The sequence below is a fragment of the Bradyrhizobium sp. CCBAU 51745 genome, assembly GCF_028128715.1.
Classification (GTDB): Bacteria; Pseudomonadota; Alphaproteobacteria; order Rhizobiales; family Xanthobacteraceae; genus Bradyrhizobium; species Bradyrhizobium manausense.
Window position 1 is genome coordinate 1 of the sequence record NZ_LBJP01000081.1, and the last position, 57,671, is coordinate 57,671.

Sequence of the window (57,671 nt, forward strand, 5' to 3'; positions counted from 1 at the left end):
ATGATATCCTCCTTCACTGCACTTGACGCTCGAGATTCCACCGCGGCAAGGGCGGGGTCCATACCATTGGCCCCCGACTTGCAAGAACGGCTCTGGCAGCATGCTCGGATCGCTTGCGCTCATATGTCCGACCTGTTTTCGGGTCTTGCGACCACCGGCCAAGATGGGCTTCGCGGACAGTGAGATCCAAACACGAGAGCGGCATTTTCTGCCGGTAAACCGAGCGGAGCATTTCACTGACCGGCTTGCGCCGAACGTACCACCTCTTCCTGTCCTGCAAGTTCCGCCCTCAGCGTCAAACCTGCCGGTCTGGCGCCAAGCTCTGCATTTCGTTCAAGTCTATGTCGGCATCTGCGCGACGTTGCTTGCGGGCCGATACCGCTCGCCGCTGACCATCAGTTTCCAGGCAATCCGCGCCAGCTTGTTTGCCAAGGCTATGGCCACGAGCTTCGGCGGCTTGCGTGCGATGATGTCTTTCAGCCAGGGCCAGGAGCGTGTCTCCCGTCGGCGCATATCTGCGATCACAGCCGTCGCGCCAGCCACCAAAACGGTTCGCAACATGCCGTCGCCGGCGCGTGTAATCACGCCCAGCCTGTTCTTTCCGGCCGTCGAGTGATTCTTTGGTGTCAGGCCGAGCCAGGCGGCGAAGTTTCTTGCCGACTTGAACCCGCGTGCATCCACGACCTTGATCGAAAGCAGCGTCGCACCGATCGGACCGACGCCCGGGATAGCCGCCAGCCGTCGGCTCATCTCGTTACTTCGGTGGAGTTGCATGAGCTTCTTGTCGAGCTTGGCGATCTGGTCGTCGACGCGCGCCAGTTCTGCTGCCAAGGCGTCCACCAACTCCTTCGCCAAGTCGGGGACTGTTGCATCGGCCTTGATATTGATCAGCAATTGTTGAAGCCGCGAAAGCCCCTTGGGCGCGGTAAAGCCGAATTCCGCGGCGTAGCCGCGGATTGAGTTGGCGAGTTGGGTCCGCCTGCCGATGAACTGGTTGCGCACACGCGCCAACATTTGTGCGCCCTGTTGCTCAGGACTTTTGATAGGTACAAAGTTCTTGCGCAGTTTCGGCCGGCTTGCCGCCTCGCAAATCGCTTCCGCGTCCGCAGCGTCGGATTTCCCGCGCTGCACATAGGGTTTGACATATTGCGGTGGGATCATCGCCACTTCATGCCCGAGCGATTGCAGCTCCCGCGCCCAATAGTGCGATGCCCCGCAGGCCTCCAGAGCCACAAGCGCAGGCGGCAAACGCCTGAAGAACTCCAAAACCTGCCCGCGCCTCAATTTACGCCGCAAAACCGGCTGCTCGGTGCCATCAACGCCATGCAGCTGAAATACACTCTTTGACGTATCCAAACCGATGCGAACAATCGTTTCCACGGGAGGCTCCTTCGTGCGAGGTCAGCGACGACCTCATCTTGCCACGCAGTATGGCGGAAGGGGGCCGTCCACCCCAACACGAGAGCCTCCCGGTGCGGCCCCGCCGCACGCGCCCTAAAAGCAGCGAGTTGACCGTTGGCTTGAAAGCGAAGACAAAATTGATAACTGAAGAGGAGGTCCTGATTCCAGGATAGGTCCATGCCGAAGATCGAAAGCGCAAAGCCTCTGCACTGTGTCGAGCTTGTTACCGGCGAGAGGCTCACCGGAACGGTCCTCGTTTCAGACGACGAGCTCCGCGCCGATATCTATAGCTATACCGATCACTTCCATATCGAAGGTGAAGAGCCTGTCTTCTTGCAAACCGCGACGAACGAAATCGTCTCGCTGCATTCGAACGTCACAACCATCGCCGGAACGTCTACGCGGAACATGCCGCCGCAGCGGCGCACCTACCACCAAGAGATCCTCTCCAATGTCGCGGTTGTCGGCCACGACGCGTGGACGGCGGAAGACGGGGTCAGGCAGGTCTCATTCAACGTGAAGCACACGAACCAGTTGATGCGCCACAACGGCAAGGTCAAGACGATCGGCCGCACGCGGTTTCCCGGGGAAGATGAGCTAACGATCTTCAACGATGCGGCACAAGGCATGACGGTGCGGGCTTGGTATGGCGCGACCTACGGCATGGAGCTGGAGGGGCCGAAGGAGATTTGGCCGACCTTCGGGCTCGAATTCGAGCAACCGCAGAACATCCGGGACTACATAGGGTTCGTGTCGGATTACGTGAATTTCCTGTCGTTCTGCTTCGGCGTGCAGCTCACGCCATCGGCGATCCGGATCGACCGCCTTTCCTTCGCAGAGATGATGGAAGCCATCGAAAAGCACGAATATCCTGGCGACCATAAGGTCCACTACGTTTGGCCGGAAGCCGAGGTCGACAATCGCGATCTCTGGGTCGGCGGTTCGCCGGTACGATGTTGGGACGATCAGGAACTTGGCGCCTTCCGCGCATGCCTTGTGGCGTGGATGAACCGGGCATCGTCGTGGCGGCGGCCTAGCGCGCTTATGATGACCGCATTCGGCTTGAAGAACGTCGTCTCCTCGGAACGGCTTCTGAACGCGTGCCGATGGTTTGAAGACATCCCGATCGGCAAGGCGCAGCCGGTGCTCTCCGCTTCGGATGTCGACGCGATCGCCGCCGTTGCCGCAGCGAAAGCCCAGGAGCTCGGTCACGATCCAACAATCGGCGAGCGCGTCGCGGGCGCGATCCGGTGGATCAGGGCGGAAACCGCCGAGCAGCAATTCAAGCGTCTTATCGGCACCGTCGAAGCCAGGTTCGGCAAAGGCGTCATCCCCGAGGAGGCCGTCGAGCATCTCAAGCGCGCAATCAGTTTTCGCGGCAAGAGCGCGCACGGCCACTTCAATCCGGAGAGCGACGCGCAATTCCGCGCCTTCTCAAAATCGACGCGAGCGATGGAATCGCTCTGCTATCTCTTGACCGCCCTAGAGCTGCCAATCCCTGAACAAGGCCGCTCGCGCGTTGGGTCAAATCCTGTGCTCCGGGACTATCGCATGGCCTACGATTGAACGTTTGCGGTAAGGCATGGCTCGGATCGACCGGGGCGATTCGCCAGTCGCACGATGCGCGGGCTGCTCCGCTAACCGACGAGGCGCGTGATAGCTTCCGGCGCGTCGATGAACGCATAGGGATTGAAGAACTGGCGGCGCCACAGGAAATTCCGGTCAACCTCGCTGAGCGTGGCCTCGTCGCATACCTGCGTCCAGCGTTCCTTGATGGTCTTGATTTGCACGGTCGCGATAAGGATCGCCTCCCCCTCATTAAGCAGGAACAAGGGCGCGGCTTGCAGGCAAAGTGCGATCTGGCTCGCACGCTCCTGCCCCATGATGAGCATGGCCTGCGATGCCTCCCCACCCGTGCGGTTCTGCGGACAGATATCGTAGGCGGGCGTGAGCGTAAGCTCCGTACCATTCCAGAACGCAGCATGGTTTCGCGCGTGGTCGTCAGTGTTGCCGGACAGGATGTTGAACACGAGCCTGCCAAAGAGTTCTTTCAAGGTCTCTTTGGGCGACGTGAAGCGGTGACGAATGACGGTCGCAAGCTGCTCGTAGCTCGCGTAGCGGACCATCATTTCGTCGAGCTCCAGCAGCGTGAGCGCCGACACCATGGCCTTGCGGCGCCAGCCTTCCGGGGCTTTTTCACGGTCGAAGCGCTCGATCAGCAGCACGTCCTTTCCGGCGGCGCGCTTGAGGGCAACGGGCGCGGCGGTAAGACCGACGAGGGATGCGAGGCGCATGGCGATGAATTCGGCTTTCACCACGCCGAAGAGGTCGTTCTGGGACGAGAACTTCGCCACGAATTTCTTGTTGCCGGACGTAATCATGGCTTTTGGCCGCGCTCCGCCGATGGAGCTGCCATGGAGCAGCGCGCGATGGAGTTCAGCCGTCAGCGGTACGCCTTTTTCAACCAGCGTGGCGGCGTTCAAAAGTTCATCAAGCGACACTTCCGCGCTCTCGCGCGGCACGTAGTTTGACGCCGACGCCTGAAAATCGAGCGCGCCGATGCGGTCCGACCCGGACTCCATAAGATAGGTTAGTTCGTCAAGGGGGCCGGGATCGACATCTTTTCCGCCCGATCCGAATTTGCGGTTGATGATGATGCGGCGGCCCCACGCGTCGGGCGCGGCGTCGCGAATACAGTTGGGCATGTTGAGCCCGTTCAGGAGCGGAAGGACGCCGCTCTTGAGCGGCAATTCCGGCTCATAAAGCGGGATGGCATTGTTGCGGCGGAGATAGCTCTGCCCGTAATTGTAGACGAGTTGCTTGCCGCTCGCGGACAAAAGACCCGCGACGACAGGTTGCGTGCTGTCCGGCAACCAAACCCATACATAGGCTTGAGTATGTTTTTGCTCAGAAGTCATCGTCAGGCTCGGTTCGGTGGCGGCGGATTGCTTTGGGAAGTAAGGCCATCACTTCGCGGGTGGACTCGACGTCGCGCGACATCGTTACCCGGCCCGCATCGAACAGGCGCACGCCGACAATCGCAGCGGCCTCGAACACGGCGCCAATGGTGCAACCGGGGTCACCCGCCTCGATGCGTTGCATGAGGCCACGCGAGACCCCTGCCCGTTCCGCCAAGGCAGCCACGGTCATGCGGCGGTCAATGCGTCCTCGACGGATAAGCTGCCCCAGCCGGATCGCGGCATCCGCAGCATAGGGCGAGATAGGGCGGTTGGTCTTGGGCACGTCTGATCCATAAATAGGCCATAAGCAGCCTTATGATCTATTTATAGACCAAAATAGAACCGATGTCAAGTATATGATCTATAAATAGATCATTCCGGCCTTTGTGATCTATTTATAGATCATCCAGCACGCCTATCCTCTCACAAAGGGGCGCTTCAAGTGTAAAAAGCCAATTGATCGAGGGTAAGCAGGGCCTGAAGTGCCCGTACCATCGTATAGGTTTCAGGTGCTGCCGCACCGTGACCGACGGCATGGCGCGAGCTGGCATTGGCGGTCCGAGTCGCGGGATCGAAGTCAGCAAAGGTATGCAATCTCAAATAATGAGCGAAAGCGGCCGGGAACAAGAGTGTATCCGGGTGCCCCGCCTTTGCCTCCGCCGACGCGACCGCGAATTAAAGCAGCTTCTTGATCCGCGCGCCCTTCCCATAAACCTTGCGATAGGCGTCACCCAAAATTCCTTCGATCTCAGTCAAGGCAATTTTCAGCACGGGCACGGCGTCGCCTTCCGCGAAGGATTTCAGCGCCGAGCGCAAAAGCCGTTCCTTGCCGGCAAAATGCGCCTTCGCCATCCACCGGCTGAACATCCGCTCGATCCGCTCAGAGTCGAACTTCGCAAGGATCTTCGCTTCCACTTCATCGAGCTCAAATCCGGCTTCGCTGAACTTTAGGAGCTCCCCAAATTCGGGACCGAGAATTTCTACGAATGGAAACCAGCCAGCGGCGATAAGCCGTGAAAACACGGCCTGGTCGGCGATCGCATCGTAAAGGTCTCGGTACTTCAGCCTGCGATGCAGCGTGCCAAGGTCGCGCTGCATTTCCTCTACGGAAAAATCGGCATCAGGGTTGAAATCGAAGAACAAGCCAAAGCGCCAGCCTTCGCGAAACATGTAGACGACACGATCTTCTTTGCCGATCGGGACAAGAGGGAAACCCATGCCGATAACGTCGGCAATATCCTGCTCGAACACCACCGCCCCGGCGACCATGTCTCGCTTGGTCATGATCTGAAGCGCAACCGCTGCCGTGTCGAGCCACAAGTCGCCCGTGTCATCCGGATGCACAACGAGGAGCACGACATCGGCGCGCTTAGGGGCTAATTTCGCGACTTGCGAGCTTCTTCGATCCGAGCGCGCGCTACCGAAAAGCAAAAATCGATAATGAGATCGGCGAGCTGATTGGCTTCGTCGTCCGTCATTTGGCGCAGAGTGGACGGCACCTTGCCTTCCCCCGGATAAGTAAATAAGATCAGACCTAGCCCGGTCGTTCTCTCGCCGACTTGGATACTTACATGATCAAAGCGCGCGGCCGAAATGGTCTCATCGTGGCTAAACCCTGATGGGCAGCTCGGCGATTTGACAAATTTGAATGACCTTGACGATTTATACCGCAGTGAACTCGGACGCTTCTGTATTGAGTTCCTTCAAAACTTGGGACGCGCGACCACATCTTCGGTTCATTCAGCGGCCACATCGCCGTCGTCAGGGACTTCAACCCGACCAAGGAGCTTGAACACATCCACCGACTGCTGACCTCGGTGGCGGCCAGCAGCTACGGGCAGGAAGCTCTGGACTTCATCTGCTCGATGACCGAGAGGCAGCGCCACGCCGCCGTAGTCATTCTCCGGGATGTTGAGGATAATGTCGCCAAGCTCCGGGCTCGCCTTAAGGACTTGGCGTCCTTTTACACCCGGGAGAATGCGGAGAACCTGAACAAGTTTTTCACGCACCAACTGAACAGCATCTATTACCGGGTAGAGCTGACGAGTGTCCGCAGCCAACCGACGCTGCGCTTCAAGCGGGGAAACGGCGTTTACGACCTGGTCCGGGGCTCTTGGGCGACGAAGCTGGACTTCGATTGGCCGACGATCGCCGGCTGATCACCTGACGCCCGTCCGCCTTCGGCGAACGAATCGCCGTCCATCTTCACGCATGCCGGTCACATGCAAAATTCGCGACCGTTTATTCGACGAATATTTGACGATCTCGGCTGAGCGCTGGCAACTTATTGAAATCATGGCGCTCCCTAGGGGAATCGAACCCCTGTTTCAGCCTTGAGAGGGCCGCGTCCTAACCGCTAGACGAAGGGAGCGTGAGGGAGAGGACATAGCCGCGAAAACGGCCCTCCGCCCTTGCTTCCCAGAGTGCTTCTCGTCTGAGCCGTCCACCAATGGACAGAACGTAGCAGCGAAGCGTAGCAACGTAAAGAAGGTGGCCAGCACCCGTTGAGGACCGCGCCTATCTCGCCGACTCAGTCAGGCGGGCCGGTCTCAGTATCTTCGGAAGCTCGGTCAACCTTGCGGCAGCCCCAACCCTTCCAGCTATGCGATTTGTCCCGGTAGGCCACGACTCTCAATGCGCTCCCATTGCGCGGCAGGCCCTCCCGAACGGCAAACGCTGTCCAGTCCTCGACATAGATGGTCTCGCCAGTGGGACGCGTGACTAGGTAGTGAACATTGGCTTTCGAGGGGGGCGGATCAAGGTTGAGGGCTTGGCGCAGTGTCCATCCTGCCTTCTGGCGAAATCGGAAAGAGGAGACGGACACACCATAAGCGGCAGACAGCTCTACCGCGCCTACGTATTTCTTTCCGTCTATCTCGAACGAGGACACTCGCTCGTTGCGCTCTGGAGCGGCCTCTTTGCCCAGGGCTGCATCCAACGACCAACCTTGTCTGAGCCGGTATGCAAGCGTAAACGCATTTATATTGAACGCCTTGGCCAATTCTGCCGAGCTTCGGTACAGCTTCCCTTCGTATTCGACTGAATAACGTGGCTTTCGGCTAGGTTGTTTTCTCTCAAAAAAGGGCGGAGCCGAAAGATTAAATGCCTGATCAATAGTCCAACCCCCTCGTAATCGGCTGTCGACCATCTTGTCATTTAGATCGTATGCGCGACATGCTTCCAGCCTGCTCGCAAATTCCTCGCCAGCGACAACGATGGCGTTGGTGTTTCGGCTGATGACGCCGAAAGCTTCGTCTAGCGACCAGCCCATCCGGTTGATGCGCATGTCAACAATACGCTTGTCCACTGAAAAATGCTTACATGCCGCCAACAGTGACGGGAATAGCGTCCCGCCGATTGTAACCTCCTTGCCTCCTCTCTCCCGGTTAGGAGGTGGCGCAATTCCTACCGCCTGTTCTATAGTCCAGCGGCCCGACTGCATACGCTTGTGTAGCGTCACAGGCAGGATGTCATAGGCGTCCGCAAGCTCTGCTAAACTCCAGTATTCCTCGCCCTCAACGATCCTGAGCTGAGGACCTTCCTGAAAGGCTCCGCCCCTATTCAGATTGTAGCCGTTGGGAGCGAGAGAACCGTGAATGCCAATGTAATGAACTTCGAGCGACGCCAATTTCTTTACAGTCTTCGCGGTCGCCAAGAGCTGAATTGCGAACGCGCTTGCTCCAAAATCTCGAATTGCTTGCTGCAAAGAGGCGGCTGACCCTTTGCCTGCCTCAGCCGCTCTCACATGCATCGACATCCGGTAGTCGGGCGTACGTCTTGTTATTCCGACATAGACTTTGGAGTTCCGGTTGTTGGTAATCAGATAGACTTTGCCGTCCACAGCGCCCTCGCCACCCAACGATTCTCAACAGCCCTATCACTAGGCGACTCCTGTGCGTGAGTTATTCGCGAGTGGAACCATAGATTCTGAGCAAAAATCTCTTTCCTCTAACGCTGCACGGGATGCCCAGGTTACCAAGGGCGCAAGTCGCACCTTTCTTCGGTTGAGTGGGACCAATTTGGGACCGCAATATCGTTAAAGGTGTATTTCCGGTGGACAACCAAGGGTTAATTCCCCATTCAGCGAGGACAAAGCCGTCTGATCAACGAGGCAGGTGCTATGACAAACTTGGCACATTAGACCTTCGCGATGCGCCTTCTGCATTCCATGAAAAGGACTTTGGGGTGAGGCTGAAAAGCGTATTAGTCCAAAACTTCCGGGGTGTTCGGTCGGCGATTTTGAGCGATCTCGGAGAAATGGTCGTTCTGGCTGGCCAGAACGGGTCGGGCAAATCGTGCATCCTTGACGCCATTCGCCTCCTCAAGTCTGTCTATGGAGGCTACCAACCCAACGAATTTCATCAGTGGTTCGGCGAGTTTCAAATCAACTTCTCGAATGATCCGCTGGCGTTTGCAAGGATGTTCAACGATCCCGCCAAGCCGTTGCGCTTGGAAATCGAGATAGAACTTCACGAAGAAGAGCGGAAATACCTGAAGGAGCGAGCGGAACAGCTCATCACGATGCAGGTGTGGAGGACGCTGGTCCCCGAGCTTGGCGGCTGGCGTAGCTTGGACGCTGCTCCGTTTACTGCTCAATTTAGGAGCCGCCAGTCGGAGGTTGAAGCAACTACAAAGGCTGACTTGGACCTGTTCAACGCTGAAATCGAAAAGCCGACAATCGCTGCAAGTCTAACGATCCATCCGGGTCAGCTACCGCAATTCAATCCGTCAAAAATCCTAGAACTGGCCTTCACTAATTTCGATCCCGACCATGTTGGTCTCATTGACTACCATGGCCCTCATCGCATGTTCAATCGCGAGCAAATTCACCAGATCAACGTAAACCTGGAGGCGATTGAGCAGCAGCGAGCGCAGAGCATGCTGTACAACTACAATGCAAAATACGCGAACGTAAAAAGTGAGATGGCGGCTTTGTACGTGCGGGAGGCGCTCGCTGAGAAAGCCGGAAACAAACTGCAAGGGCAAAACTCCCTCACCGATACACTAAAAGAACTCTTTGCAACGTTCTTTCCCGAAAAAGAATTTCTTGGACCTCAGCCACGTCCAGATGGCAGCTTGCATTTTCCGGTCAAAGTAGGCGGCCGCGAAACACACGACCTCGACGACCTCAGCTCCGGGGAGAAGGAAATTCTGTACGGCTACCTACGACTGCGCAGTTCTGCCCCTAAACATTCTGTCGTCCTCCTCGATGAACCAGAGTTACATCTAAACCCAAGGCTCACACGCAACCTTCCCGACTTCTATCACCGACATCTGGCGAAGGAGCTGAGCAATCAGGTTTGGCTAATCACTCATTCGGATGCGATCCTCCGGGAAAGCGTTGGGCGGAAAGGCGTCTCCGTTTTCCACATGACACCCAGCGCCCACACGCCAAATGAGCGGGACCAAGCGCATCGAATTGAAGCTGACCATGACCTCGAACGGGCAGTCATCGACATGGTCGGCGACCTAGCTGCGTATAATCCGGGCGCTAAGGTGGTGATCCTTGAAGGGCAAGATTCCGATTTCGACTTGCGGATGACGTCTGAATTGTTTCCGGAGTTACTTGGAAGAGTGAACATCGTCTCAGGAACGAATAAGGCCCGAGTACGAGGACTTCATGCGCTTCTGGAATCGCTAATGGAAGCAGACCGGCTTCCGCCGATGCGAATCTACTCGATAACCGACAAGGATTCAGACAAGAGCGAGAGTGGCGCAGCTACACAGTTTCAGTGGGATGTCTATCACATTGAAAATTACCTGCTGGTACCTGAGTTCATCAAGAGCGCATTGAACGATCTTCTGGGAGGCAGGGCCGTCCCGTCAGAACATGAAATCGAGAAAGAGCTTCTAAATTGCGCTGAGGAAACCCTGTCATCGCTTGTGGTGCATGATGCTTCAGATGCAGCCAACCGCGAACTAATCGCCGCGATCAACACGAAGATCGACCCCAGATCGGCAAATCCAAGCCAGGCGATTTCTCAAGCCATTGCCGCTTCTCGGAACAGGATCGACGAATTGATCAAGAACACTCTTTCCGATACGGCGCTGGAAGCAATGAGCAAGTCGCATCAAGAGCGTTTCCGAGGTGATCTGGAAAATGGGAACTGGAGGGCATCCTTCAGGGGGCGCGATATCTTGAGGCTTTTCATCGGGCGACGCGGTGGCGGGGTCAAGTATGAAAACTTCCGAAACGTCATCATTGCCCGAATGAGGGACAAGGCTTACCAGCCCTCGGGTATGAAGAAAGTGCTGGATCAGATTCTCGCGCCACAGCCTTTGCTTAAATCGTAAGTGGCCTCAGATTTTTGGCAAAAATGCCAGAAGGTCGCGTCCGTGCTCTCGGGGTGGTTTTCCCCCGTGGGCCGAGGCGAAGGATGTCAATGGCCGGGTAAATCTATTCCCGCTGGTACAAACCCGTAAGAGCTTTCTACCAAGCTGTACCAGTCCGCAACGGGCATACTGGAGTGTGGCCGCCATGCCTTGACTAACTGTTCGTAAAATGGTTATTATACGAACAGTCTTCCGGCATAGATGCAGAGAATCATGGTGAAATCGCACCTCAAGTTGGTCACGCCAACTACCGAAAAACGAACAGTTACACCCAAGCGCCCTCCCAACGCCGAGCTGCGCAGCCGCGAACACCTGACCGAAACCGAAGTGGACAAGCTCATCCAAGCGACCAAGGGCAACCGTTGGGGACACCGCGACGGCACTATGATCCTTGTCGCATGGCGGCACGGCCTGCGGGTATCGGAATTAGTGGACCTGCGCTGGGATCAGATCGACTTCGCCAGCGCCATCCTGCACGTTCGCAGGGTCAAGCAAGGCACACCCAGCACTCACCCGATCATGGGCGATGAACTACGGGCCTTGCGGCGATTGCAGCGCGAGCAGGAGCCGAAGTCGTCGTTCGTGTTCACCAGCGAGCGAGCGGCTCCGTTCACCACGGCGGGGTTCGCTCGCATGATGGAACGGGCGGGCGTTGAGGCAGGGATGCCGTTCAAGGTTCATCCGCACATGCTACGCCATGCTTGCGGGTTCACCCTCGCGAACAAGGGTCACGACACGCGAGCGCTGCAAGCCTATCTCGGCCACAAGAACATCCAGCACACCGTCAGGTACACGGAGCTATCGCCCACGCGGTTCAAGGACTTCTGGAGAGGCTGAGGGGCTTGGCGAAGCGGCCTGACAGTGGTGGAGCGGGGTCGGTGCGGGAGTAGAGGGCGTCCTAAGGCATTCGTTTAGAAGATATGGTGGTGAAGAAGACCGGCCTATTGGCTGCATCGGCCACCTCTAATGACCAATCTTGGCCCGGTCGATACTTCCCGTCGATCTCATTGAAGAGAGCGACTGCGAAGGTGGTTGCCTCTCGCCAAGGGCGCTTAGTCGTCCGGAAGCTCTTGGCCTTCAAGGTCCCTGTCGGTACAGCACCGCGGACATGAGGGAATTCACGGGGTGTTGGCCCTCCCGAGCCAAGGCACGATTAACATCAGTCAGGTCGCGAAGGCAGTTGGCTTGCAGAGGATGGCCGTTAGACAAATCACTTCTTAAAACGGGCCACGACACGCCGAAGCGCTTGCCGCACGTGTTCCAGGCCACGGCACCCTCCAGCGCGGGACGAGCGCTCAAGGCCGCTGACGTGCTCAACCTCGCTCTAAGACAGCACTGAGCGATCAACTGAGCAGCATCAGCGGAGTTCTCTATGAGCCAATCAATGCGATGGTTAAGCCGCCTTCCCGTACGATACCGTCACCGTAACCGTTGCGTTAGGCCGCATGCGCTGAAGACGCTGCACCAACTGGTGAAATTCTGCTTCGACCGCGTCGGCATTGACCCCATCCGCCTGCTCACCTTCCCTAAGGTCTGAGACCGCGCATTGGAGGATGTCGGCCAACACGGTGATCTGCGCCTGAGAGGGCCAGCCCTTCGCTGCCTCCCACCGCCAATATCCGCCCGGCCCTACTCCAATACGGGTCTCATACTTCTCAGCGAACTCCTTTGCGGACTTGTATCCGGCCCCAATTCGCTTGGTCTTAAGACGCTCGGAAAAGGCCGTCAGCAGGTCCATTTCCCTCTGTGAATAGTCCGTCATGTGCAGTTCCTTTCAATTGGTGAGTTGGATTACGTAAAGCTAGAAATATCAAGCGCCGCTCGATTTTATTCTTCTAATACAAGAGATTTTCCGGCGCAACGGAATTTTTGTCTCCGATTGCTTGATTTTATTTTGCGAAAGCTAGCTATGCTCGTCCATTTGGCGATTATCAGGATGGCATGCGTAGTCGAAGGCCCCTCCGCTGGAGCGACGTTTCCCGGCCGCTCTAGCTAAATCGTTTCATTTGGAAAATGCTGTCCACGTATGGATAGGCTATCCACACATGGATACAAGTCATTGATACTTCAACATTTTTCTGGACGACTGCCTGCGTTGATGCTATCGACCGGGCAAAGGTAAGCTCCCGCGCGAACGGGAACTTGGATCCCGCCTACCACGACAGTTGCGTCTGTCTGTTGGGGTATGGCCGCACATTTCCGGGCAACTAACAGGTCCACAATGAAACCACGCTGCCGTGTGAACGGCTGCGCGAATCCTCGCGCCGGTCATTCACTCCTATGCTCCAAACACCGATCTCGCAAACGCCGTCACGGTCACGAAGAACAACGGACGATCAGCAAGGGCGACCTCAAGCCGTTCATTGAGAAGGTTCAGGCGCGGATCGCTAAGCGGCCTGACGCCAAGCTCTGGGCCGTCCTCGACCAGCGGTGGGACATCGTAACCACCAAATGGCGAGCAGAGCTTCCCACAACGCTCTACCGCTATGTGCGGGCAGGGATGAAGGAACTACTGCGACTTGCCGACACGGTGTCAGGCCGGGATGTCGCGGTCACCGTTATCGCAATGTACCTGCTCCAGGATTACGACCCTCGCCTGTTCAAGGACGAGGCAGGCTTTCGTACTCAGCTTGTGAGGCGGGTGCGAACTCTTTCCAGCACCAGCTTCTCCCATTGGAGCGGGGCCAGCGATGGTCGCGAGCGGCGGGCAATGAAGGAATTAGAGCCGAGAACCGCCGAGTACCTCAGTGGCTTGCTGGTGGAACTATTCGGCCCTGCTGGAGTGCGGGTGGCGCAAGTTGAGAAGCGTGAGGAGGAGGATCAGCGCAAGGAGCGGCTGGCCTACTACGAGGCGCTTGGGGAGGTCGAATGAGCTAGTTGCGTTTTCAAAGACGAATGTCGGCGCTTCACGACTTCGACGGGCAGGCATCCACCCTGCCGTGAGCGGGCGCGAAACAAGGGTTCACGCTCTTCAATCCCATCAATCATTAGGAATAACACTGTGCTGGACAACCAGATCAAAGAGTTCATGAGCAGCGAGGCAAACTCAGCTTTCAAGCCACACCGGATTTCAGCCGAGCTAGACGACGTCACTTATGTAAAGCTCATGGAACTTCGCAAGATGCTGGAGTCTTCCTGGCGAGAGAAAGGCCTCCACGCAACGATGTCGAATGCGGTCGAGTTCTGCATCTTTCAGACGTTCAGAGTAGCAGAGGAAAGCATATCCAATTGGTCTAAGTGAAAACGGCCCACTACTCCCTTGCTGACCCGTGGCAGTCAGCCACCTAGCCACGCTTCTGTCTGGAGACGAACGCCATAAAACCCCTCAGCGTGCTGATCTTCTTTAGCATGGTGAGGAGGTTTTGCGGCCCAACCTTGAAACCCTAGCTGTCGCGTCCCTTCATCCCGTTCATCTCCGGACCAACTAATGCTCACGCAATTAGAGAACGCATACGAAGTGGCCATTCAGAAGCAGGCGAGACTGCGCAACCGCAAGATCACGAAGTTTGACAGGGAGGTTTCTCAGTCCGTTTTCGCTGCTGGCCTCCTCGCAATCGAGGACAGTGACCGGGGTGTTGCTCAGTACAGGGTCGTGTCCGCCCCGACAGGCAGCGGCAAGTCCAGTTATACGCAGGCTTTCGCCAAGGCGTTCATCAAGGTCTGCCCAGAGGGCTCGGTACTGTTCCTTGTCGAAACGATCCAGCAGGCGGAGGACATCTACCGCGAGATGTCAGCCCTTCTCGGCAAGGCGAACGTCGCCATCTGGACCAGCGCCCACGACAGCCGGGCCTCGCGAGATGCCGTCGAACAACAACACGGGTTCGTCCCCGAACACCGTTTTTCGGTGGATGATCTTGGGAACTACCCTGCCGTCATTGCCACCCACAGGTTCTACATGGGCTCGCGAGCGGAAAAAGCGACAACGTATCGCGGCAAACCTCGCAGGCTGACGTTCGTCGATGAAAAGGCGGCTGACGTTACGATCTTCGACGTAGATACCGGGCTGATCAAAACAGTCCGGGATAGGCTGGCGGAGAAGCACACCTCGAATTTAACTCATGTTGCTCAACTGACCAGACTGCACGACCACCTTGAGGCGGTATGGCAGTCCGCAGCCGGTAAGGCTTCATTCGATGAGATACTGCAAGCCGGGAAGATCGACCTTGCTTGGTTCAACTCAGAACAGGCCAACGATTACATCGCGTCATCCGATGACCAGGTGAAGCACGTCTTTGGCTTCGGACGAGCGCTGGCTAAGGGCTTCGCCTTCTTGTCCCGTTATGATGAGTTTGGAAAGGGAGCGAGGTTCGTCGGTTACGAGATGAACATGCCGCTAAGACCGGGAACAATACTGCTCGATGCCACAGCGGACATCGATGGAGTCTCGCTTCTTGTCAACAACCGTAAGCATGTGCGGGTGCCACGAGTCGATTTCAGCAATCTTACCATCACCCACATCGAGCCGGACATCCCGAAGGGTCATACCGTCAGTGAGATCATCAAGCACGCAAAGTTAGCAAAGCCGTATGCCCGTTGGATCGTGGACACCATCAGACAGAACAGTCAGCCTGGTGAGAAGGTGCTGGCCGTAGTCCACAAGGGGCTATTGGATCACGAATACCTCCCGAACGACCATCGGGATTTCTCCGATCCATTTGATCTTGATGGACGAAAGGTGTGCTTCATCCATTGGGGATCAGGCATAGGCTCGAACCGCTGGAAAGACGCTACCGCGGTGTTCCTGTTCGGCGAATTTCATGTCCCCAAGCGAGCGATGGTCGGCACCAGTTTGGGGCTGAAAGAGGAGCAGGCGACGACATCTGCCCTTGCCCCCTATCAAACCCCTAACCCAAGAAGCGGCGAGCTTCGCTGGATACGAGAGGGTCATCTGTCTCGGCACATGAAACAGCTTGCGATGCGAGGCAATGCGAGAAACATCGACGGCGATGGCGTCTGCGGCGAACAACGCCTTTACGTTACGGCAGACTTCGACCGGCTGATAGGACACAAGGAGCGGATGTTCCCCGGTGCCAAGCTGGTCAGCCAACGCAAGCCGGGGACGAGAAAGGATGGAGGCGTAAAGGGCCTGATGTCGCTTCTTTACAGCACGGATGCGATGGAAATAACGACCACCGACCTTGAAAGGCTGACGGGCATCTCATTCCAAAAGAACAAGAACCGTTATCTCTCAAACCCTCTCGTACAGAAGGCAATGAACGACACCGGGTTCGGGTTCGTCGTCGGAAAAGGCCGGGGTAATCCAGGCCGCTTTGCTCGTAATCCGTTGCCGAAGGCGGGTTAATGCCAAACTCTACAATCTCACTCCATCGAACCTTATTTTGCTAAGCTCCTCTGCTAGCCGGGGCAGCGGATAGCCGCTATCCCGGACACCATCAGTGTCACGCCTACGCCCGTAGCGAGCGCCAACACCATGGTTTGAATGCCCGACAAGGTGATTGATCACGACCTCATCGATACCCGCAGCGCGGCCAAACCGTTTGAACGTGCCTCGAAACGAATGAAACTTCTTCACCGGATCATCAACGACATGCTGAGCTAGGTAGGCGTTAAACCACTCGCTCCACTTGTTGGCGCGGCTCGCCAGCTTGCTCCTATCCTCAAATCCGGGCCAAAGGCTCGACAGCGGGCCAACTATGCTGCGGCGCTCCTCCACGAATGACAGGAAGCCGAGGCGCACCAATTCAGGATGGATCGGGACGCGCCGGATTGACGATAGGGTCTTGATCCTCTTGTCACCTTCGCGGTCGAAGCGGAGGGTCCAGAGATCGGTGTCCGGGTCTTTGGCGATGTCCTGAACTAATAGCTGGATCACCTCGGTTCGGCGGGCACCTTGAAATAGTGCGAGTAAGGGTGCCCACCTTGCCGTCTCGCCACGGCCCCGCTTAGGGCGCACACCCGCAGTGAACACGGGGCTGGCCATCAACAGCTTTAACTCATCTCTGGTGAACGGCTCGTAATAGTCTTCATCGGCGGGATCGATGTCGAACGCCACGTCAAACGGATTGCGCCATCCCGTCCCATCGAAGTGGCCGTCCTGTTCGGCACGGGCAAGCACTGCGCCCAGCAAAGTCAGTGATTTGTTGATAGTCGTTGCAGAGCGCGGTTCGTAGGCACTCAGATCGCGTTGCAGGAGGTCCGGCAGCGAGAGCTGCTTCATGTCTGCTGGTAGACCTTTGGGCATGCGAGAAATTGCCTCTCGATACTCACGGCCATGAGCCTTGTTGATGCGGTGGATGGCGAGGTCTCCGAACAACTCAACGAACCTGCGGCGGGCAGCGTCAGCCTCGGTGATCGTGTTCGGAGCGGGCGACCTCGCGCCCTTCACTCCGCCGCCTCGCGACCAACAATGGAACGCTTGGGTTATCGTCAATCCCTCCTCGGTCGCAACAGGTCCCGCGCTGGTGGTCCTGCTCGGGCTAAGGCCGGGAGTGGGGTTCAGAGGAGACAGGCTAGCCCTGCCATCAATCCAAGCCAGTTGTGTCGCCGGTAGGGAGCCACGCTTGCCATTGGTCAAGAAGGCTCGCGCAACCTCAAACACGGTTTCATGTTGCGCGATCTGAACACCAAGGCGTTGCTTGGCTTCTCGCTCTACCGTAGTTCTCAACGACAACCACACCGCAGTCTTGAGGTGGCCACGCCGGACCGGGCTTTCTAACCGCTTGATCGTATCGGGGATCGAGGGTGGAAGCGGCTGGCCCGCAAGGTCGTCGGGCAGGTCAACTTTGAACCAATAGATTCCGTTACGTCTAATCAGATGAGAGACACGCGGCATTCATCGCTTCCCGTAGCACGAAGACGTAGCAAACGGAGAAGCAGCACCGAGTAGTGCCAGCGATGTCAGGCGCTTAGGAAGAAATGGCACTCCCTAGGGGAATCGAACCCCTGTTTCAGCCTTGAGAGGACGACGCCAAGGTGAGATTGGTGGGCCAATCACCTCGGAACCGCGAACTGGCAACCGCACCAGTTTCGCACCAGAAACGACCTCATCGAAACGCAACAAACGCGATCGAACGGAGGCGAATCCGTAGCAAAATCAACGAAGGTGATCGACAGTCCGCCGCTCATAACGGTCTGGTTGCAGGTTCGAGTCCTGCCGGGCCCACCAGCCTTCGCTCGTTGTGCGGACACCGAAAGAGTGACTCGATTCCGGAATAAGAGTGACTCGATTTCCCGACTTTATCCGAGCCGTAGTGCGACCAAAATCAGTCGATTCGTTAGGCCTTGCCCGCCATCGCCCGCGCGCCGACAAGGTGCCGCCGGGCTTGAGGAATGCCTCGACTTGCGCCTCGAAGTCGGCACGCGGCATCCGCGCCAGGTCACGCCAGCGTCTGGTGGTGTGCAGTTCATGTAGCTCGTTGTCGAAGACCAGCATGAACTAGGTCTGCACCACCTCGTTCTCGCGAAGGCGGTCGCGCAACGGAGGCACGGCGCCGGCGGCTTCGCCGTCTGCCGCGATCCTGGAGCTTTCGTCAGCGAGGGCTCCCGTAGCCGGGGCTCGCGGCCGGAAGGTCAGTCCAGCGCCAGTCGCGTCTTGAGGCGCGGCGTCATCCAATTCAGAAATGCTCGTAGCTTCATCGGTACGGGCTTTCGCGGAGAATAGACGATATGGACGGGAAGCGGCTCAGGTTCGAAGTCGTCGAGCACGATGGCAAGCGCTCCAGCCTGCTTTGCCGCGTCCATCTTGTACGACATCACCCGTGTCAATCCGGCGCCAGCGATCGCGGCCATCACGCCTGCTTCCGAGGTGTTGACGCACAGCCGCGACTTGATCGGAGCTATCTTGGCCCGACTGCCTCGCACGAAGCGCCAGCCAGACGGCGCAACGCGATCGGCGATGGTGACGCAATCGTGGTCGGCCAGATCGGCGAGCTGCCGCGGGCGGCCCCGAGCCTCGAGGTATGAAGGGCTTGCGCAAACGACGATGCGGATCGAACCGATCCGGGTCGCGATCATGTTGCTGTCGGGCAGTGCCCCGATCCTTATCGCGATATCGATATCCTCCTCGGTCGTATTCACCATGCGGTCGGTCAACATCAGCCGCAGCGAGATCTCAGGGTAGGCCTGGAGAAACTCGATGGCCAACGGCACCAGATGCGTATGGCCGAGACCCCATGGCGCCGTCACGGCCAAGCCCCCCTTAGGAATTCGGTACTCCCCCGACACCTCCCGCTCGGCGTCGTCGACCTGCTCGATTATACGCTTGCAGGCGTCGATATAAGACCGTCCGGCATCGGTCAGCGTCATCCGACGGGAGGTACGTTGAAATAATTGGGCTTTCAGCCGGGCTTCCAGCTCGGCGACCTTGCGGCTGACCGTCGCCACCGGGGTTTTAAGGCGACGCGAAGCGGCCGAGATGCTGCCCGTCTCGGTCACAGCGATGATCACCGACATCGCTTCAAGGCGGTCCACGGAAGGCTCACCTTTCCGAGCTTTGAGAAGTTCCTTCTCGATCTTAGGGGCTGCGCGACCGCGCTGCAACGCGGTACCCGTGAAGAAGTCCGGTCCGATCGGCCGCAGAAAACGGGAGTTCAACGATGAGCACCGTCACGACCAAAGATGGCGTCGAGATCTTCTATAAGGATTGGGGCAAGGGACAGCCGATCGTCTTCAGTCACGGCTGGCCGCTATCGGCCGACGACTGGGACGCGCAACTGCTCTTCTTCCTCGGCAAGGGCTATCGCGTCATCGCTCACGACAGGCGCGGCCACGGCCGCTCCTCCCAGGTCGGCGATGGTCACGACATGGACCACTATGCAGACGACCTCGCGGCGGTCACGGGTCAGCTCGAACTGCAGAACGCGATCCATGTCGGTCATTCGACGGGCGGCGGCGAAGTGGTGCGCTACCTCGCGCGTCACGGCGAGAACCGCGTCGCCAAGGCAGCCATCATCAGCGCGGTGCCGCCGCTGATGGTGAGGACCGACGCCAATCCGGGCGGCCTTCCCAAGGAAGTGTTCGACGACTTCCAGGCGCAGCTCGCCACGAACCGCTCGGAGTTTTACCGCGCCGTGGCGGCGGGACCCTTCTACAACTACAACCGACCGGGCGCGAAGCCCTCGGAGGCGATCATCCAGAACTGGTGGCGCCAGGGCATGATGGGCGGCGCCAAGGCCCACTACGACGGCATCGTTGCATTCTCGCAGACCGATTTCACCGCCGACCTGGGGAAGATCACCATCCCGGTACTGGTGATGCACAGCGAGGACGATCAGATCGTTCCTTACGCCGATGCCGGACCGCTGTCCGCCAAGCTTCTGAAGAACGGCACGCTCAAGACGTACAAGGGCTTCCCTCACGGCATGCCGACCACGCAGGCCGAGACCATCAGCGCCGATCTTCTCGCGTTCATCGAGAGCTGAGGCCGCCATGATCTCGAGACAGCATTCCATATCGCGGCGCGGCTTCTGTCTGTGCTGCATCGGAGGCGCGGCCTCCGCAGCCGCGGGACCCTGGCTGACGCCGCGACAGGCCTTCGCTGAGGCGCGCGGCATCGTAAGCCTGATCAAGGACAGCGCCGCCTCGGCGCCGATCGTCACGCACAAGCTGCGCGGCAGCATCTGTGCGCTCGAAGGCTCCGGTGGGACAGTAGCCGTGCTGACGGGCCCCGATGGCAAGGTGCTGATCGACGCCGGCATCGCCGTCTCCCGCCCGCAAATGACGAAGGCCCTTGCTGAACTCGGCGCCGAACCGATCACACACCTGATCAACACCCATTGGCATTTCGACCATACCGACGGCAACGCCTGGCTCAACGCGGCCGGCGCGAAGATCATCGCCCAGGACAACACGCGAAAATACCTGTCCCAGGTGCAGCGCGTGGAGGAATGGGACTACAATTTTCTCGCGCTGCCGCCGGCCGGACTTCCCACCGAGACGTTCGCCGGCGAGCGCAGCCTCAAGCTCAATGGCTCGACGATCGCCCTCAAATACTACGGTCCCGCGCATACCGACAGCGACATCTCGGTGACGTTTCCCGAAGCGAATGTCGCGCATCTAGCCGATACGTTCTGGAACGGCATCTATCCATTCATCGACTACTCCACCGGCGGCAGCATCGACGGGATGATCGCAGCCTCCGATGCCAATCTCGCGGCGACCAACGAGGAGACCATCATCATCGCCGGCCACGGCAAGGCGCTCGGCACGAGGGCCGAGCTCCGCGAATTCCGCGACATGCTGGCGGGCATCCGCGACAACGTCGCCGCACTCAAGAAGCAGGGACGCTCGCGGGACGAAACGGTCGCGGCCAAACCGACGGCGGCCTTCGACGCCAAGTTCGGCAACTTCGTCATCGATCCCGCCTTCTTCACCCGACTGGTCTACGAAGGGGTGTGACCGCAAGCGTCATCGGATTCACCAATCACTCCGAAATCGGAGGCGGACATGGATCGATTGTCAGGGAAGATCGCACTGATAACCGGAGGTAGCAGCGGCATCGGGTTGGAAACTGCCAAGCTGTTCGCGAAGGAAGGTGCGTTTGTCTTCATTACAGGAAGGCGACAGGCAGAACTCGAGAAAGCTGTCGCAGCGATCGGATCGAACGCCAAGGGCATTAGGGGCGATATTGCCAATCTCGGCGACCTTGATCGCCTCTTCGAGGAGATCAAAGAGGACAAAGGACGATTGGATATTCTCTTCGCAAATGCTGGCCTCGGCGAATTCGCCCCTTTAGGGACGATAACCGAGGCCCACTTCGACAAGGCTTTTGGCGTTAACGTGCGTGGAACCCTGTTCACCGTACAGAAGGCCCTGCCCCTCATGGGCGAGGGATCTGCGATCGTGCTAAACGCTTCGATCGCGGCCATAAAGGGAACTCCGGCGTTCAGCGTGTACGCAGCGACCAAGGCCGCGATCAGGTCGTTTGCGCGCGGCTGGAGCGTCGATCTGAGAAATAGGAAAATTCGCGTAAACGTCGTGAGCCCAGGTACGGTGCCGACGCCGGCCTACGACGGTTTCGGCATGACCGAAGACCAGATGGCTGGCTTCTTGAAAGGTCACAGCGATGTCGCGCCGGTCGGAAGGGTAGGGCTGCCGAGCGAGATCGCCGAGGCAGTTCTATTCCTGGCATCCGACCAGAGCTCCTTCGTGAATGGCGCCGAGCTGTTCGTTGACGGTGGCTTCGCACAGGTCTGACCTCTTCAAGCAAGTTCCAAGCTGTCCGATGCAATAAACCTTGCCGACGACTCCCAGGGCGTCGTGCCGCTCGCCCGGGCATGTCGGCACCATCAAAGGTTTGCGGCGGAAGACCGGCTTGGCGCCTCGGTGCTGATCCGAAAATCGCAGTCACGGACTCGTGAGGCGCCTCCCGCCCCATCCGGCTCCTTAGTGTACGCAGGGGTTTCGGGACCCGAAGCTAGTTCCTCGCGTTAACGTCCCATGGGAACAAAGGCACCGGGTATCGGGCATCGATGGGGCGACACCCGCTGCCGCGCTGACCTAGCCAAGCTGGACCTGCCCAGGAGAGAGAAACTGACCATGAACAGGCTCCGAAGTTCCGCGTTTGAGGCTGGGATCAGCAATATGGCAACCGAAGACGTCGATCCCAGATTTGCCGACCTTGATGCATGGCCGCTGGCGTCGGCGATGGAAGCGATGTGGGAGGGGCAGCTTGCGGCGATTGCCGCAATCGGCCATGCCCTTCCCGCAATCACCGCGGCGACCGAAGCGGCCAAGACCGCGCTGGGCGACCACGGTCGCCTTGTTTATGTCGGCGCCGGCACCTCGGGGCGCGTTGCGGTCCAGGACGGCGCCGAGCTGACGCCGACCTTCGCCTGGCCCAAAGAGCGCGTCCGCTTCATCGTCGCCGGCGGCGACAGTGCCTTCGTCACCAGCATCGAGGGCGCGGAGGATGACATCGACGATGCGGTCGCGCAGATCAACGCCGCGCGGCTCACGCCGCATGATGTGGTGATCGCGGTCGCGGCCAGCGGCACGACGCCGTTCACCGTCGCGGCGCTGCAGCAGGCAGGCTCTTGCGGTGCAGTGACGATCGGTGTCGCCAACAATCCCGGCACTGTGCTGCTGGCATCGGCCAAGTTTCCGATCCTGATCGAGACCGGCCGCGAGCTGATCGCCGGCTCCACGCGGATGAAGGCGGGCACCGCGCAGAAGGTCGTGCTCAACCTGATCTCCTCGGGGATCATGCTGCGTCTTGGCCGGGTGTATCGCGGCATGATGGTGAACATGCAGCCGACCAATGCCAAGCTGAAGCGGCGCGCCGAGGCCATGGTGGCGCAAATCGCCGAGCGCGATCCATCGCACGCGGCACGCGCGCTGGAGCAGGCCGAAGGCAACGTCAAGATGGCGGTGCTTCTGGCGCTCGGTGTCACCAGGGCCGAAGCGGAGACCATTCTGAAGGACGGCGACGGCAATCTCCGGCGGGTGTTTGCCGAGCTCGCCAGGGATCGGGGCTAGCATTGCCAGGCACCGGCGGCGCGCAAGCAAGGCGGAGCCGTTGAGCCGTGACGATGGCGGGCCTCTTTCCCAACGGCGTGATGCGCAGCCAATGATGCTATTACGTCTGCCTCTACAGCCACCGACGTTTGGTCACATACGACGCTCTAACCACGTCATTGCGAGCCACCGGGCCGCGCTTTGCGCGGACCGGTGGCTCGCAATGACGATGGGCTAGGCCCCGACCTTGGCCAGCACGTCGGCGCGCAGGAAGCGCTCGATGAAGAGCATGAACAGCACCGATGGCACGAGCAGGATCAGCGCCGTGATCGAGGCAACCTGATAGTTACCGCCCATCGCCGCATTGTAGAGCAGCAGCGGCAGGGTCCTGACCTGCGGCACGCCGACGAAGAAGGTGCCGGTGAACTCGTCCAGCGATTCCAGGAAGACAAAGATGCCGCTGGCGACGATGCCGGGCGCGGCCAGCGGCAGCGTCACCGAGACAAACGTCTTGAGCGGCGAGGCGCCGATATTGCGCGCCGCCAGCTCCAGATCCTTGTCGACCGCGCCGAAGGCGGCGGCTGCGATCCAGACCGAATAGACCAGCCCGTGCGCGGCATGGACGAGCACCACGCCGAGGATCGTGCCGTTGATGCCGAGCTGGTAGAAGACGCGGGCGACGTTGATGTAGATCGCGACCGACGGAAAGGCCTGCGGCAGCAGGAACACAACCATGAACAAGGCGCGCGCCGGCAGCCTCAAGCGCGCCAGCGCGTAGCCGGCCGGGATCGAGAGCGCGAGCGCGACGACGACCGTCAGCACCGCGATAAAGACCGATGTGCCGAGCGAGGCCATGGCGTCGCCTGTGGGGCGGAAGACCTGCTCCCAGTAACGCGTGCCGTAGCTCACCGGCAGCTTATAGGGCGTGTACCAGCGCTCGGCCACGGACCACAGCGCGAGGTTGGCGAGCGGGCCGATCAGCACGAAGGCAAAGGCCGCGAGCAGGAACGCGGCCAAAGCCGTGCGCAACGAAGATGCTAGATGCATCATGGCGCGCCCTCCTTCGCCATGCCGCGCTTCAGATAGATGATCGCAGCGCCGGCCGAGAGCAGATAGGTGATGACGCCGAGCGCATTCGCCGTGGCGTAATCGCCATAGGCGTTGATGCGGAAGGCCATGTCGACGGTCAGCAAGGTGGGCTGCGATCCCGCCACCATCATCGGTACCGACAGCACCGAGAGCATCGTCACGAACGACAGCACCAGCGCCACGAGCAGCTGCGGCATCACCTGAGGCAAGGCGAGCTCGAGCAGCACGCGCAAGCGAGAGGCCCCAAGATTGCGGCCCGCCTCCAGCGTCGCGCGGTCGATCGCGGCGAGCGCGCCCGCGAGCAGCAGGGCAACGAAGGGTGTCTGCTTCCAGACGAAGGTGGCGATGATGCCGCGCCAGTCGAGGAAGCTGACCGCCTGGAGCGGCTCCATGAGCCCCATGGCGACGAAGGAATTGTTCATCAGCCCGTTCTTGGCGAGGAAGGTGCGCATGCACTGTGCCGCGACGATGAACGGGATGAAGAGCGGCCAGCGATAGAGCGCTTTCAGCGTGCCGACGATCAGGCGATTCTCGCCGAGCGTCAGCGTACCGGCGATGACGATGGCGGCGAGCCCCGTGAACGAGCAGGAGACGAGCACGATCACGACGGTAAAGAGGATGTCGCCGGAATAGAGCTCCCAGGCCTTTCGAAAGGCATCCAGCGAGACTCCGCCTTTCGGCCCCGTGAAGGCCGAAATCAGCGAGAAGCTCAGCGGATAGAGAAACAGCGCCGCCACCAGCGCGAGGCCAGGCGCGATGAGCAGCAGAGCGAGCTGGCGTTGGGAGATCGACATCGAACCTGCCGACAGCGGCGCGCCGCAACCAACCTCAATTCGCGACCTTTTTCTCGTAGCCCTCGAGGATGTCATTGAAGTAGGGGGCTATCGGAAAGGGCTTGCCGTTGCTGGCGAGCTCGGCCGGCGTCACGTCGCTGAAGAGCTTGTCCCAGGCGGCCTTGTCGAGCTTGCCTTCAAGGTTCCTGGCGTCGATGCCGGGATACCAGTTGAACTTCTTGACGATGCCGTCGGCCTGGACTTGCGGCGAGGTTGCCAGCGCAATGAAGGCCTCGGCCAGCTTCTTCTGTGCCGATTTCTCGGGAATCGAATAATACATCGGCTGACCGGGCATGCCGGGCGAGATCAGCTTCAGCTTCATGTTCGGCGGCAGCTTGCCGTCGGCCTGCCAGGAATAGAACATGTCGACCCAGACCGGGCCGATCGCGATCTCGCCGCGGTTCAACATGTCAAGCGTGCCGGCGTTGCCGGGGGTAATGGTCGCGTTGGCGTTGAAGGCCTTCAGATCCGCGAAGGCCTTGTCCCAATTGGCCTTGGTGGCGGCATCATAGGGGCCTTTCATCAGTCTGTCGGCATCGCCGCCGAATGCGTAGACCCAGCCGGCGACGAAGGCGACGCCCGACATGCCACCCTTGATGCCGTTATAGCCGAACTGCTTCGGATTCTTCTTGGCCCAATCGGCGAGCTCGGCGAAGGTTGCCGGCGGCGTCTTGACCATGTCGGCATTGTAAGCGAGCGCGGTCTGCGACTGGAACATCGGGATGACGTAGCCGCTCACGTCGGTGCCGAGCGCGTTCCTCGACGAATCGCCCGTCGCGAGCCTGGCGGTATCGACATTGGCCGAATATTTGTCGAGCAGGCCTTCCCTGACCATCTGGCCGGCGGCCTTCTGGTGGATCACCACCACATCGAAATCGGATGCGGTCGCGCCTTTCTGGGCGTTGAGCTTCTCGTAAATCTTCTGCGAGCCGGCATCGCCCGGCCCGGTGCCGACAGCGACGATCTTGACGCCCGGATGAGCCTTCTCGAACATCGGGGCCAGGTAATCCTTGACATAGTCGACCATGTTCTGGTCGCCCGCGGAGGCGACGTTGAGCGTTTGCGCTGCGAGCGGCGAAGCCGCGATCAGCGCGGCGAGCGAGGTGGCGATCGTGAGAAGGCGCATGGTCTGGCTCCGTGTCGGATCGTTGCAAGGGCTCAGGCAGGGATGGAGGCCTGTATGGAGGCCTGTGCGGCCGGGAAGATGTGAAGGCGTGAAAGCGGGATGCGCAGGCCGACCGCCGCGCCGGGTTCATGCCTGATGGTGTGATCCACGGTCAGCTGGCGGCCGGCGGCCTCGACCCTGTAGCGGTAGAGCCCACCCGGATAGCTGCGCGCCGCGATGCGCCCCGGCACCACCAGATCCTCGCCCGGTTCGGCATCGGGGGCATCCAGACTGGCTGCGTCGTCGCGGAAATAGGCGAGTGCTTCGCCCGCCGGCAGAGCAAGGCCGCGTTCACCGGGGAGCACGTGGCGCGCCTCGCCAGCCGTGATCGTGGTCCGGCCCGCACCGGTGGCGACATGGACGGGCAGGACGTTCTCGGCGCCCATGAAATTGGCGACGAAGGCGCTGTTCGGCCGGTCATAGACCTCCTCGGGCGTGCCGATCTGCGCAATGCTGCCGGCATTCATGATGACCAGCCTGTCGGCCATCGTCATCGCCTCCTCGCGGTCATGCGTGACATGGATCGTGGTGACGCCGAGCCGCTGCTGGATGGCGCGGATCTCGTGACGCATCGTCATGCGGATCTTGGCGTCGAGGTTCGAGAGCGGCTCGTCCAGCAGCAGGATGCCGGGGTCGACCGCAAGCGCGCGTCCCAGCGCCACACGCTGGCGCTGCCCGCCCGACATCGCCGTGACCTTGCGATCTTCGTAGCCGGCGAGCCCGAGCATCGCCAGCAGCGAGGACACCTTGGCGGCGATGTCGCGCTTGGACACCCCGCGCAGCTTCAGGCCGTAGCCTATATTCTGGAGCACCGTCATATGCGGCCAGAGCGCATAGGACTGGAACACCATCGCCATGCCGCGCTTCTCGGGCGGCAGCCCCGCGACGTCCTTGCCACCGACAGCGATCGAGCCGGACAAGACCGGCACAAAGCCGGAGAGCGCGCGCAGAAGCGTGGTCTTGCCGCAGCCGGAGGAGCCCAGCAATGCCGTGAAAGACCCCGGCGCGAAATCGAGATCGACGCCGTGAAGCACCTTGGTGCCGCCATAGGCGACGTGCAGGCCGCGCACCTCGATTGCCGCGCCGACACCCGACATAGCCTGCGAGCCCGCCCGCACGTTCCGCTCCTCCACGCTGCCCTATTTGTCCAGATGGAATTGTTCTTCCATTCTGCGATCAGCGTGGAATAAACATAACGACCCCTAGCTCGCTCGTGCAACAGATTTATGACTTTCGATGGCTCTCGAGATCCGATCGCTCTGGCTGATGCCGTGCCCCGAGGACGAAGCGTTTCTCGCTTCGCTGATCGGTGAGCTTGCGGCGCGCTTCGGCACGCCGAATTTTGCGCCGCATCTGACGCTGCGCGGCGACACGAATGCAGCGTTCGAGCAGCTCCACGACGACGCCCGGGCAGCAGCCGCAGCAATGCAGCCCTTCACCGAGCCGATCACCGGGATCGAGACGACGCAGGCGTTCTTCCGCGCCTTCTACCTGCGCTTCGCCGCCTCAGTGCCGCTCTTCGGGCTGAAGCGACGCCTCGATCCGCAGGAAACCGAACGCTTCATGCCGCATGTCTCGCTGCTCTATGGCAACCTGCCGGAAAGGGTGAAGGCGCCGGCATCAGTCGAATTCGGGCAGCGTCTCGCGGGACGCACCATGAGCTTCGACAGGATTTGCGTCGTCCGTTCAGGACAGGACATTCCCATCGCCGATTGGACGATCCAGGCGTCGGTGGCGCTCGGGCGCTGAGGCCGAGGACCCTGAGCAAGAACCAAATCGACAACCCGGCGTTATCCCTTGGCTATGGAGCGCGGAGGTCTGACGATGGACCCGAATGATCGAGCAGCCTTAGCCCTATCCACGATCGCCCTTGCCATCGCCATTGTCGCCGCATCGGCAATTACGTTGGAGCGCGTCAATACTCGTCCGTCCAGCAATGACACGCCTCCCGGGACGGTCGGGCTGGCGCGGCCACACCCACCCCTCGACCGCGCTCCCGGTGAACCGATACAGACCGTAGGCACGCCCTCTGGCGCAAATATTCGGCAGCACCCCTGACGGACACCGGCCCATCGGAAGACTTCACGATCTTGAGTGTCGCCTTTGCAAGGCTGGGCCTTTGTAGAGCGGTCGCCCAGCGCGGCGACGCGGGCTCATCCAGTATGGGTTTACAGATTCGCACGAATTCCACCGTCGGCCCGATCATGATGCCGCGGATGTGACCCGTCGCGAGGCGGTGACGGATTGCGTGGACATCGACCGAGGCTCACTTGATGGTTCACCGCAAGTCCGCCGGAGCAACGACCATGCGATCAGGCCTGATCCTCAGTCTTTTGATTTTCCTGTGTGCACCTGTCGGCGCCGCCATGGCAGCCCAGGGCCACGGGCATCATGCAACTGCTCACTCGACCCGCGCCTTGACGACAGGGCCCGCCGGGGCATGGGCCTATTCACCAGCAGGGCCGGCCCGCCCTCAGCCGCTCCCGCATTACGATGATCAGCCAGAACCAGGTCACAATCCGTATGCGCGATGGGGCGGCTAGCATCGGACGCCGTTGCAGCGGCGCGGTCGCTGCTGGCGGCAGCCATGGTCACGGCGGCAGTGCACTCGATGACCGACTGCCTGAAACCTGCGAAACCAGCGTCAACGTTGTGACGAGACCGGCATCGGATCATCGCTCCAGACCGATACCCCGCATTAACCATCTCTTCCTTCTGCTTGCGGAACCTCGATTGCACAATCGAATTTCACTCTACCTTAGATTATTCGCCGCTAGGCTGTGAGGGAATGGGCGACAACCGACGGCGGACCGTCGACGCACGTCTGACCTATGTTTTGGAATGAACGATCGGAATGTCCGGATGCTGCAGAATCTTGCTGAACCATCCGGAGCAACGCCGTCATCGACGCTCGGAACGTACGTCTTCCTGATCTCGCTCTTGAGCGTCTTCTACTTGTCCAACGCCTCACTCATCTTGAGTCACTACGACCTCGGCTGGCACCTGGCCGCCGGTGAGTTGATCAGAAGCGAAGCGCACGTTCCGTTCCAGGACCCCTGGTCGTTCACGCTCGGAACCAAGCAATGGTTCAACCTCTCCTGGTTGTGGGATGTTATCGCCAGCTTGATTTTCAAGTATGCCGGCTACGGGGGTCTCGTCGGCCTGGTCGTCGTGTGCGGCGCGCTGATCATTTGGTATCTGACGTCCGCCTGCCTGGAGACCGGGGCTTCGGCACTCGCCGTCTGCGTCGCGACTTTCGCAACAGGCCTTTTGTACCCTGCCTATGAGGCTGCTCCCAATACATACCTGGCAGCATCTCCGAACGTTTCGACGATGCTGTTCAGCGTCGTTTTCTACCGGGAATGCCTGCGGTCGACCAAGCTGTGGCTGTTGCCCTTGATGATGTTGTTGTGGGTCAACCTGCACGGAGGGTTCGTGCTGGGCTTCATGATCCCAGCAGTCTTTGGCGCAGGAGCCCTATGGCGCCGCGACTTGAGAAGGTTCAAAGCCATAACGCTGGCGGGGCTGGGTTGCTTTGCCGTGACCTTCGTCAATCCGTTGGGCTGGCAAATCTATGAGGGCGTGACCGCGACCTTGGGACACTTCGTCCAAGGCAATATCGGCGAGTGGCTTCCGTATTCTCACAACATCGAAATCCCGGGCAGCATTCCCGGAATGGTCTACATTGTCGCGTTTATTGCGCTCGAATTGCGCTACGGAGCGTCGACGGAAATCCGTGCGGAGGCCCGCATTCTGTCCTGGGTCTTCTTGGCCCTCGGACTCCATCAATTTCGATACATGTCCTTTTTCTTCATCTTCTCGACCATCCCGATGGCTCTGCACCTCGATCGCTTGATCCCCAGCAAGTTGCCTCAGCTGCAAATTCAGCGGGCGCTCGTGACCGCCGCGATTCTCGGCGCATGTGTGCTCCCTCTGACATTCATTCAGATCAGGCCCGCTCTGGCGTTACCCGAGATGATGTCGGAGCAGGACGCCGAATATCTGCAAACGCATCTTTCGCATGCGCGGGTGCTCAATCACTGGAACGTCGGAGGATATTTGATCCTCCTGACTCATGGAACGGTCCCCCTGTTTGTGGACGGACGGGCTGCCACCGCCTATCCTGATGAACTGTTGCGAGATTACTTCCGGCTGGTGCACTGGGAGATCGACGAAAACACCTGGGACGACGTGCTCGAAAAATATCACATCGACGCCGTGCTATGGCTCAGGGGACATGAAGAATTAAGGCAGTTTCTCGTGGCAAAGCGAGGGTGGAAGGAGGCCCATACCGGCGTCTACGAAAGCGTCTATGTCAGACCAGGCATGGCACGTTAATAGACGCGCAAGACGATCGCTTCCTCGTCCGAGCCGACCTGCGGGTAGGTTCGCAGATAGTCGTCAGGACTGCCGTCAGTCTCGTTCCAGACGAAGGAGTGGCCCTTGGAGCGGCGCAGCACGATATATTTGACATGAGCTGCCGTGAGTTGACGCTGCTGGAGCGCAAGATTGCCAGTTTCGAGTTGGTCGGCCAGCGTGACACCCAATTTGCGTGATGTTTCGCCAGCAACGATAGGATGACCATGGCAGGCCGACAGTGCCATGGCGATGTTCCCCGCAATGTAGCCGCGCGGCAGATCCAGGACGCCGAACCTATCGGAATCGCCGGCGATCGCAGCGAGCGCGGGCGAGCAGCGTAGCGGCGTCGCGGCGAGGTTGGTCGGAAAGAAGTCGAACAGGATCGCAATCGCGGCAAACGCCATGCAAGCGCGTTGCCTGATGCCGATCCGGCGGGCGGCAATCACGCAGGCTTGTGCCAGGCCGAGCCCCAGGAACATATAGACCATGACAATGGCCCGGGCAGGCGTGCGCACATTCCCGAAGAAAGGCAGCTTGGCCAGGACGAAATAGGGCAGAGGCAGCCCGGAAGGATGCCCTCCGATGTGCAGCGTCTCCCCAGCGGCAAGCACGAGAAAGAACAGCATCCCGACCAGCGCGTAGTGCATCACCCGCTTGTCGGTCTCGGTTTTGCAGGCGAACGCCCAGGCCAGCGCCGCGAGATTGGCGAGGCCCAGATAGACCGTGGCCTCCCAGGGATTGCCGGTCAGGCGGGCATAGATGCTCTCCCCGAGCCGAGCCAGAAAATGGCTGGGTGGAAACACGACCAGGGCAAAAAGATCGGCGACGAACGCGTTGGTGCCTGCATTGGCGGGACCACGGGCCATGATCATCGGTATCAGCCACGGCGAAAGCAAGAGAATGCTGCCGATCACGCAAAGCATCGGCGCAGCGAGCTGCCATTTTTCCGGCCATTTCCGATCTCGGCTGCATCGAAACACAAGATCAAAAGCCATGAAGTAGAACGCGTAGAACAGATAATACCAGCATGACAGCGCGCTGAGTGCCATCATCGCGCTTGCCGCGGCGAGATGGAGATAATTCCGCTCTTCGAGGGCCTTAAGATAAAACAGCACAAATAGCGGCAGGAATTCGATCGTCGCGACATGAGCGTGGTGCATCACTTGCGCCACGTGCCAGGGGTTGAAGGCAAAGACGAAGCCGGCCAACGCCGCCCCCGCGTTGCATCCCGTGCGCTCGCCCAGGAGATGACGTACCAGCAGGAACATCGCCGCAGCAGAGAGCGGAAAAGAGGCCAGCAATGTCAAATTTTGGAAGAGGATCAGATCGGTGAGGCTGGTGCCGAATATGTGGCCAAGCAGCATCACGGCTGCGACCTGCGGCCAGGCAAACGAATGGTAGCTGAGCGATGTGCCCTCGGGATAGCGGATCTGGTTCGTGAACAGAAAGTCGCGCCAGCCGTGGGCTGTTGCCGCGTGCCAACTGTTCCAGAAATCCTGCATATTGTCTTCTTCCGGGCCGATCAGCGCCGATGACAGGTGCCCGAGCCATGGCCAGAACAGCAGGATGGTCAGGACGACAAAGCCGCCGACAACCAACGGCATCGTTGCCGTGATGATCGGCCGGCGCGTGACCGCGCCCGCGCTTGTGTCCAGCGCAACCATCACGAGGACCGCCTTGAGCCCGACGGCGGATGCGGCCCACCGGCTCGTTCTCTGGCGGAGAATTCCCTGTCTGAAACAGCGGCGCGACTGGAGGGCATGACAAATACGGGCATGCCACCCAGATAGCCTGTCGGCCATTTACAACAACTTAAGGTAAGAGAGCGCAGGTCACGCGCGCTTGGTGCTGCGCTTTGCATCGTCGACCGCCGATCGACGGTCCGCTCTTCCGCTCCGACAATCCTATCCGACGGGTATTCTGATTTCGCCCAGCCCCTCGATTCCTCCAGTCATCACCTGGCCTCGCCGCACGGGGCCGACGCCTTCCGGCGTTCCCGTCATGATGAGGTCACCGGGCTTGAGCGCCATCGACTGCGAGCAGATCGCGATGATATCAGGCACGGGCCAGATCAGCTTTGAGATGTCGGAATCCTGCTTGAGCGTGCCGTCGACGGCAAGCCAGATGCGCCCGGCGTTGGGATGGCCGACTTCCGAGACCGGTCGCAGCGGCGCGATTGGCGCCGAGAGATCGAAACCCTTGCCCCAGTCCCAGGGACGGCCCTGCTCGCGGGCCTGAAGCTGGAGATCGCGACGGGTCAGATCGATGCCGACGCCATAGCCCCAGACATGATCGAGCGCGCGCTCGTTACGGATGTCCGTCCCGCCCTGCCCGATCGCGACGATCAGCTCGATCTCGTAGTGGAAGTTGTTGGTCTGCGGCGGATAAGGAACCGTCGTGCCGTCGTCGACGACCGTGTCGGCGGGCTTCATGAAGAAGAACGGCGGCTCGCGGTCGGGATCGCGCCCCATCTCGCGGGCGTGCGCCGCGTAGTTGCGACCGACGCAGATGATCCGGCGCACCGGAAAGCGCGCCGAGGAATGATGGACGGCGACGGAGGCTTGCGGCGGCACAGGCAGAACGAAGTCGGGGTAAGAGATGGCGTCAGGCATTGCCACGGTCCTCTCGGAACAGATGCAGAGCTTCCTGAATGGGTCGGTCGGAATAGGAGAAGATCACGGCATCGCCGCCGATCGCCTCGTGACGCACACGATGCCAGGACGGAACGACGAAGATGTCGCGCCTGCTCCAGTCGACCACGATGTCCTCGCCTGTCCGAGACGAGATGATGCTGCGGCCCTGGCCCTCGATCGGCACGAACACGGCGGCATCCGTCGAGCGGTAGGCTGCTGTGGAAAAGCCCTTCGGCAGCAGCTGGATGAAAGTCGCCATGGTGGCCATGGCGTGATTGCCCGTGATCGGATTGGTGTAGCGCATCTTGAGGCCGTGGCAGGGATCCCAGGCGGCGGCGCGCCGCAAGCGTTCGAGCTGTTCGCGCGTGCGTGCATAGGGATAGTTGAACGCCGGCGAGGTGCCGCCACCTCCCCTGTGATCGACCGGCAGCAGGTTGTGGCCATAGCGGGCGTCGCTGTCGCCGACGGGCCTCGTGATCGGCTGCTCGTCGACGTCGAGATGCTCGGCGAAGGATGCATCCAGCATCTGAATGACGGGGATGTCGAGACCATCCAGCCAGAACACCGGCTTCGAGCTGGGGTTGCCGTGATCGTGCCAGGCCCAGGGTGGGGTGATGATGAAATCGCCCTCATGCATGATGGTGCGTTCGCCGTTGACCGCCGTGTAGGCGCCCTCACCCTCGAGGATGAACCGTAGCGCGGATTGCGTATGGCGGTGCGCCGGCGCAACCTCGCCCGGCATCACCAGCTGTACGCCGGCGTAGAGATCCGTCGTGATCTTCGATTGGCCGCGAAGACCGGGATTTTCGAGCACGAGAACCCGCCGCTCCGCCTCCTTCGCAGTGATGAGACTTCCGGCCTCGAGCATGTAGGCGCGGATCTCGTCGAAGCGCCAGGATGCAGGGCGGCACGCGCTTCTCGGCTCCGGCGTGACGAGATCGGCCAGCGACAGCCACAAGGCCGTCAGGTTTCTCTTGTCGATCTTGTCGTAGAACGCCCGGCGCTCGGGCGTGTCGGCGGTTGGCGCCATGATGGCTTGATGGGACATGGTCTGTCTCGCTGTTAGTGATGGAGTGTCGCCGCCGACGGCACGAGCTTGAGTGACGGCTCGCGCCGGCGCAGGGCGATCACCGCAAGGCCCGCCAGCACCGCCGGCACCGCCGCGGTCAGGACGACGGACTGCGCGTCCCATCCGAAGCCGAGCAGCACGCCGCCCGCGACCGGGCCGATGATCGAGCCGATGCGGCCGACACCCAGCGCCCAGCCCACGCCGGTGGAGCGGATCTCGGTCGGGTAAAGGCCGGCGGCCAGCGCGTTCATGCCGATCTGCGCACCGACCACGCCGAACCCGGCGAGGAAGGTCGAGGTCATCAACGTCCAGACATTGGCCGACCCGAAGGCAATCCCCGCGATGAAGAGGGCCGAAGCCAGATAGGCGCCGCCGAGCACCAGATAGGGATCGAGCCGGTCGACGAAGCGGCCGAGGACGATCGCTCCGACGACGCCCCCGGCATTCAGCACCGCAGTCGAGAGGATCGCGATGTTGAGGGGCAGCCCGCTCGCCTTGAGCAGCGAAGGCATCCAGTTCACGAGGAAGTACATGACGAGCAGGTTCATGAAGAACGCGATCCAGAGCAGGACCGTCATCGATGCGCGGCCTTCGGCGAGGAGCTTCGTCGCCGGGAAGCCAGATCCTTGGAAGCCAGATACTTGGAAGCCAGATCCTTGCGAACCATGCACGACGTAGCGGCTCGCCGCGGTCGCGGAGATATCAGGATCAAGCCTTGCGAGCAATTTCGCGATCCTGACATCTGCGACCTCGCGTGTCAGGAGATAGCGGATCGACTCGGGCAGCCAGGCGAACAGCACGATCAGGGTGAAAAGCGGAAGCACGCCGCCGACAACGAAGACCGCCTGCCAGCCGAACGCTCCGATCAGAGGCGCGCTGATCAGGCCGCCGATCGTCGAGCCCAGCGGAAAGCCGCAGAACATGATGGCGATGAGCAGCGCGCGCATCCGCTTAGGCGCGTATTCGCTGGTCAGAGCGACGATGTTGGGCATGGCGCCGCCGAGGCCAAGGCCGGTCAGGAAACGGTAGACCAAGAGCTCGTTCAGCGTGGTCGCACGCGCCGTGACGAGTGCGAACATCCCGAACAGCAGCACGGACAGCAGGATCACGCTCCTGCGGCCGAACCGGTCGGCCGCCGGGCTGAGGACGAATGCACCGACGGCGAGTCCAGCGAGGCCGGCGCCGAAGATCGGACCGAAGCCGGCCACGGCGATCCCCCATTTCTCGGCGATCACAGGTGCGACATAGGCGATCGCCTGTGTGTCGAAACCGTCGAGCAGCGCGATCCATGCGCAAAGAACCAGGATCAGAAGCTGGAGGCGTCCAAACCGCGCCTCTTCGATGACCTCGGTAACGTCTACATCTTCAGCAGCGGACATCACGAACTCCAGTGAGCGTGGGTTTCTAAAGCGCGATGAGATTGGGTTGAATCGTCATCGCGCTTTAGCTCTTTGTTTGAGCATGATCTCCGCGCAAACGCGTTCCGCTGATGTCGCGAGGGAAAACCGCTTCACACTTTTCCGGATCATGCTCTAGGCTGTGACTTCCAAGCGACTTTGAGAGAAGGAGGAGGCCCGATCAGGCCACCAACGGGGCGCTGCGCAGCTTCTGCCGGTCGATCTTGCCCGTTCCCGTCTTCGGCAGTTCGGACCGGTATTCGATCAGGCGCGGATATTTGTAGGGAAGCAGCTTCGACTTGACGTGATCCTGCAGCTCCCGCGTCAACGTCTCGCTCGCCGCATGACCGTCCCGAAGGATCACGAATGCTTTCGTGGTCATGCGGCGGTCGGGAAGCTCGAGGCCAAGGACCGCGCATTCCCGGACCGCGGGATGATCCGACAGGCAGAGCTCGATCTCGACCGGGTAGATCCACTGGCCGCTCACCTTGATGAGATCGTCGACGCGGCCGACGAAGGTGAAGAAGCCGTCGGCATCCTCGACGAGCCTGTCGCCGGTCCAGATCCATCCCGCCTCGCGCATGGTCTGCGCGGTCTTGTCGGGCCTGTTCCAGTAACACGGCGCGTTGGAGTGACCGCGGACCCACATCACGCCTTCTTCGCCTTGCGCGACGGGCTGCCCTTCGGGCGTGGTCAGCCTGAGCTCATAGCCGGGAACGCGCTTGCCCGCGGTCCCGGTCTTCCTCCGCTCGCGCGTGTTCGACAGATAGATGTGCAGCACTTCGGTCGATCCGAGCCCTTCGACGATTTCGAGCCCGAAGCGTCGCTTCCAGTCGTTGAAGATGTCCTGCGACAGCACTTCGGCGGCCGACAGGCTGAGGCGCACGCTCGACAGATCGGCAGTTTCGATGCGCGGATGATGCAGCAGCGCATTGTAGAGCGTCGGCAGGCCGAAGAAGAGCGTCGGCCTGAACCGCTCGATCAGGTCCAGGACGGCGCCAGGCTCGGGCCGCCCGGCCAGCAGGATCGTGCTGGCGCCGACCGAGAACGGGAACGTGATCGAATTGCCGAAGCCGTAGGCGAAGAAGATCTTCGGCACCGAGAAGCAAATGTCGCTCTCCTCGATTCCCAGGATGTGACGGCCGAAGCTGTCGGCCGTGTACGCCATGTCGTGCTGCAGATGCACGATGCCCTTCGGCCGGCCGGTGCTGCCCGAGGAGTACATCCAGAACGCCATGTCGTCGCGGGACGTCGGCGCAGCATCCAATTCGCAAGGAAACTGGGCGAACCATTGGTCACCACCCAGAACCTTGACCGGGGACTCGACCGCGACCTCGCCGTTGAGCATCACCAACGTATGCAGCTGCGTTCCTGCGACCGTCTCCCGGTCGAACAGGGCGGCATATTCGGCGTCGACGACCGCGACCGGCGCGGCCGAATCCTGCAGGTAGAAGCCGATGAGGTCCTTGGGCGACAACGTGTTGATCAGCATCGGCACGAAGCCGGCACGAACCGCGCCGAAGAATGTCGCGGGATAGGACGCCGTGTCGTTCAGCAGGAGCAGCACGCGGTCACCGCGGCGAAGCCCGAGCGAGCGAAGCGCGTTGCCGCATTGGGCGGCCCTGGCACACAACTCGCCATAGCTGGTGTTGCCGGCCGCGGTGTAGATCGCGACCTTGTCGGCGCGGCCGGCGCCGAGATTGCCGAACAGGATTTCGCTGGCGTTGTAGCGCTCTGGCATATCGAAGCCGATCTCCTGCGCGCAGGGCGCATCATCAGGCACATGGTCCACGATCGCATTCGAGAGCGTTTGGTCGATTCCGTCCGTCATGGCAGCGCTCCTCATCATCGCTACGTGCTGGGGACCAATGAACCGGCGTCGTAACGCGCCATGAAGCGCGGCGACATCGCGCGGAGCTGGCTGTCGTCGATCCGGCCGGAACGGGTGATGTAGCTGTAGCCGAAATCCAGCGGAGCCAGCTTCATGTGGTCGGCAAAGCGCTGGTACCAGGCCGCGCTGGTCCTTGCGGCCTTGACCAGCTTCTCCACCACCGGGCGGCGCGTGGCTTCGTAATGCTCCAGCGCATGGCGGAGATTGCGCGGTTCGCCGTCCAGGGCGTTGACGAGGGCGATGACGTCCTCGAGGGCGAGGCGCGTGCCCGATCCGATCGAGAAATGCGCCGTGTGGAGCGCGTCGCCGACGAGGACCATGTTGCGGTGCGACCAGCGGTCGTTCCACAGCCAGGGAAAATTGCGCCAGACCGATTTGTTGCCGACGAGAGGATGCCCTTCGAGCGTGTCGGCGAACACCTTTTGGCAAAGCGCCCTGCTATCATCCTCGGTCTTCTCGGCAAAGCCGGCGCGGAGCCAGGTTGCACGATCGCACTCCACGATGAAGGTGCTCATCGTCGGCGAATAGCGATAGTGATGGGCGTTGAAACAGCCGAACTCGGTTTCGACGAAGGTCTGGGTCAGCGTTTCGAAGCGCTTGGTGGTGCCGTACCAGGCGAACTTGTTGTCGTCATAGGAAAGCGACGTGTTGAAGTCGCCTTCGTAGCTCCGTCGCACCAGCGAGTTGACGCCGTCGGCGGCGACGATCAGATCGTATCCTGCGAGCTCGTCGACGGAACGCACGAGCTTGCCGAAATGCAGATTTGCGCCGGCGGATCGCGCGCGCTCGGTCAATTGCGTGATGAAATCGAGCCGCCCGACCGCGGAGAAGCCGACGCCGTCGAGCACGACGCGTTCGCCGCGATGAACAAGCGTGATGTCGCGCCACGTCTCCATGCGGGCCGAAACGGCATCGGCCGTGTCAGGATCATCGGCGCGAAGGAAGTCGAGCGCCTTGTCGGAGAAGACGACACCAAATCCCCAGGTTGCTCCTTCCGGATTCTGCTCGAAGACATCGACATGGGCCTCGGGATGCCGACGCTTCCAGAGAGCGGCGAAATACAGGCCCGCAGGACCTCCTCCCATCACCGCAATGCGACTGAGCCGCATGACCTTCCCTTCCCTGTTGCGTTTATCATCCGCTTCTAGTTTCCCATTATGCAATAGATTTCACCTGATGCAATATCTTTCTTGCACAGTGAGGAATCATTTTTCTTATGAGGAATGGACGCGACGCGTTTAGGCTTCGCGCCGACAGGCTTGCCGGGAGGGTCCTTGGATGTTCGAGACAGCTTTCACGATCGAATGGGGCGATTGCGACGAAGCCGGAATCGTCTTTTATCCCAACTACTTCTACTGGTTTGACTGCACCTGGCAGCGCTGGCTGCGTCACCGCGGATTGAGCCAGCGGGAGCTCAAGCGGCGCTTTGGCAGCGTCACGCCGCTGGTCAATGTCGGGGCCCAATTCATGGGGCCTGCCCGCTACGACGACGAGCTGGTGATCCGCGCAGCGGTGACCGAGTGGCAAGAGCGGCGGTTTCGAATCGACTACAAGCTGTGGAGCGGAAACGTGCAGATTGCGAGCGGCTTCGAACAGCGCGCCTGGGCCGCTGTCACCGATACGGGCGAACTCCGCGGTGCGAGCGTGCCGCAGGAGTTCAAGGACATGTTGAGATGAAACGGACGCGGGCGAAAGAGACTGACGACGAGAGCGGCGGGACGGCCCCTGGCGGTATCCAGGCTCTCGACGCCGCACTTTCGGTCCTGCGAGTCCTCAGGTCCTTCGATGGGCCGGCGACGCTATCGGATATCGCAAGGGAAGCCGGCATGCCGCCGAGCAAGGTGCATCGCTATTTGGCGAGCTTCATTCATGCCGGCCTTGCCGTGCAGAAGGAGCGGTCCGGCCGCTATGACCTCGGCCGCGAAGCCGCCGAACTGGGGGTCGCGGCCATCAGCCGGAACAATTTCGTCGTCCGCGCCTCCGATGAACTCGAGGAATTGGCCGCGACCACAGGGCATGCCGCGCTGCTCGCTGTCTGGAGTCACAACGGCCCGACCGTGGTCAGACTGGAGCGAGGCCCTCATCTGACGACCACGTCGATCGGTCTGGGCAGCACATTTCCCTTGCTGGACTCCGCGACCGGACGCGTCTTCCTCTCCTATCTGCCGCCCCCGCAACTGGCCGTGCGGCTGCAAAACGAACTCGAGCGTGCCGCCTCCGTCGGCGTCAGCTGGCCGGATCTCAATCCCGACATGGCAAGTGTCGAGGCCGTGACGACGAAGATCCGGCGCGAACGCATCGCCTATGTCGACGGACGCTACATTCCGGGCCTGGTCGCGATCTCGTCCGCGATCACGAACTGGCAAGGCGAGATCGAAGTGGCCGTGACCTTGTTCGGCACGCACAGGGGCTTGCTGCAGCCCGACAGTCCCGCGCGCGGCGCCCTGATCGATTTTGCCGCCCGTCATTCGATCGTTCCACCGGCCCAATTCGGCAATTCGCGCCGCGTGCCAAGCGATCGATGACGCGCATTGCGAATAATGAAACGGCGTTCTATAAATTTTCCGACCAATTGGAGAACCATTCATGCCCGTCGGATTCAGAATCTTGAAGCGCACCAGGAAGATCGGCACTGAGGTGGTCGAGCGTTTCGCGCAGCTACCGGTCGCCAATGTCAGCGACAGCATGTCGCGCCTGACGGCCGGCGGTGCGCGGCTTCGCCCGATGCATAGGAGCGGCGGGCTCGCGGGTCCCGCGCTGACGGTCAAGACGGCGCCCGGCGACAATCTGATGGTGCACAAGGCGATCGCGCTGGCCGAGCCCGGCGACGTCATCGTCGTCGATGCCGGCGGCGATCTCACCAATGCCATTACCGGCGAGATGATGTTGATGCAGATGGTCAAGCGCGGTGTGGCCGGCCTCGTCATCAACGGCGCGATCCGCGATGCCGGCTTCATCCGCGGCCAGACCTTTCCGGTTTTCGCGGCCGGCGTGACGCATCGCGGCCCCTACAAGAACGGCCCCGGCGAGATCAACGTTGCGATCGCGATCGACGGCATGGTGATCGAGCCCGGCGACCTCATCATCGGCGACGATGACGGCCTGCTGTGCGTGCCGTTCGATCAGACCGAGGCGGTATTCAAGGCGGCCACGGCGAAGTTCGAGGCCGAGCAGAAGCAGATGGCCAATATCGAAGCCGGCACCCACGACGCCTCCTGGGTGGACAAGCAATTGCGCGAGCTGAAGTGCGAAGGCATCGACTGAGATGCTTTCGCTTCAGCGGCTGGATTAGAAGCCGAACAGCTCGGCGGGATTGTCCACCAGGATGCGCCGGCGCGTCTTTTCGTCCGGTGCCCAGTCGGCGAGAAGATCGAGCAACAAAGAATCGTCAGGCTTGGTGCCGCGCTGGGTCGGATGCGGCCAGTCCGTGCCCCACAGGATGCGCTCTGGCGTGGCCTGAACGTAGGCACGCGCCACCTCGCTGGAATCGGCATAGGGCGGACCGAGCTTGCTGTCTTCGTAGGGCTCGGTGACCTTCACCCAGGTGCGGCCCTCATCGAGCATGCGGCGGACAGCGGCGAACGCAGGATGCTTGAGGCCATCGGGCTGGGGAATACGCCCGAGATGGTCGATCACCACCTTGGTGGGGAGCGACCGGATGACTTTCTCATGCATGACGATCTGATCGCCGGTCATCAGGATCTGCACGTGCCAGCCCAGCGGGGCGACTCGTCTGGCAAGCGCGGCAAGCATCTGCGGCGTTGTCGTGCCCCAGCTCTGCGGAGAGACGAAATTGACGCGGATGGCGCGGACGCCGGCCTCGGCCAGCGCGCGCAGCTCTGCTTCCTCGACATCGGTATGGACGACGGCAACGCCGCGTGACGAGGCGCCGAGCTGGCCCAGCGCGTCCGCGAGACACCGGTTGTCGACCCCGTAGGTCGACGGCTGCACCACCACACTCCTGGTGATGCCGAGCCGGCGCCGGAGATTTCGATAGTCGGCGACGGTCGCACCAGGCGGAAAGCCCTGGTGCCAATGCGGCGAAACAGGAAACCGTTCGTCGTAAATATGGTGATGGCAATCGCACGCATCCGCAGGAGCGTTCAAGCGCGGCGGCGCCGACCCCGTGCTGTTGGGCACCGCCTGCTCGACCCCGCCGGCCCAGGCGCCCGTACTCACAGCCAGCATGCTTGCAAGAACGCCGCGCCGGGTGATGGTGCGCTGTGATGACTTGCCGTGCTCGCTCATGATTTCACCGCCACCATGTCGGCCGCGCGCGCGACGTTGCGACCCAGCACGAGGACCAAGGTCGCGGCCACGGCGCACAGCAGCGCCAGCGGCAGCATCCCGAGCACGAAGCTGCCCGTCCGCTCCTTGACGAGGCCGACTACGTTCACCATCAGGCCGCCGCCGATCAGATTGGAGATCGCGTTGATGCCGGCGAGGCCGGCCGCGAGCGTGCTGGTCGAAAGCCAGCTCGCCGACAGCGCCCAGAACGGCCCCTTGAAGGCATAGGCGCCGACCAGGCAGAACGTCACCATGACGATGGTCGGCGCGACTGCCGTTCCGGTCAGGCTCAATGCCGTGAAGCCGCCGGCGGCGAACAGCAGCGGAATCGCCGTGTGCCAGCGCCGTTCGGCCGTGCTGTCCGAATGCCGTCCCCACAGCACCATGAGCACGGTCGCGATGCCGTAGGGGATCGCGTTGACGAAGCCGGTTTGCAGATTCGACAGGCCGAACGATTTCAGCAGCTGCGGTTGCCAGACCGACAGCACGCTGCCGGTGGCGGACGCGCCGGAGCAGACCAGGGCCATGACCAGGAAATATTTATTGGTCGCAAGCTGCCAGAGCGAGAGATGCCCGACCGGCTTGCGCGCGGCTGCATCCGCCGCCATGCGGGCCGTCAGCCAACCGCGCTGCTCATTGGTCAGCCAGGCCGCGCCTTCGGGCCTGTCGGTCAGGACGAACAGGCAGGCGAGCCCGAGCAAAACGGTCGGCAATCCCTCCAGGATGAACAGCCACTGCCAGCCGCGCAGGCCAAGCGCGCCGTCAAGCTCGAGCAGGCCGACGGATAGCGGCGACCCCAGGAAGGTCGCAAGCGGGATCGAGACCGTGAAGGTCGCCAGGATGCGCGCGCGATATTCGGATGGCAGCCAGTAGGTCAGATAAAGGATAGCGCCGGGAAAGAAGCCGGCCTCCGCCGCGCCCAGGATGAAGCGCATCGCGTACAGCGAATACGGCCCCACCACGAGCGCCATGCACGCCGTCACCAGGCCCCAGGTGATCATGATCCGGGCGATCCAGCGCCGCGCGCCGACTTTCTGCAGCGCCAGGTTGCTGGGGACTTCCACCAGGAAATAGGAGACGAAGAACAGGCTGGCGCCAAAGCCGAACGTCGCCGGCGTGAGGCCGAGATCCTTGTTCATCTGCAACGCCGCAAAGCCGACATTGACGCGATCGAGCAGTGCGAAGAAGTAGCAGATCATCAGGAAGGGCACGAGGCGCAGGATCACCCTGCGCATCGTCGCCTTCTCTATCGGGTCGATGTCCGTCCGAGCAGCCGTCACGTTTCTCTCCCTCTTTGCTTTTTGTTGTTGGCTCATTCGGCTGCTTTCGCGCTGGCCTGCATTTTGGTCGCGATCGCATCGATCGCGATCCTGTAATTCTCGGGAACGACGCCCCTGAAATGCTCCTTCAGGCCGAGGCTGTCCTTCCAGCGCAGCCGCGCCGCGGTCGCGCGCGCCATCAACGGCTCGATGCCAGCATCCTCGACCGCCTCGGCCGCCATCTCGACCTCTTCGGTACGCCGTTTGGCATGGATGACACCTGACGGTGTCAGGCTCTCGACCGTGTCCATGAACGGACGCGTCAGCGTCTTCGAGGCCGAGGCCAATACCGTCTCATCGAGGCCGTAGGATCGGGCCGCCAGCAGCGTCTCGTCGATCAGCGCCTCGATGCCCTTGATCAGGACGGAGCGCAGGATCTTGATGCCGGAGGCCGTGCCGAGTTTCTCGCCGACGAATTCGATGCTCATGCCCCAGGGCACCAGCAGGTCGACCACGCGCTGCCCCGCAGAACCGCTCGACATCATGTGCATCGCATAGCCGTGCTTGGGCGTGCCCATGATGGAGCCGTCACCGAGCGTGGCGCCGGTGCCGGCGAGCCGCTCGGCGACGCCGTATTTCACCTTCGGCGTGGCCGAGGCGAAGTCGAGGAAGGTGTGGCGGCCATCGAGAACAGGCGCGAAGGCATCAGCGCTTTCGAGCGACCTCGAGCCCGGCGTGACGCTGAAGATCAGCTCCGCCGCATCGGCCAATTCCCGGTTGGACCTGACCAGTGTCACGCCCGCGGCCCTGGCTCGGCCCTGGATCAGATCGGCATACGGACCGTCGAAGGCGTATTTGTCGTAGCAGAAGATTTGCTGCAGGCCCGCCTCGCGCAGCCCTTTGCCCAGCGTGCTGCCGATCTCGCCATAACCGACCAGACCGAGACGGAACTGCTTTCGTTCGCTCATTTTCAAATTCCTTTCGAGAGGGACGCGATGGGGCCGGTGCGGCCGTCAGCCGTTCCGGCCTGTCGCTGCAGACTGGCGCCAACCAGGCGGATCAGGATGGCGGCCAGGGCAAGAAACGCGGCCACCGAGATCAGGGCCCAGGAGAAGCTGTCGGTCGACTGCTTGATCACGCCGATGAAATAAGGACCGACGAAGCCGCCGAGATTGCCGATCGAGACGATGATGGCGAGGCCGCCGGCGGCGGCGCTGCCGGTGAGGAAGCTCGACGGGATCGGCCAGAAGGTCGACTGGTAGCACATGATGCCGATCACGGCGCCGCAGAGCGCGACGATCGAAACCAGCGCGGACGATGTCGCGTAGCCGCAGACGATCAGCGAGGCCGCGCCGACGAGCAGGCCCGATGCCACGAACCAACTGCGCTCGCCGCCATTGTCCGACAGTCGCGCCCACAGCATCATGGTGATGGCGCCGCAGATATAGGGAATGGCGGCGATGAAGCCGACGGCGACGACGCCGAAGCCGAGCCCCTTGATGATCTGCGGCATCCACAGCCCGAGACCGACCGAGCCGATGATGGCGCAGAAGTTCACGGCCGCGCAGGCGAGGACGCGCCAATTGATGAAGGCGTCCCTGAGCCGCGAGGGATGTTTTGTGGCAATGGCCTCGCGCTCTGCTGCCAGCACCTCAACGAGCCAACGCCGCTCGTCAGGGCTCAACCACTTGGCCTGCTCCGGCTTGTCCGTGAGCGTGAAGAAGCACACGATTCCCAGGAGGGTCGCCGGCAGGCCCTCGAGGATCAAGAGCCACTGCCAGCCATGCAGGCCGCCGAGGCCATCGAGGGTGAGCAGCGAGCTCGAGATCGGTGCGCCGATGATGTTCGCGATCGGGATGCCGAGCAGAAATGCCGCCGTCGCCGTGCCGCGGATGCGCGCCGGAAACCAGTAGGTGAAATAGAGGAACACGCCGGGCGTGAAGCCGGCCTCGCCAAGCCCGAGCAGGAAGCGCATCACGCCGAAGCTGACGGGGCCGACCACGAACGCCGTTGCTGCCGAGATCAGGCCCCAGGTGATCAGGATGCGGGCGATCCATTTGCGGGCGCCGACGGCCTGCAAGGCCAGGTTGCTCGGCACTTCCGCCAGGAAATAGCCGAAGAAGAACAGTCCGGCGCTCCAGCCGAATGCGGACGGCGAGATGCCGAGATCGCCGTTCATCGTCAGGCTGGCGATGCCGACATTGACCCGGTCGAGATAGGCGACGATGTAGCAGAGCAGCAGAAAGGGCACGATCCGCCACAGCACCTTCGCGAGGATCTTCTCCTCCTCGGCTGTGAAGCCCTGTTGGACTGAAGCGGCAGCGACGCTTGCCATGGGTTCCCTCCCGGGGCGCCGGTGTTGTCCCGGCCGTGGGAAGCGCCTTAGCAAAAACAGAACGCCGTTGCAATTTTTTTTGCAACGGCGTTTCATTTTGTTGGGCGCTCGATGGGGGTTCCCAAAAAAGTGGAGCTCCGCCCGTCGGTTGGTGCGTCGTCGCCGCCCCAATCTCTACTGTCATGGCCCGGCTCGACCGGGCCATCCAGTACGCCGCAGCTTCTCGGCTCAATCACGACCGTCTCGGAGTACTGGATCGCCCGGTCCTAGTGCGCGATTGCGCACTGGCCGGGCGATGACGCCGTGTGTGGGGGGAGCGACTAATCGGCGTGCGAGAACATCGCCAGGCCCGGCGTTTCGAGCTCGGCACGCAGGAGGGTTCCAGTACGGCTCTCGGTGATGAAGAGGCTCTTTCGCTCTGGGCCGCCAAAGGCAAGATTGGTGGTCCCGACGCCCGCGCAGGAGACGATGCGGTCGAGCGGTTCGGCCAGCGGCGACAACCGCCAGACCGAGCCGAAACCGGTGTGGCAGACCAGAAGGTTGCCGCCGTCATCCAGCGCCAGTCCGTCGGGACCACCCGGGCCGCCGTGCAGATGCGAGAAGATGCCGACCTTGGTGGTCAGGCCGCTCGCCGGCAGCGGCACGCGCCAGATCTGGTTGGCGCGCGTCACCGCGACCAGCAGAAAGCTTTCCTCGGGATCAACGACGATGCCGTTCGGGCTCGGGATCGTGTTGATGAGGCAGGTGAGCCGGCCGTCCGGCGTGAGCTTCCAGACCCGGCCCGTCGGATCATGCATGCCGGTCTGGCCCTGGTCGGTGAAATAGAGATTGCCTGAAGGTGCGAAGACGAGGTCATTGACGCCCTTGAAGCTCTCGCTCGCCGCCGTTTCCAGGAACGGCGTGACGTTGCCGCTGGCGGGATCGAGCAGCATGATCCCGCGCTTGTAATCGGTGATGAACACGCGGCCGTCGCGGTGGATCTTCAGGCCGTTCGGCCAGCCATCATATTCGGACACCAGCTCCCACCCCCCGTCAGCGCTGACGCGGAAGATGCGGCCATGGGGAATGTCGGTAACGTAGAGCCGCCCCTGCCGATCGAAGGACGGTCCTTCGAGGAAGGAGTCGATCTCGCGTCCGGCCTGATTGGCATCGGCCCAGGCGGTGCGGCGCGGTTTGCGAAGATGATCAGGCAGTCGCGTGAAGATGCTGGTCTCGATCCGGCGCGGCGGGCTGAAGAATGTCATGGGCTGGCCTTTGTGACGCGCTTGGCAGAACATAGAGTTCGACAGGATTGTCGCCCGCCGAAGCCAACGTCGCAAGCTAAAACGAAATTGCGTTTCGTTTTAAGCCGAACCGGCTCGCCTGCGTCCGCTTTTCGCCGTGCCGGAGGACGGAGTTCCGCCGCAGGCCAGGGTCAGCTTGCTTGCGGCCTCGACCAGCGCCGGCTTGATCTGCTCCGCCCGCGCGCTCGTGAGCCGGCTGACCGGCCCTGAGATCGCGAGCGCCCCGATCAGGGAGTCGCCGATGCCGAAGACGGGCATGGCGAGAGCGGCCGCATGAGGATCCGTCATGCCGGAGGTGAACAGCGGCAGCTCGTCATCCGGCCCGGGCGGCCCGGACTCATACCGCCGCAGCGTTTGCGCGATGGCAGACTTGTCCATCGGACGCGTATCGCCCGGCTGCACGGTCATCCGGATACGATTGCTGCTCTCCACCCGGAACAGACATAGCCTCTCCTCGCCATTGCGGACATAGAAGGACGTGGTCTCGCCGGTTTTTGCCGCGAGCTGCTCGAGCACGGGCATGACGTGGTCGGCCAGACGAAACGCCTGCTGATAGGCCGTGCCGAGGCGCAAGGTCTCCGCATCGAGCCGGTACGAGCCGTCAGGCAGGCGCGCGAGCAGCCGGTATTGCTGCAGCGACAAGGCCAGCCGCAGGATCGTGCTCTTGACGAGGCCAGTGCGCTCCGCGAGCTCGGCCAGGCTCAAGGCGCCGTCTCCGCGGCGGAACGCGGTCAATACCGCGAGCGCCCGTTCGGCCGCCGATACGCCCTTGAGTGCGGGCGGCTTCTTCACGGTCTGCTTTGCCATCTCACCCCTCGTCCTCGTCACGTCCTAAGGCATTCCGACCATGAGGAGAAGGGGCTACCCCATCGTAACCCCTCGCGTTCAGCTCCGCTCCGAGCGAATGTCGCGCATGCCGCACCCGAGTTTGCGCCCTGGCTGATGGCACGAGCACGGCCTTGGTGGTTGCGGGAAAGCAGGTGAAGTCGCTCGGCTCAAACCGGGCGTCGTTCCCACAAAGACGCCGCTGGAAGTTGAACAGATATTTACGCCCCGCGTGCTCGCGCGCGACCTTGTTGCCTATTGTTCCCGAATTCGCTCTTGAGGCTTGCATTGATCAATCGTGGCTCAAGACGTTCAAGCACCCTCGATTGAAGCCTCCTAGAATCGCACCTTATCTGTTTGCTTTGTTGTCTCTGGGGCATTTGATGTATTTCACACTGATCAAGCCGGAGGTCGCAACCGCGTCGATGCAGAGCAATCTGTCCTTGCTCGAGGCTCTCGCCGGCGTTGCGCGGACGCAATTCACGACGCTATTGGACCAACTCGCCGATTTGCAAAGCCAATCCGTGGCGGCCTCCGCTATCGAGCGCGACGGCCATGGCGGCCTCATCGGTGCCAGGCGGGATATGATTGCCATCATCAAGGTGATGCAGCGAATGGCGGACGAGCTGTTGCAGGAGTCGAAACAGTCGTGGGAGTCGGTCGGATATATTTCCGGCAACGTCCACAAGATCGCCTTTGGGCGGCGGCGACTGCTCGGCGGGCGAACGCCGAACGATCTCCATGCGGCCGCCGTCGAAGAAAAGCTTCGGCGAACGCCCCGGCTGATGATTTCGCTGCTGGAGGTGGCCACGATTTTGGAAGAGGCATTTGCTGACCTGAGACCGGTCAAGAAAGAGCGCATAAGCGGCAACAGCGAGGGCTGCTCGGTCGACGTTGCCCCGGTCCAGTAGTTTCATATCGTCGACGGCTCGGATGCGGCCTTTCGTTGCGGCCCGTGTCACCCGGGATCGGTTCTCCACGAGCCGGCGACGGGAATAAGATACCTTCGTGCAACTTGTGACTGCGAACCAACGCCAATCCGAGATAAAGCGATCCGGCACATCAAGACCCGCAATGGCGCGGGCAAAGGGAGTATACGCCGACGGCAATGACTGGGGGTCGTTGCCGGCGGAGCGTCGAACGTAGAGCATGGACGATTGCGGACTCTATGGCGAGCGGCTCGCCACATTATTCCCGATGATCCGGCAGCCCAGCACGGGCCTCGTCAAGTCACTCCAGAAGGGAACGTTCGCCGCGGTGCGGATGACCCATTTCGGGCCGTCCAGCGATCCAACCTTGCCGTCACCGCCCGATGCAGCGTTCGCGCTGTGTCTGCGGCTGCGACGTCAAAGGGCCGAGGCATGGGTTGATGGACGCCATGCCCGCAAAGGCGCCGCGAAGGACGAGACGAGCATCTACGACCTGCGATGCGAGACGATCGTTCGCTTCCAGGATCCGTTCGATTTTCTTTATCTGTATCTGCCGCACAGCGCGTTGAGTGGTCTTGCGAGCGAGCTTGAGGCTGCGCACGTTCGGTTCGACATTGCGGCGGGTACGAACATCCGCGATCCTGTCGTGGCGCATCTCGGCAAGTGCCTGTTACCCGCGCTTGAGCGGCCGCACGAGGCCAACGAGCTGTTCGTTGGCTCTGTTGCGATGGCGCTCAACACGCATTTCCTTCACACCTACACCAGCATTCTTCCCGTCGATCGCCTGCAGCGCAGCGGATTGACACCCTGGCAGCTTCGCATCGCAAAGGACCTGATACGCGCTCATCTCGACGGGGAGGTTTCCCTGGCACACATCGCGACCGAATGCGGCTTGTCGACGGCCCATTTTGCCCGGGCCTTCAAGATCAGCACCGGCACTCCGCCGCATCGCTGGTTGATGGATCAGCGCATCGAGGAAAGCAAGCGCCTGCTCGTCGGCTCCTCGTTGCCGCTCATAGACATTGCGATCAAATGCGGCTTCTCCGATCAAAGCCACTTCACGAGAGCTTTCTCGGCGAGGGTGGGGACCACTCCCGGTCGCTGGCGGTTGATCAGAAAGAGCTGACCTCCGCTGACCCGCGCTTGCCTAACAAGAATGGTTACTCAATCATTGACGCTCTGCGGTTCATTAACGACGCAGGGCGAATTGGCTTCTGCCGAGGATCATGTTTGATAAATTGCGGATAGAAGCACGGAAAGGTGCAAATCCAGGCCGATCCGCTGAGGCCGCCTCCCTCGAACAGCTGATTCAGACGCGGGCTGCTCTTGGACGTGACCGGCCCGTTCACCGGCAAGGAGAGATGAGATGCAGGTCAGATCCGCGCTTCAGATCAATTTGCATCCGCTGGACGTGCGCCATGCGGTCCACATACTTCCGCATCAGCTCGAGGTGTGGGGCGATCAGGTCGATCGTATCGTCTTCACCGTCGACACCAGGCAGAGCAAGAGCGGCCGCTATGCCGGCGGCGCCTACGAGGAGAGCCGCCGGCGCCTGTTCGCATTGCTGGAGGCCATCGCGCGGAAGTCGCCAAAGGCGGAGATCGCCGAGGTCGACTATTCGCCGGCGGCGCTCGCGGCCGTGCGGCAGCGCTATTTCTCCACGTCCAGCGCCTATCCGGAAAAGGCCTTCGATGGCGGGCCGTTCCATGCCTATTTCTACGGTCTGTCGAAGGCGAATGCGGACTATGTGGTGCATATGGACAGCGATATGCTGTTCGGCGGCGGCAGCCAGGTCTGGCTGGAGGAAGCGATCGGCTGGCTGACGGCAACGCCGGGTGCACTGTTCGCCGGACCGCTTCCCGGTCCGCCCCGCTCTGACGGCACGCTCGGCGATCTGCATGGCGGGTTTCCCGGACTGACCGGGATCCAGCCGCCCGAGCGGCTCGCCGCCGCCTACCCGGCCTACCGCTTTCGCACCGTGAGCACGCGGATCTTCGTGCTTGATCAGAACAAGTTCGATGCGTCGGTCGGGGCGCTGGAGCTGGTGCGTCCGAATCTCAAGCGCCGGATCCGGGCAAGACTGTTTCACCAGTCGCCACTGACGATGCCGGCGGAGGAGATCATCTCCGCGGCCATGATGCGCAACGGGCTTTCCCGCATCGACTTTCTCGGTTCGGGCGCCGGGCTCTACTCGCTGCATCCGCCGTATCGCACCGAGGCTTTCTATCGAGAATTGCCGCAACTGATCGCACGTATCGTGGCCGGTGCGATCCCGGACGCCCAGCGCGGCGACTATGATGTCAATTCAAGCATGTTCGACTGGACGGAGGCGCTGCGGCAGAAGACCGTCAGCCGCCGCCTAGCCCGCGCCGCGCGCGCGCTGATGTCGAGCTGAGCAAGCCACCGAGACCCTGTTCATCTATGATCCAAGCTCCGTGATCATTCGCCGCAACAGCTCGGCGCGGCGTGGAAGCGCGGAGACCACGACATATTCGTTCGGCGAGTGCCACTCATTGCCGATCGCACCGAGACCATCCAGAGTCGGGGTGCCGACAGCCGAGGTGAAATTGCCGTCGCTGCCACCGCCGCTCGAGGTTTCGACGAGGTCGATATCCTGCTTGCGCGCGATGGATTTCGCGAGCGAGAACAGCTCCAATCCACCTGCAGTCCGTTCGAGGCACGGCTTTTCAATTTCCCCACTGGCCGTGACCGTGACGTCGCTGCCGATCGGCCCGGTGGACAAGATCGTCTCATCAACCAATCGGCCAGCCTCGGCGGAGGAGAAGCGGACATCGATGGTGCAGAAGGCGCGGCCCGCGACGACATTCCGCGCCGTGCCGCCACCGACTTCCCCGACATTGACCGTCGTTCCCGTCGAATAGTCGGTCAATTTGTCAAGCTCCACGACCTGGCGAGCAAGCTCCGAGATGGCGCTGCGGCCGCTCGCGTGAGCCGAGCCAGCATGCGCTTCCCGGCCCTCGACGTCGAGACGGTATTTCGCACGGCCCTTGCGGAAGGTGATGACCTCGTCCTTGCGGGCCGGCTCGGCGATCAGCGCGTAGCGGGATTCCCGCGCCAGCCGCTCGATGATGCGGCGCGAGGTCGGAGAACCGATCTCCTCGTCCGAGGTGTAGAGAAGCGTCAGCGGAAGGTGCGGCTGATGGACCAGACCGGCAATATGCTGAGCGGCTTTGAAGGCCAGAAAGCCGCCCGCCTTCATGTCTGCGATGCCCGGACCATGAAAGCGGTCGCCATCGCGGCGCATGGCGACCGACCCCGGCGGGCATACCGTATCGAGATGCGAAACGGAGAGGATGCCCGGCCCGCGCCCCCACGGCAGCCGGACCAGCAGATGGTCGCCCATTCCATCGGTCCCCGGAATTCGCTCCAGGCTGGCGCCGAGTTGTACAAAGTCTGTGGCAACGACGTCGAGCAGTCGCGCCATGTTGTCGACGTCACCGGTTGGCGTTTCGATCTCGACCCAGCGACGCAGGCCGGCGAGAAGCGATTCCGCTTCGGTTGACTGTGTTTGGTTCGGCATCATGCTCCCGCAAAATAATTGCAACGCCCCGCATCAATATTCGCGAGGAGTCAGCTCAGGCTGCCCTCATAGTCCTGCCAGATCGAAGCGGACAGGCGAAGATGGGTGTCCGCGGGATAGGTCGCGGACCAGTAATCCGCGCATTCCGCTCCCGTAGCATTCCATAGGCCAGGAAAATTCGCGATGTATGCAAGCACCTCTTCGAGCGCCTCGGCGTGGTGTCCCCAGCCGCTCCCTTTCGGATGCAGCGTCAGCGAGAAGTACCGACCGCGTCGATACTGGGCCTCGAACTCGCGAAGCCAATTTCGCTTCAGCGCATTGACCCGATCAAGGCCTGTGCCTTCGGTCGGAAACATCAGGAAAAACTGATCGTCGCAGCTGTAATGGTATGGAAGCGTCAAGAAAGCCTTGCGCTGCACGAAGTCCGCGACCCAATAGTGCGGAGCATCGTCCGCGAGCCCGTTGCCCATATAGCCGTAACCGGCATCGACCAGCAGGCCTATCGTCGCACCGGTCACGCTGCCGACGGCGAACGCGTCCTGCTGCCGGGGCAGGGAAAACCATCCCTTCGGCCGGCGTCCGACAATCCGCTCCAGCGTCGATGTCGTCAGCGCGATCCGTTCTCTCTCCTCCTCCACGCTCAACGCGCTGACATCCTCGTGCTTCCATCCTCCGGCGGCGATCTCGTGCCCGTCGTCGCGGATGGACTTGATGCGGTCGGGATGGATCTCCGCCATCACGGCGGGGACGACGAAGGTCGCGCGCAGACCATATCGCCGCAGCAGCCGCATGATGTTCTGCAGCCCGACCGTGATACCGAACAGCGAGGTCGGATGCGTGATATCGGGCGCGGTAATCCCTGAAGGTGTCGAGGCAGGACTGAGATCGACGACCACGCTGAAGCAACAACGCTTGCCGTCCGGCCAGCGGACTTCCGAATCCTTCATCCCGATTTCGTCCGATATCGTGTAGTTCTGCTTCCAGGGCATTGAGCTGGTCCTGACGGGCTGTCGTCGATTTTCAGGCGGGATGCCGGGCGAGCACGTGCCGCGCCAGATCCTCGCAGGTCGGGAACCACACGCCTGGAAGCTTCTTCATCTCGACGATCAGGCGCTCCAGCATATCGACTCTGGAGGCACGGCCCGACACGAAGGGGTGCAGCATGAAGTTGAGATAACCGCCTAGCCTGTACTGGTGCCAGAAGGCACTTCGCCACATCTCGAACACTTCATCCGGATCGAGCAGCCTTTGCGCGGCGGTCTTGCTGCCAGCCCAATTCGCGCTGAAATACATCGCGTCATCGATAGCAAAGTGCACCGGCAGCTGCACCATCCTGTTCATCCCGTTCTCGTCGTCCTGATAGAGCGGTGTGTAGGTGCAGGAGGTCGAGGAATTGTAGATGAAGCCCTGCCGCCGCAGCAGCGCGGGGCTGTGCTCGCTGCGGGTTCCAACGGGACGGCGACCGGCGACGCGTTCAAGCGCGGCGATGGTCTTGAGCAGATGGTCCTCCTCGAGCGCCTTGTCCTTGGGAACGTGATGCTCCCACATGTGATCGGCGATTTCATGCCCGGCTCTGGCCGCGCGGCGCAGGGCCTCCGGATAGAGCTCGCAAATGCGCCCCGGCGTGAAGATCGTGACCTTGATGTCGTGAGCTTCGTACATTTCCAGCAGGCGCCAAATCCCGATGCGGCCGCCGAACTCCCCTTTCGCGAGCTGCATCGGCGGCTCATTCGCAAGCCGGCGGGCCAGCATGGCATCGAAATCCAGCGTGAAGTTCACCGCCATCCGCACGCCGGGCGGAAGCACGAAGTCCGGAATCGGAAAATGCCGCGCCTCATAGGCAAGCGCCGCGGCCTTCAACTGTTCGACCTCATCGGCGAGCGCGGCGCTGGTCATCGGTTGCTCCCGGAGACTTTGGCAGGGCGAAGATTCATGCCGACGGCTGCTTCAGCGATCTTGAGACCGGCAAGCACGGAATTGACGACGGGTACGCCGACGCGATCCTGCAGACGTTCCGTCAGCTGCGGCGTGAACCCCATCCCCATGCAGCCCATGACCAGAATGTCTGCGCCATCGTCGACACAGGCGCGTGCTGCTGCCAAAATTCCATTGAAGGCTTCATCCGGTCTCCGGACGAGATCGAGCACCGAACAGCCGACCATGCGTTCAGAGACGAAGACGTCGGCGAGCCCAAGAGAACGAAGGCGCGCGAGCAGCCCTTTGGGCGTGGGATCGGACGACAGCACCGAGAAGCGTTCGCCGAATTGAGCCGCCAGGTGCATCGCGCTGCCGCCCGGCCCGATGACGGGAATATCGGTGAGGTCGCGAATGGCGGCAACACCGGGGTCGCTGAAGCAGCCGATGACGACGGCGTCGAAGCTCTCCGCGATCCATTTCGGAACAGCACGGAGAAGCTCGGGCACGACCCGGGCCGCGTCGGCGTTGGACTCGACGGCCGACGGCCCATCGGCGAGCGGCCAGACGTCGATGACGACATCGGACGCGGCGGCCTCCGACAAATATGCGCGGCGCCGCTCGATCTCCTCGACCCCGAGGGTACGGTGCATGGGACTGGTCAACTGATAGAGAATCCTGGGCTTCATGTCACCGTTGCTCCCGGGCAAGACGCAGGACGACGACCGCCGGATTGCGTCGTACCTTCCTGCTACTCGCGGCGAACATTCCAGAACACCGGGAAGCTGAAAGGGATCATGCCCTTGAGATCCGAACGGTAGGCCGGAGGTGTCGCAAATTGTCCGGCGAGAACGTAGTTGACGTTGTTGTGGAAGGCAGCCTGGATCTCGTCGCGATATTTCTTGCTCTCGGCAGGGCTCGACGCTTGGGAATACGCCTTCAGCAGCTTGCTCATCGCCGGATCGCAATACCAGCCGGGATTGTTCTCCAGGCAGTTCAACGACACCATCTGCTGCGCGAGTGGATTGACCAGATCGATACCCGCCATCACCAGCGGGGTCACGCTCCAGCCGCCCTCCGCCACCGGCGCCTTCTTCAGGCGACGCGCCGCAACCGTCGCGTAGTCCGATGTCCGCAGATCGACGTTGAAGCCCGCCTGCTTCAACTGGTCGGCCAGCACGGAGCCCACCGGATTGAGAATGGCGGATGTTCCCGCATGCAGAAACACCACGGGCTCGCCCTTGTAGCCGCCCTCTTTCAGGAGCTTCTGAGCGGCCTCCGGCCCGATGTCGCGGGAATATTCGGTGCCGGCGTCCGAACTTCCGTCGTTGCCGCACATGTAGATCGAATAGCAGGTGCGGTACATGTCGGCCGGTAGTCCCAGACCAGCCATGACGTCTTTCTGTTCGACCGCAGCCTGCAACGCCCGGCGTACAAGCGGATTGTCAAAAGGCGCGTGGGTGTGATCGACATTGATCGCAATCATGTTCTGGGCGATCGCCGGCTGCTTGCCGATCGTCACCTTGGGATTTTTGCGCAGCACGTCGATGTAATCGTAGGGCACGACCTCCAGAAGATCGACCTCTCCCTTCTGCAGGGCCGCGGCGCGGGTCGATTGATCGGGAATACTCAAGAGCTCGATGCGGTCAAAGTTCGCGACTTTCCCGCCGGCAAGACCATCTGCCGGCTCGGAGCGCGGGACATAGTCCGGATTGCGGGCGAACACCGCCTTGGCGCCGGGGCGCCACTCGTCTTTCAGGAAAATGAACGGCCCTGAGCCGACAACCTCCGGCACCGCGGTGTTCGCGTCCAGGCGGGCCAAGCGTGCCGGCATCATGACGGGTATCTGATGGCCGGGCTTGCCGAGTGCCTCGATGACGAAGGCGAAAGGCCGCTTGAGCTTTAATTCGAACGTCTTGGAATCGACCACCGTGAATCGGTCCGCGGCAGTCATCATTTGGGCACCGAAGCCCTCGCGCTTGGCCCAGCGCTCGATCGAGGCGACACAATCCTCCGACGTCACGGGCGCGCCGTCGCTGAACTTCAGCCCGTCGCGGAGATGGAAGGTGTAGGTCAGGCGGTCGGAGCTGACCTCCCAGCCGGAGAGCATCTGCGGCTTGTAGTGGCCTTCGCTGTCGATCGCCACGAGCTCGTCAAAAACGAGGTACGCGAACACGCGGGTCGCATTGATTGTGGTGATGATCGGATCGAGAACCTGAAGCTCGGTCTGCAACGAGACTTTCAGCACCCTGTCTTCGGCGTGCGCGGCCTCAGAAGCGCCGGCGAGACCGACAAGTGAAAGCGCGGCTGACAGCACAAAATGGCGCAATCCCACGGAGGACCTCTTTTGTTGCCAGATACTTCGTTGGCCCATGATGCGAGCTCATTGAGCCGCATCATCGACCCGATGAACCTACCGTCCCCGGCGTTTTTTCAGCAAACCACTTGTTTTGCGGCTGAGCATGATAAAAACTAAGCCTCATGGACACCGCTTCGAAACGGCACCGAGGCGGGTGAAAGGGCAGGTCAGCCGGTGTCACGTCTGTCGAAACGCGAGCGTCCGGCCCGTCGCCGTCTGCCGCCGCTCAACGCGGTGCGCGCTTTCGAGGCGGCTGCTCGTCACGTCAACTTTGCGCTTGCCGCCGATGAGCTGGCGGTGACGCCGGGAGCAGTCAGCCGGCATGTCAAGGCGCTGGAGGTCCAAATCGGCCGCAAGCTGTTCGATCGCTACCCGCAGTCGCTCGAGCTGACGGAGTTTGGCCGGACCTGGCTGCCCGTCGTGTCCGAGGCGTTTGATACGCTCGAAAGCGGGACTGCCCGGCTGCTGTCGGAGCGGCCGCGCGCGACATTCGCATTGAATGCGCCGACGGCTTTCGCCACCGGCTGGCTGCTGCCGCGCTTTGCCCGCTTCCATCGTGAGCAGCCGGAATTGACCATCAGGTTGCTCACCCAACCCGATCTGCCGGATCTTTTGCGTGAGGGTGCTCCTGATGCGGCGATTGCCCACGGCCGAGGCGAATGGCCGCGACTGAACGCCCATTTCCTGTTCGCCGACCGGCTGATACCGATGTGCAGTCCGGCCTACCTCGCTGCACAACGACGGCTTATCGAACCGGCCCATTTGCTCACCGAGACCCTGATCTCCACCGACGACACGGCGCAGGATTGGGCCGCCTGGTTTGCGATGGTCGGACTGCATGGCGAACAACCGCAACGCATGCTGCATTTCGCCAGCAGCGTGTTGCCCGCACATGCCGCCATGAACGGTCTCGGGTTTGCACTGATCGATCCCAGTCTGGTGACGTCGGAACTCGACCTCGGCCGGCTGATTGCTCCGCTGTCTTTCCCCCCGTTGATGCGAGGGACGGGGTGGTACCTTCTGCATTCGCGCGTTCGCCGCAAGGATCCCGTGATGATGACTGTCCGAAACTGGCTGCAACGCGAAGCCGGCTCCAGCGTCCGCCATATGTTTCCGAAACCGGGAGGCGCCTCTCGTTAGGCTTTCCGTTGAATCGGACTCCCGCGAATTGATCGAGGACATCAGATGAACCCCAGCGATTTGCCCGGCCAACCCGGTGTCGTTCCTCCCGGAGCGATCGGCCATAATCGCGGCGTTGTCGGCCGCAACTTCGCGTTCATCCCTCCGGAGGGTGTGTTGGTCAGCAGGCTTCCGGCGTGGAGATCGACAGTCGTGCGCTTTCTGGCAGCACCATCGCTCGGCGCCGGCTTTGTCCAGTTCGTGCTGGAAATCGAA

Annotated in this window: 51 protein-coding genes and 1 tRNA gene (1 of these 52 running past the window's edge); 21 read left to right on the plus strand and 31 right to left on the minus strand. The window is 61.4% G+C overall.

What is annotated here, in order from left to right; genetic code table 11:
• Positions 1-339: 339 nt before the first annotated feature.
• A complete protein-coding gene (locus XH98_RS22135) occupies positions 340-1,380 on the minus strand; it encodes an IS110 family transposase (protein WP_271619932.1) in 1,041 nt (346 codons plus the stop codon).
• A 198-nt stretch (positions 1,381-1,578) separates the two neighbouring features.
• On the opposite strand from XH98_RS22135, the gene XH98_RS22140 reads away from it, so the two are divergent.
• Complete coding sequence (locus XH98_RS22140; protein ID WP_271619933.1) at positions 1,579-2,967, plus strand: hypothetical protein; 1,389 nt, start codon at positions 1,579-1,581, stop codon at positions 2,965-2,967.
• Between the two features lie 71 nt (positions 2,968-3,038).
• Here XH98_RS22140 and XH98_RS22145 read toward each other — a convergent pair whose 3' ends face one another.
• From XH98_RS22145 to XH98_RS22155, 3 genes are all read right to left on the minus strand, one after another.
• Positions 3,039-4,319, minus strand: coding sequence for a type II toxin-antitoxin system HipA family toxin (locus XH98_RS22145; protein WP_271619934.1), 1,281 nt, complete (start codon positions 4,317-4,319; stop codon positions 3,039-3,041).
• The gene (locus tag XH98_RS22150) at positions 4,309-4,644 is read right to left on the minus strand and encodes a helix-turn-helix transcriptional regulator (RefSeq protein WP_271619935.1); all 336 of its coding nucleotides are present in this window, start codon (positions 4,642-4,644) and stop codon (positions 4,309-4,311) included. Before XH98_RS22150 ends, XH98_RS22145 begins: the two co-directional genes overlap by 11 nt.
• Before the next feature lie 392 nt (positions 4,645-5,036).
• Complete coding sequence (locus XH98_RS22155; RefSeq protein ID WP_271619936.1) at positions 5,037-5,681, minus strand: hypothetical protein; 645 nt, start codon at positions 5,679-5,681, stop codon at positions 5,037-5,039.
• A gap of 497 nt (positions 5,682-6,178) precedes the next feature.
• On the opposite strand from XH98_RS22155, the gene XH98_RS22160 reads away from it, so the two are divergent.
• Positions 6,179-6,520, plus strand: coding sequence for a hypothetical protein (locus XH98_RS22160; protein ID WP_271619937.1), 342 nt, complete (start codon positions 6,179-6,181; stop codon positions 6,518-6,520).
• A 137-nt stretch (positions 6,521-6,657) separates the two neighbouring features.
• Here the strand turns inward: XH98_RS22160 and XH98_RS22165 are convergent.
• Both XH98_RS22165 and XH98_RS22170 read right to left on the minus strand, forming a co-directional pair.
• A tRNA-Glu gene (locus XH98_RS22165) sits at positions 6,658-6,732 on the minus strand.
• 159 nt (positions 6,733-6,891) lie between these two features.
• Positions 6,892-8,202, minus strand: a complete 1,311-nt coding sequence (locus tag XH98_RS22170) for a GIY-YIG nuclease family protein (protein WP_271619938.1) — start codon at positions 8,200-8,202, stop codon at positions 6,892-6,894.
• A gap of 344 nt (positions 8,203-8,546) precedes the next feature.
• Here XH98_RS22170 and XH98_RS22175 point away from each other — a divergent pair, with 344 nt between their 5' ends.
• Both XH98_RS22175 and XH98_RS22180 read left to right on the plus strand, forming a co-directional pair.
• Entirely contained in the window at positions 8,547-10,655 is a 2,109-nt protein-coding gene (locus tag XH98_RS22175; RefSeq protein ID WP_271619939.1) for an ATP-binding protein, read from the plus strand.
• 252 nt (positions 10,656-10,907) lie between these two features.
• Positions 10,908-11,531: a tyrosine-type recombinase/integrase gene (locus XH98_RS22180; protein ID WP_271619940.1), complete on the plus strand. Its 624-nt coding sequence runs from the start codon at positions 10,908-10,910 to the stop codon at positions 11,529-11,531.
• A 556-nt stretch (positions 11,532-12,087) separates the two neighbouring features.
• Here XH98_RS22180 and XH98_RS22185 read toward each other — a convergent pair.
• A complete protein-coding gene (locus XH98_RS22185) occupies positions 12,088-12,456 on the minus strand; it encodes a helix-turn-helix domain-containing protein (protein WP_271619941.1) in 369 nt (122 codons plus the stop codon).
• 459 nt (positions 12,457-12,915) lie between these two features.
• Here XH98_RS22185 and XH98_RS22190 point away from each other — a divergent pair, with 459 nt between their 5' ends.
• The 3 genes from XH98_RS22190 (at position 12,916) to XH98_RS22200 (ending at position 15,996) form a co-directional block, all read left to right on the plus strand.
• Positions 12,916-13,566: a hypothetical protein gene (locus XH98_RS22190; RefSeq protein WP_271619942.1), complete on the plus strand. Its 651-nt coding sequence runs from the start codon at positions 12,916-12,918 to the stop codon at positions 13,564-13,566.
• Between the two features lie 129 nt (positions 13,567-13,695).
• Positions 13,696-13,935 (plus strand): hypothetical protein, encoded by a 240-nt coding sequence (locus tag XH98_RS22195; RefSeq protein ID WP_271619943.1) that lies wholly within the window; start codon positions 13,696-13,698, stop codon positions 13,933-13,935.
• A 186-nt stretch (positions 13,936-14,121) separates the two neighbouring features.
• Complete coding sequence (locus XH98_RS22200; protein ID WP_271619944.1) at positions 14,122-15,996, plus strand: DEAD/DEAH box helicase family protein; 1,875 nt, start codon at positions 14,122-14,124, stop codon at positions 15,994-15,996.
• 9 nt (positions 15,997-16,005) lie between these two features.
• Here XH98_RS22200 and XH98_RS22205 read toward each other — a convergent pair whose 3' ends face one another.
• The 3 genes from XH98_RS22205 to XH98_RS22215 form a co-directional block, all read right to left on the minus strand.
• Positions 16,006-17,487, minus strand: coding sequence for a site-specific integrase (locus XH98_RS22205; protein ID WP_271619945.1), 1,482 nt, complete (start codon positions 17,485-17,487; stop codon positions 16,006-16,008).
• 261 nt (positions 17,488-17,748) lie between these two features.
• Positions 17,749-18,087 carry a hypothetical protein gene (locus tag XH98_RS22210; RefSeq protein ID WP_271619946.1) on the minus strand — a complete coding sequence of 113 codons (339 nt, stop codon included), beginning with the start codon at positions 18,085-18,087 and terminating at the stop codon, positions 17,749-17,751.
• Between the two features lie 137 nt (positions 18,088-18,224).
• Positions 18,225-19,124 (minus strand): LysR family transcriptional regulator, encoded by a 900-nt coding sequence (locus XH98_RS22215; protein WP_271598618.1) that lies wholly within the window; start codon positions 19,122-19,124, stop codon positions 18,225-18,227.
• Between the two features lie 125 nt (positions 19,125-19,249).
• On the opposite strand from XH98_RS22215, the gene XH98_RS22220 reads away from it, so the two are divergent.
• The 4 genes from XH98_RS22220 (at position 19,250) to XH98_RS22235 (ending at position 23,129) form a co-directional block, all read left to right on the plus strand.
• Complete coding sequence (locus tag XH98_RS22220; protein ID WP_271598525.1) at positions 19,250-20,074, plus strand: alpha/beta fold hydrolase; 825 nt, start codon at positions 19,250-19,252, stop codon at positions 20,072-20,074.
• Between the two features lie 7 nt (positions 20,075-20,081).
• The gene (locus XH98_RS22225) at positions 20,082-21,050 is read left to right on the plus strand and encodes an MBL fold metallo-hydrolase (RefSeq protein ID WP_442868623.1); all 969 of its coding nucleotides are present in this window, start codon (positions 20,082-20,084) and stop codon (positions 21,048-21,050) included.
• Between the two features lie 48 nt (positions 21,051-21,098).
• The gene (locus tag XH98_RS22230) at positions 21,099-21,848 is read left to right on the plus strand and encodes an SDR family oxidoreductase (protein ID WP_271598526.1); all 750 of its coding nucleotides are present in this window, start codon (positions 21,099-21,101) and stop codon (positions 21,846-21,848) included.
• A gap of 342 nt (positions 21,849-22,190) precedes the next feature.
• Positions 22,191-23,129: an N-acetylmuramic acid 6-phosphate etherase gene (locus tag XH98_RS22235; RefSeq protein ID WP_271619947.1), complete on the plus strand. Its 939-nt coding sequence runs from the start codon at positions 22,191-22,193 to the stop codon at positions 23,127-23,129.
• A gap of 213 nt (positions 23,130-23,342) precedes the next feature.
• Here the strand turns inward: XH98_RS22235 and XH98_RS22240 are convergent, their stop codons facing one another.
• From XH98_RS22240 to XH98_RS22255, 4 genes are read right to left on the minus strand one after another with little or no spacing between them, the layout of a single operon-like run.
• Entirely contained in the window at positions 23,343-24,155 is an 813-nt protein-coding gene (locus XH98_RS22240) for an ABC transporter permease (protein WP_271620013.1), read from the minus strand.
• Positions 24,155-24,991 (minus strand): ABC transporter permease, encoded by an 837-nt coding sequence (locus tag XH98_RS22245; protein ID WP_271619948.1) that lies wholly within the window; start codon positions 24,989-24,991, stop codon positions 24,155-24,157. The genes XH98_RS22240 and XH98_RS22245 overlap by 1 nt, the downstream gene beginning before the upstream one ends.
• A gap of 34 nt (positions 24,992-25,025) precedes the next feature.
• Positions 25,026-26,156, minus strand: coding sequence for an ABC transporter substrate-binding protein (locus XH98_RS22250; RefSeq protein WP_271619949.1), 1,131 nt, complete (start codon positions 26,154-26,156; stop codon positions 25,026-25,028).
• Positions 26,157-26,188: 32 nt separating this feature from the next.
• The gene (locus tag XH98_RS22255; RefSeq protein ID WP_333932590.1) at positions 26,189-27,313 is read right to left on the minus strand and encodes an ABC transporter ATP-binding protein; all 1,125 of its coding nucleotides are present in this window, start codon (positions 27,311-27,313) and stop codon (positions 26,189-26,191) included.
• Positions 27,314-27,431: 118 nt separating this feature from the next.
• On the opposite strand from XH98_RS22255, the gene XH98_RS22260 reads away from it, so the two are divergent.
• Positions 27,432-27,944, plus strand: coding sequence for a 2'-5' RNA ligase family protein (locus XH98_RS22260; protein WP_271619950.1), 513 nt, complete (start codon positions 27,432-27,434; stop codon positions 27,942-27,944).
• A 1,113-nt stretch (positions 27,945-29,057) separates the two neighbouring features.
• Positions 29,058-30,533 carry a hypothetical protein gene (locus XH98_RS22265; RefSeq protein WP_271619951.1) on the plus strand — a complete coding sequence of 492 codons (1,476 nt, stop codon included), beginning with the start codon at positions 29,058-29,060 and terminating at the stop codon, positions 30,531-30,533.
• Here the strand turns inward: XH98_RS22265 and XH98_RS22270 are convergent.
• The 6 genes from XH98_RS22270 to XH98_RS22295 form a co-directional block, all read right to left on the minus strand.
• Entirely contained in the window at positions 30,530-32,221 is a 1,692-nt protein-coding gene (locus XH98_RS22270) for a hypothetical protein (RefSeq protein WP_271619952.1), read from the minus strand. The genes XH98_RS22265 and XH98_RS22270 overlap by 4 nt on opposite strands.
• Before the next feature lie 237 nt (positions 32,222-32,458).
• Entirely contained in the window at positions 32,459-33,166 is a 708-nt protein-coding gene (locus XH98_RS22275) for a fumarylacetoacetate hydrolase family protein (protein ID WP_271619953.1), read from the minus strand.
• Entirely contained in the window at positions 33,159-34,235 is a 1,077-nt protein-coding gene (gtdA, locus tag XH98_RS22280) for a gentisate 1,2-dioxygenase (protein ID WP_271619954.1), read from the minus strand. Before gtdA ends, XH98_RS22275 begins: the two co-directional genes overlap by 8 nt.
• A gap of 14 nt (positions 34,236-34,249) precedes the next feature.
• A complete protein-coding gene (locus XH98_RS22285; RefSeq protein WP_271619955.1) occupies positions 34,250-35,635 on the minus strand; it encodes an MFS transporter in 1,386 nt (461 codons plus the stop codon).
• 199 nt (positions 35,636-35,834) lie between these two features.
• The gene (locus XH98_RS22290) at positions 35,835-37,484 is read right to left on the minus strand and encodes a benzoate-CoA ligase family protein (RefSeq protein ID WP_271619956.1); all 1,650 of its coding nucleotides are present in this window, start codon (positions 37,482-37,484) and stop codon (positions 35,835-35,837) included.
• 20 nt (positions 37,485-37,504) lie between these two features.
• Entirely contained in the window at positions 37,505-38,653 is a 1,149-nt protein-coding gene (locus tag XH98_RS22295; RefSeq protein ID WP_271619957.1) for an FAD-dependent monooxygenase, read from the minus strand.
• A 169-nt stretch (positions 38,654-38,822) separates the two neighbouring features.
• On the opposite strand from XH98_RS22295, the gene XH98_RS22300 reads away from it, so the two are divergent.
• The 3 genes from XH98_RS22300 to XH98_RS22310 all read left to right on the plus strand — a co-directional run bounded on the left by XH98_RS22300 (position 38,823) and on the right by XH98_RS22310 (position 40,808).
• Entirely contained in the window at positions 38,823-39,221 is a 399-nt protein-coding gene (locus XH98_RS22300; RefSeq protein WP_271619958.1) for an acyl-CoA thioesterase, read from the plus strand.
• Positions 39,218-40,069 carry an IclR family transcriptional regulator gene (locus XH98_RS22305; protein ID WP_271619959.1) on the plus strand — a complete coding sequence of 284 codons (852 nt, stop codon included), beginning with the start codon at positions 39,218-39,220 and terminating at the stop codon, positions 40,067-40,069. Before XH98_RS22300 ends, XH98_RS22305 begins: the two co-directional genes overlap by 4 nt.
• A gap of 61 nt (positions 40,070-40,130) precedes the next feature.
• A complete protein-coding gene (locus tag XH98_RS22310) occupies positions 40,131-40,808 on the plus strand; it encodes an RraA family protein (protein WP_271619960.1) in 678 nt (225 codons plus the stop codon).
• A gap of 24 nt (positions 40,809-40,832) precedes the next feature.
• Here XH98_RS22310 and XH98_RS22315 read toward each other — a convergent pair whose 3' ends face one another.
• The 6 genes from XH98_RS22315 to XH98_RS22340 form a co-directional block, all read right to left on the minus strand.
• Positions 40,833-41,792, minus strand: coding sequence for an amidohydrolase family protein (locus XH98_RS22315; RefSeq protein ID WP_271619961.1), 960 nt, complete (start codon positions 41,790-41,792; stop codon positions 40,833-40,835).
• Positions 41,789-43,111 carry an MFS transporter gene (locus tag XH98_RS22320; protein WP_271619962.1) on the minus strand — a complete coding sequence of 441 codons (1,323 nt, stop codon included), beginning with the start codon at positions 43,109-43,111 and terminating at the stop codon, positions 41,789-41,791. The genes XH98_RS22315 and XH98_RS22320 overlap by 4 nt, the downstream gene beginning before the upstream one ends.
• A 32-nt stretch (positions 43,112-43,143) precedes the next feature.
• The gene (locus tag XH98_RS22325) at positions 43,144-44,058 is read right to left on the minus strand and encodes a DUF1932 domain-containing protein (protein WP_271619963.1); all 915 of its coding nucleotides are present in this window, start codon (positions 44,056-44,058) and stop codon (positions 43,144-43,146) included.
• Positions 44,059-44,060: 2 nt separating this feature from the next.
• Positions 44,061-45,425, minus strand: a complete 1,365-nt coding sequence (locus XH98_RS22330; protein ID WP_271619964.1) for an MFS transporter — start codon at positions 45,423-45,425, stop codon at positions 44,061-44,063.
• Between the two features lie 320 nt (positions 45,426-45,745).
• The gene (locus tag XH98_RS22335; protein WP_271619965.1) at positions 45,746-46,669 is read right to left on the minus strand and encodes an SMP-30/gluconolactonase/LRE family protein; all 924 of its coding nucleotides are present in this window, start codon (positions 46,667-46,669) and stop codon (positions 45,746-45,748) included.
• A 99-nt stretch (positions 46,670-46,768) separates the two neighbouring features.
• Positions 46,769-47,515 (minus strand): IclR family transcriptional regulator, encoded by a 747-nt coding sequence (locus XH98_RS22340; protein ID WP_271619966.1) that lies wholly within the window; start codon positions 47,513-47,515, stop codon positions 46,769-46,771.
• A 173-nt stretch (positions 47,516-47,688) separates the two neighbouring features.
• On the opposite strand from XH98_RS22340, the gene XH98_RS22345 reads away from it, so the two are divergent.
• From XH98_RS22345 to XH98_RS22355, 3 genes are all read left to right on the plus strand, one after another.
• A complete protein-coding gene (locus tag XH98_RS22345; RefSeq protein WP_271619967.1) occupies positions 47,689-48,444 on the plus strand; it encodes a hypothetical protein in 756 nt (251 codons plus the stop codon).
• A gap of 286 nt (positions 48,445-48,730) precedes the next feature.
• Positions 48,731-49,588 (plus strand): helix-turn-helix domain-containing protein, encoded by an 858-nt coding sequence (locus XH98_RS22350; protein ID WP_271598547.1) that lies wholly within the window; start codon positions 48,731-48,733, stop codon positions 49,586-49,588.
• 240 nt (positions 49,589-49,828) lie between these two features.
• On the plus strand, positions 49,829-50,857 hold the full coding sequence (locus XH98_RS22355) for a glycosyltransferase family 2 protein (RefSeq protein WP_271598548.1): 1,029 nt from the start codon (positions 49,829-49,831) through the stop codon (positions 50,855-50,857).
• A 24-nt stretch (positions 50,858-50,881) separates the two neighbouring features.
• Here XH98_RS22355 and XH98_RS22360 read toward each other — a convergent pair whose 3' ends face one another.
• The 5 genes from XH98_RS22360 to XH98_RS22380 form a co-directional block, all read right to left on the minus strand.
• Positions 50,882-52,003, minus strand: a complete 1,122-nt coding sequence (locus tag XH98_RS22360) for a M20 family metallopeptidase (protein WP_271619968.1) — start codon at positions 52,001-52,003, stop codon at positions 50,882-50,884.
• Between the two features lie 50 nt (positions 52,004-52,053).
• Positions 52,054-52,992 (minus strand): polysaccharide deacetylase family protein, encoded by a 939-nt coding sequence (locus XH98_RS22365; protein ID WP_271619969.1) that lies wholly within the window; start codon positions 52,990-52,992, stop codon positions 52,054-52,056.
• Positions 52,993-53,023: 31 nt separating this feature from the next.
• Positions 53,024-53,899 (minus strand): polysaccharide deacetylase family protein, encoded by an 876-nt coding sequence (locus tag XH98_RS22370; RefSeq protein WP_271619970.1) that lies wholly within the window; start codon positions 53,897-53,899, stop codon positions 53,024-53,026.
• Positions 53,896-54,522, minus strand: coding sequence for an aspartate/glutamate racemase family protein (locus XH98_RS22375; protein WP_271619971.1), 627 nt, complete (start codon positions 54,520-54,522; stop codon positions 53,896-53,898). Before XH98_RS22375 ends, XH98_RS22370 begins: the two co-directional genes overlap by 4 nt.
• Positions 54,523-54,668: 146 nt before the next feature.
• On the minus strand, positions 54,669-56,252 hold the full coding sequence (locus XH98_RS22380) for an ABC transporter substrate-binding protein (RefSeq protein WP_271598553.1): 1,584 nt from the start codon (positions 56,250-56,252) through the stop codon (positions 54,669-54,671).
• 198 nt (positions 56,253-56,450) lie between these two features.
• Here XH98_RS22380 and XH98_RS22385 point away from each other — a divergent pair, with 198 nt between their 5' ends.
• Positions 56,451-57,416, plus strand: a complete 966-nt coding sequence (locus XH98_RS22385) for a LysR substrate-binding domain-containing protein (RefSeq protein ID WP_271598554.1) — start codon at positions 56,451-56,453, stop codon at positions 57,414-57,416.
• A 45-nt stretch (positions 57,417-57,461) separates the two neighbouring features.
• Positions 57,462-57,671, plus strand: partial view of a (S)-ureidoglycine aminohydrolase gene (allE, locus tag XH98_RS22390; protein ID WP_271598555.1) — the 5' end (the start) only. It continues 588 nt past the right edge of the window; only the first 210 of its 798 coding nucleotides appear in the window; its start codon is at positions 57,462-57,464; the stop codon falls past the right edge of the window.

Coding starts and splice junctions, on each gene's coding strand:
- XH98_RS22140 (WP_271619933.1), top strand. CDS start 1,579: ATGCCGAAGATCGAAAGCGCAAAGCCTCTGCACTGTGTCGAGCTTGTT.
- XH98_RS22145 (WP_271619934.1), bottom strand. CDS start 4,319: ATGACTTCTGAGCAAAAACATACTCAAGCCTATGTATGGGTTTGGTTG.
- XH98_RS22180 (WP_271619940.1), top strand. CDS start 10,908: ATGGTGAAATCGCACCTCAAGTTGGTCACGCCAACTACCGAAAAACGA.
- XH98_RS22185 (WP_271619941.1), bottom strand. CDS start 12,456: ATGACGGACTATTCACAGAGGGAAATGGACCTGCTGACGGCCTTTTCC.
- XH98_RS22190 (WP_271619942.1), top strand. CDS start 12,916: ATGAAACCACGCTGCCGTGTGAACGGCTGCGCGAATCCTCGCGCCGGT.
- XH98_RS22200 (WP_271619944.1), top strand. CDS start 14,122: ATGCTCACGCAATTAGAGAACGCATACGAAGTGGCCATTCAGAAGCAG.
- XH98_RS22205 (WP_271619945.1), bottom strand. CDS start 17,487: ATGCCGCGTGTCTCTCATCTGATTAGACGTAACGGAATCTATTGGTTC.
- XH98_RS22210 (WP_271619946.1), bottom strand. CDS start 18,087: ATGCTGGTCTTCGACAACGAGCTACATGAACTGCACACCACCAGACGC.
- XH98_RS22220 (WP_271598525.1), top strand. CDS start 19,250: ATGAGCACCGTCACGACCAAAGATGGCGTCGAGATCTTCTATAAGGAT.
- XH98_RS22225 (WP_442868623.1), top strand. CDS start 20,082: ATGATCTCGAGACAGCATTCCATATCGCGGCGCGGCTTCTGTCTGTGC.
- XH98_RS22230 (WP_271598526.1), top strand. CDS start 21,099: ATGGATCGATTGTCAGGGAAGATCGCACTGATAACCGGAGGTAGCAGC.
- XH98_RS22235 (WP_271619947.1), top strand. CDS start 22,191: ATGAACAGGCTCCGAAGTTCCGCGTTTGAGGCTGGGATCAGCAATATG.
- XH98_RS22240 (WP_271620013.1), bottom strand. CDS start 24,155: ATGCATCTAGCATCTTCGTTGCGCACGGCTTTGGCCGCGTTCCTGCTC.
- XH98_RS22245 (WP_271619948.1), bottom strand. CDS start 24,991: ATGTCGATCTCCCAACGCCAGCTCGCTCTGCTGCTCATCGCGCCTGGC.
- XH98_RS22250 (WP_271619949.1), bottom strand. CDS start 26,156: ATGCGCCTTCTCACGATCGCCACCTCGCTCGCCGCGCTGATCGCGGCT.
- XH98_RS22260 (WP_271619950.1), top strand. CDS start 27,432: ATGGCTCTCGAGATCCGATCGCTCTGGCTGATGCCGTGCCCCGAGGAC.
- XH98_RS22265 (WP_271619951.1), top strand. CDS start 29,058: ATGCTGCAGAATCTTGCTGAACCATCCGGAGCAACGCCGTCATCGACG.
- XH98_RS22275 (WP_271619953.1), bottom strand. CDS start 33,166: ATGCCTGACGCCATCTCTTACCCCGACTTCGTTCTGCCTGTGCCGCCG.
- gtdA (WP_271619954.1), bottom strand. CDS start 34,235: ATGTCCCATCAAGCCATCATGGCGCCAACCGCCGACACGCCCGAGCGC.
- XH98_RS22285 (WP_271619955.1), bottom strand. CDS start 35,635: ATGTCCGCTGCTGAAGATGTAGACGTTACCGAGGTCATCGAAGAGGCG.
- XH98_RS22290 (WP_271619956.1), bottom strand. CDS start 37,484: ATGACGGACGGAATCGACCAAACGCTCTCGAATGCGATCGTGGACCAT.
- XH98_RS22295 (WP_271619957.1), bottom strand. CDS start 38,653: ATGCGGCTCAGTCGCATTGCGGTGATGGGAGGAGGTCCTGCGGGCCTG.
- XH98_RS22300 (WP_271619958.1), top strand. CDS start 38,823: ATGTTCGAGACAGCTTTCACGATCGAATGGGGCGATTGCGACGAAGCC.
- XH98_RS22305 (WP_271619959.1), top strand. CDS start 39,218: ATGAAACGGACGCGGGCGAAAGAGACTGACGACGAGAGCGGCGGGACG.
- XH98_RS22310 (WP_271619960.1), top strand. CDS start 40,131: ATGCCCGTCGGATTCAGAATCTTGAAGCGCACCAGGAAGATCGGCACT.
- XH98_RS22315 (WP_271619961.1), bottom strand. CDS start 41,792: ATGAGCGAGCACGGCAAGTCATCACAGCGCACCATCACCCGGCGCGGC.
- XH98_RS22325 (WP_271619963.1), bottom strand. CDS start 44,058: ATGAGCGAACGAAAGCAGTTCCGTCTCGGTCTGGTCGGTTATGGCGAG.
- XH98_RS22330 (WP_271619964.1), bottom strand. CDS start 45,425: ATGGCAAGCGTCGCTGCCGCTTCAGTCCAACAGGGCTTCACAGCCGAG.
- XH98_RS22335 (WP_271619965.1), bottom strand. CDS start 46,669: ATGACATTCTTCAGCCCGCCGCGCCGGATCGAGACCAGCATCTTCACG.
- XH98_RS22340 (WP_271619966.1), bottom strand. CDS start 47,515: ATGGCAAAGCAGACCGTGAAGAAGCCGCCCGCACTCAAGGGCGTATCG.
- XH98_RS22350 (WP_271598547.1), top strand. CDS start 48,731: ATGATCCGGCAGCCCAGCACGGGCCTCGTCAAGTCACTCCAGAAGGGA.
- XH98_RS22355 (WP_271598548.1), top strand. CDS start 49,829: ATGCAGGTCAGATCCGCGCTTCAGATCAATTTGCATCCGCTGGACGTG.
- XH98_RS22360 (WP_271619968.1), bottom strand. CDS start 52,003: ATGCCGAACCAAACACAGTCAACCGAAGCGGAATCGCTTCTCGCCGGC.
- XH98_RS22365 (WP_271619969.1), bottom strand. CDS start 52,992: ATGCCCTGGAAGCAGAACTACACGATATCGGACGAAATCGGGATGAAG.
- XH98_RS22370 (WP_271619970.1), bottom strand. CDS start 53,899: ATGACCAGCGCCGCGCTCGCCGATGAGGTCGAACAGTTGAAGGCCGCG.